Here is a 57,671-nt window from a genome sequence, read left to right as displayed (position 1 = left end):
GTCAACCAGGTCTGTCTCAACGACTTGCATCAGGCCGATAATCCCAGGGGGTGAGGCATTGGAGTGGTAGAAGAAGGCTCGATCACCGCTGGCCATGGAACGCAAAAAGTTACGCGCTTGATAGTTCCGCACCCCATCCCAAATCGTGGTGCGATCGCGCTCTAAATCGGCAATGCCGTAGACCTCCGGCTCAGATTTCATCAGCCAGTAGTTCATGACCATTTTAAATGACGCTTACTATGGAACAGATTATCAGGACGCTGCCATTGCCGTGAGTCCTGGTGTCTGCCAATCGGTGCGAGAGTCTGTCTGGAACAAAATCCACTGAGTACAATGGGAACACCCTTCCGTTGTGCACGAATCGAGGCAGTTATCGAGACCATTTACGGCAATCTTCAGGGTCTAAAGGCCAGTCAACTCCGACAACTCCAACGGCTCTACCATCAACGACTTCCCGGCGATCGCCTCACGACATCAGAGGTTGCCCAGCGGGTCGCCGCCATTAGCACTGACATTGATCAGCCCATCTGTGTCTACGTCAACCGTCGAGGCCAGGTGATTCGAGTGGGAGTGGGGACGGTGCGCCAAACGCAAATTCCCCCCCTGGAACTCCCCCGTTACGGAGCTGAACGACTGAGTGGCATTCGCTGTCTGGCGACCCAGTTTACCGAGGAGCCACCGGGGGAGGCGGTGTTAACCGCCATGGCGCTGCAACGGCTGGATGCCCTGGTGACTCTGGTACTCTCTGGTCAAGGCTTCGAGCGCCGAGGTGGGGGGGCTAGCGGCTATGTCACCGCCACCTATCTGGCGCACTTGCAACCCGAGAGCGGCGAGCCAGGGGCAGAGCGATCGCCCGGCACCTGGCTCGTATCCCCCCTTCGTTCCTTAGAAGACGTTTGCCAAGAGGACTTTCTAGACTGGGTGGAGGGGCTGGAAACAGCGTTTCGTCGAGAATTTGTCGCCCGTCAAGTGGACACCGACCAGGATCGGGTCTTACTGGTGGGGTTGAAAACTGATCAAATGGAGATGCAGCGCTTCCAGGATGGTCTAGCGGAGCTAGAAAGATTGGTGGATACCGCTGGGGGAGAGGTGCTGCAAACCCTGCGGCAACGGCGACCCCGCCCCCATCCGCAAACCGTTGTGGGGACGGGAAAAGTCGAGGAAATTGCCCTAGCGGCCCAAACCGTGGGAGCCAATCTGGTGGTGTTTGACCGGGGGTTGTCTCCGGCGCAAGTGCGGAACTTAGAAATGCAGTTAGGGGTGCGGGTGATTGACCGGACGGAGCTGATTCTGGATATCTTTGCCCAGCGTGCTCAGTCAGGGGCGGGGAAACTCCAGGTGGAACTAGCTCAATTGGAATACCGCCTCCCCCGGTTGACGGGACGGGGACAGGCCATGTCTCGTTTGGGAGGGGGCATTGGCACCCGTGGCCCAGGGGAAACCAAACTGGAGTCAGATCGACGCGCCATTCAGCGGCGAATTGCTCACTTGCAACAGGAAGTGAATCACCTCCAAGCCCATCGTGCCCGGATGCGCCAGCAGCGCCAGCATCAGCAAGTGCCTTCCGTGGCCTTGGTGGGCTATACCAATGCCGGAAAGTCCACCCTCTTGAATGTCCTTACCCAAGCAGAGGTCTATACCGCCGATCAGTTGTTTGCCACCCTTGACCCCACCACTCGGCGGTTTATAGTCACCGATCCGATGACCCGGAAGCCTTTGACCGTGCTGTTAACAGATACGGTGGGCTTTATCCATGAGCTGCCTGCTGCCTTGGTGGATGCCTTTCGCGCCACCCTGGAAGAAGTCTCGGAAGCGGATGCCCTGCTGCATGTCGTGGATTTATCCCACCCAGCTTGGTTAAGTCAAATTCGCTCGGTGATGCAGATCCTCTCAGAGATGCCCATTACCCCTGGCCCGGCTCTGATTGTGTTCAACAAAATCGATCAGGTGGATGGCGATAACCTGTCCTTGGCGCAGGAGGAATATCCCCAGGGGGTGTTTATTTCTGCCAGCGATCGCCTGGGATTAGAAACGCTGCGGCAGCGGCTCATCCAGCTAGTGCAATACGTGACCCAAGACAATTAGTCGGTCAGCACAACCGCTAGACCTTAGCTAGTTGCGGATGACGTTGATGCCAAGTTGTAGCTTTCTCGTAGGCGTAGGCGACCTGGAAAAGTTGATCTTCCCGCAGCACATTGCCAATCAATTGCAGACCAATGGGCAGACCTTGACCATCGAAGCCACAGGGAATGCTCATGCCCGGTAGCCCTGCCAGGTTGACCGGAATCGTCATCAAGTCAACCAGGTACATACTCAGGGGGTCTGCGGTTTTGTCCCCAGCCCTAAAGGCCGTCGTCGGTGCGGTAGGAGAAACCAGGACATCCACCTGGGAAAAGGCGTGCTCAAAGTCCTGCTTCATCAGGGTGCGAACCTTCTGCGCCTTCAAGTAGTAAGCATCGTAATAGCCTGCGGACAGTACATAGGTGCCAATCATAATTCGCCGTTTCACCTCAGCCCCAAAGCCTTCGGCACGGGTACGGGTGTACATGTCTATGAGATTTTCGGGTTTTTCGCTGCGAGATCCGAACTTAACGCCGTCATAGCGGGCTAAATTGGCCGATGCTTCCGAAGGCGCAATGATGTAGTAGGCGGCAATCCCATACCGGAAACGAGGACAGGAGATCTCGATAATTTCAGCACCGAGATCCTGAAGTTGTTGGATGGCTTGCCGTACCGCAGCTGCCACCGTGGGGTCTAAGCCCTGACCAAAGGTTTCTTGAATGACACCAATCTTTTTGCCCTTGAGGTCTGGAATCAGGAATTGGGTGTAGTCCGGCACCTCCACCTTGATGCTGGTGGAATCCTTGGGATCATAGCCAGCGATCGCCCCCAACAGGATAGCGGCATCTTCCACGGTGCGGGCAAAGGGTCCAATTTGATCCAATGAAGAGGCAAAGGCCACTAGCCCATAGCGCGAGACGAGGCCATACGTAGGCTTCAGGCCGACAATGCCACAAAAAGCCGCTGGTTGACGGATCGAGCCTCCAGTATCAGACCCCAGGGACACGGTACATTCCCCGGCGGCGACCGCTGCCGCTGAGCCACCGGATGACCCTCCGGGGACCCGTGAGGTATCCCAGGGATTTGCAGTCATCTGAAATGCCGACGTTTCTGTGGAGCCGCCCATGGCAAACTCATCCATGTTGGTTTTACCCACCATCACGGCTCCTGCCTCCATTAACTTCTGGGTAACGGTGGACTCGTAGGGAGGGATGAACTGCTCCAGAATCCGAGAGGCGCAGGTAGTGCGGATACCTTGGGTGCAGAGATTATCTTTGATACCAATGGGAATGCCAGCCAACAATCCAATATCTTCCCCCGCTGCCAACTGGGCATCGACTTGCTGGGCTTGAGCCAGGGCATGATCCGCTGTCACCGCCAGAAAGCTGTGCAGCGTCGGCTCTAGTGCCTGGATCTGTGCCAAAGCTGCCTGGGCAATTTCCACCGCTGATCGTTCTTTGCGAATTAGCTGCTGGTGTAATTCACGAATTGATGCCATGCACTCATCCTTCTGGGGCAATCACTAGACCGCTGAGAACCGCCAATAGAACTGAAGTCAGAAGACTGGACGGCCATTATCCACGATATAGCAATCCTGCCCGATTGCGACGGGATGGGTGGAGGGGAATCGCCAGTTCCAGTCTGAAGTGCATCAGGCTCTAGATGATGATTCCTGAGATTGTTCGCGTGAAATGCGTCGAGCTTGGTTGACCCCGGCCCGTCGCATTGCCCAACGCTCCATTCCCTGGTAGAAGGGGCGAGGGAGAAGCCAGAGCAGGTAGGCTGCTAACCCAGTCAGGATGGTTCGCCTAGGTTCTTCAAAGGTAATTTGCCAGTGGGTCGCGATCGCTCGGTTAAACAGCCGGATTGCCATTGCCCCATCTTGGGAACGCACAGCTCTGCGTGCTAAATACCGCAGCTGATAGGCTCTGGCTTTGTTTTCCCACTTAGCAATTAAGTCGGGTGCATAGGAACGAGTTTTTTTGATGACGTTTTCCCATGAATCTAGTTGCTTAAAATAATTAGCAGATAATCCACCGGAGTTAACTCTATAGAGTGTTAGAACATCGGGAATTCCCTCGATTTTCCAGTTTGTTAAGATCGAAATTCTAATCCAGCATTCGATATCTTCTGATTGACGAAATTGCTCATCAAAATAATAATCTTCCATGGAACCACGGTGATCATTAAAAAATTTAATCTCCTCAAGTACGGATTTCCGAATCACGGGAGCCGAGCCATTACCCACGGGATTACGACACAATAAATAAGCGGTTTCTATATCTTTGAGTTGTGGCATTTGATAGGTTCCGAGAAATTGTCCACTTTCGTCAATAAATGCAGAACGACAAAAACTCAGACCAACCTCAGGAGAAGATTCTAGATGACGTAAGTGTTTTTCTAGTTTTTCCGGCAACCAGACATCATCACTATCCAGGAAAGCGATATATTCTCCAACTGAGTGACGAATTCCAGTATTTCTAGCCCCAGATAACCCCCGATTTTCCTGATGGATAATTTTGATGCGAGGATCGGAGAAACTCTGACAAATTTCAATACTTGAATCCGGCGATTCATCATCAATAATCAGCACCTCAAAATCTGTAAATGTTTGCTGTAAAACAGATTTTACGGTTTCAGAAATATATTTTTCAACTCGATAGACTGGAATAACAACTGAAACTTTAGCCATGACTTTACCCTAGATAATTTATTGTGTTTTTTGGGGTAGAAATAGAATTTTATTGCTGAAAAATCTGATGTTCCTCGACTCTAATTCTAAAAATTAGAGTTGCAGTTCAGCCACAGTTTAAAGATCAGTCATTTCATCCAAACCTGAGAGGATGTTTTAAAAGTCTTCTGAACTGTGTTTGGCTACCTCAGTTACCTAGAGACTACTAGGACGGAATAGGTGTTTGAGCCTTTCCACTTACTGAACTAAGTAGCATTTGGAACTCAACTCGACCTTTTTCAGACATCCTCTGAGCTAACGTCAACGCCTTCACTGTTTCGACATCTGGTTCAGCATTATAGACCAAGATAATTACAGCAGGCAGCAGCATCAGTCACCTCCAGCCAGGTGTTTGTCCCCTTCTGGGTAGAAAAATTCAGGTTGGGTGAGTTCCACAATTTTGTCAAATCGTACCTGCTTCACCAGAGTTTTTAGAGCCGCTGACAGGACGGTCTGCTCAGCTGGAATCTGGTCGATTAGCGCTTGCACCCGCTTGCCCTTCAGTTGGGTTGCAGCCTGATGCAGCTCCCTGATCCATGAACTTGGCATCCGGATCAGAGCCGCCGGGGTCAGTTCCTGGACCGTATTGTCTGGGGCAGTTGCCCCCAGGGGGAGAGATGGGGTTTCGTAGCGGTAGAGAACTCCCAAGTGTCGAGCCATGGCCTCAAAAAGGCTTGATTCTCGAAACGGCTTGGCAATCACTTCGTCACAGCCTGCTGCCAACAGTTCAGCCTGTTCTTGGGCAAAGACGCTTGCTGTTAGGGCAATAATTTTGGTACTTCGTCCCTGGAGATGGGTCTTGATGTAATGGGTCGCAGTCTTGCCATCCATGCCCCCCATTCGGATATCCATCCAGATCAAATGGGGTTCCCACACCTGCCAAAGGGCGATCGCACTCTGACCATCACTAGCTTCGCGGCAGGCAAATCCAACGGATGTCAGCAGTTGCATCAGCAACTCCCGATTATCGGGCTGGTCATCCACGACCAACAGACGATACTGAGGTTGACCGGAAGCCAGACCGATCACCCGTCCCAGGGGAGCCGGATCGGCCATTTCCGCTGTCTCAGCAACTTGAATATCAATTGTGAAGCCAAAAGTTGTCCCCTGCCCCTTCTGGCTGCTAACGTGGATCTCGCCTCCCATGAGTTGGACAAACTTCTGACTGATCACCAATCCTAAACCTGTGCCCTCACTCACCTTTTTACTGCTATCGGTTTGCACAAAGGCATGAAACAGTAACGACAGCTCCTCTGGGGTCATGCCAATGCCCGTGTCTACTACCTCAAACTGCAACTGCGGGGGAGTGACCACCGCCAAAAAACGCACTCGCAAAGCAACTCCACCCTCTAGGGTAAATTTGATGGCATTGCTCAGTAGATTGATAATCACTTGGCGAAGTTTCCCCTCATCGGTTTCCACAATTTGGGGCAGGTGGGGATCGAGTTCAAATAACAACTGCAAATGCTTGGCCTGAGCGCGGATATTGAGCATCTCGTGCAGCGACTTCAGCATCTGGGGTAAATTGCAGCTAGAGGGTTGCAATACTAACTGACCTGCTTCGATTTTTGCCATGTCTAGGACATCATTGATCAGTCGTAACAGGTGTTCCCCACTGCGATTAATGGTTCCCAGTGTCTCCTGCTGCTTCAGCGTCAGACTAGGATCGCGACTGAGTAGTTGACTAAAACCCAGAATCGCATTTAATGGCGTGCGCAATTCATGACTCATATTCGCTAGAAACGTACTTTTGGCCTGATTGGCAGCTTCCGCTGCTTCCTTGGCCTGCCACAGCTTTTGGTTGGTGGTCTCTAATTCTTGGGTACGGGCTTGCACCTGTTGCTCTAAATCTTGATTAAAGTCTTGCAGCCTTGTAAAGGAGCGACGGAGCTGTTCGGACATGGTGTTGAAGGCCTGAGCCAGGGTTTCGAGTTCGGCAATGCCCCGAACTTCCACGGTTTGTGCTAGTTCCCCCTCGGCGATCGCTTGACTAGCGGCACTTAAGTGTCGAATCGGTCGAGCAATCCAACGACTGGCGAAAATCCCCGCACCGCTGGCCACCGCCAGCGCCAATAAAGAGAGCAAGACCGTTGTGCGGGTATTGCTATGGATCTGAGCCAGAAAATCCTCCTCCGGAATCACCACCACCACCCACCAGTCCAAATCGGGCTGACTGGAAAAGCGCGATATCTCAACAAAGTAGGGCTGTCCAGACAGCAGAATTTTGTGCGGCACTGAATTCGGCCGTGAGCCGAGGCGGTTGAGTTCTTGCTGAAAATACTTGGCGGCAACTCGAATCAGGGGATGGCGACTCTCTAGGGCCGCAAGGCGCTCAAAAGATTTATCCTTTGCCTTGACCCGGTAGAGATCTTCGACCACTGAGTCTGCAACCAGTAACCCAGAGGACTCGACCACAAAAGCTTCCCCCGATAGACCGATCTTGAGGCTGTTTAGAAATTGACTCAATTCTTCCAGAGTCACATCAACAGCGCACACCCCCAGAAATTGCCCTGATGGGTCATAGGATGGCTGGGCTGCCGTGATCGTTAACTTCTGAGAAAAAAAATCCTGGTAAATGTCTGTCCAAATCCCCCGTTTTTGCCGCATCGCTGCTTGATACCAGGGGCGACGCCGGGGATCATAACCAACGGGATCTACCTTCATCCTCTGTAGGCGATTGCCCTGGGAGTCGGTGCCGTAGTAACTCAGAGCATAGTTTTTGGCTGGGTTATTGGCCAGAATCTCCACGGCACCCGTGTCACCCGGTCGCCGCATTGCCCCCAAAAGACTGCCATTGGCTTGGATTCCGAAGTAAATCGACGTTACTGGTGCTGTCTGTATCTGATGCCAGAGATAGCGTTCACTCCTTGCATCGCCGCTGTTTAAATATCCCTGGGCAAGGGCTTTGACATTAAAATCATTCACCAGGGTGGGGATCTGGAGATAATCCTTCAAGCGTTGGCGAATCCGATGGGAAATCTCAGACTGCAACTGTAAGGCAAGGTCATCGACATCTCGTTGCCCGTTGCGGATCGTCAGGAGTCCTACGGTGGCGATCGCCGCCGCCATAATCAGCACAAAGGGAACAACGATGACCAGATTAAGGGGGAGCCGTTGCAAGCGCCAAATACGCGGCAATCCGGGCGCAACACTTTGGGGTGGGGATGATGGAGTCAAATCGGCGGACATATCCTAGAAGGAACGAGGACTGCGAAATCGCTGCTAAGGCAGCGCTCCATCGGGTTGCAAAGTCATGTGAATAATGAGCTGCTTATTAAGGCAAAGGAAGGCATGGTGGCTGACAGACCCCCCAGAGGCAATTACCATTGCATTGTTCACCAAAATAAAATTGGGAGCTTCATTCAATAATGACAATAGTTGTGTATCCAGACTGGTGGACTCGACTAAAATTTCACCCACAATCTGGGTATGCTCAACGGTTTGGATCTGTACCTGACAATGTTCCTCCTTGGTGACACTGAAACGATTCAACATCTCATGGAGGGAATAACCAGATCGGGACGGATTGACAGCAGGTGAGGCAGTCTCAGCTCCAGCAGTCTCGATCGCGGGTTGGATCGCCTCTGTTTGGTGGTGAATCTCGTCGCCTTCCCCAGTATGATTACCGTAGGGCGCGATCGCGGGTGTGTCAGCCGCTGTCGGTGCTAAATCTGTTGGTGGCAGCTGTAATTCAACCCCATCAGCAGCCGTGCTGCTATCCTCAGAGCGGGGTGGATTGAGCAAGGGCACCGCTGGAGATTCTCTAGATGCCGCGACTGCCATGGGTGGTATTTCCGGTTCGTCTAACTCGTTAGGATCGTAAAGAGAACCATCGGGCATGACAGCGCCCTCTAAAGTCACATGATTCAGGGTTGCCCCCAAAAGATTGGCACCACTTAAGTCAGCATCCTGGAGATTAGCGCTACTCAAGTCAGCATCTCGCAAATCCGCACCAACGAGACGGGCATTGTTCAACATCGCACCCTGCAAATTCGCACCTCGCAGACAGGTACCCACAAGGGTTGCTCCACTCAAGGTGGCATAACTCAGGTCAGCGGCACCGAGGTTCGCCGTGCTCAGGTCAGCTCCAATCAGCAATGACCGACTTAGGTTGGCACTACTGAGATTGGTGCCAATCAGGTCAATCCCATTGAGGTTGGCACGACAGAGATTGGCTCCTCGGAGAATGGCATGGTTGAAGTTGACGAGGGACAGCTCCGCATCACTGAGATTGATGCCCGCAAGTTTTGCACCCATTAAATTCACATTGCTCAGCTGTGCACCCCGAAAATTTTTCTCCCCAGCGCCATAGCGTTTCAGTAAATCATTGGTATTCATAGGAACCTATTTAGAACTTTTTCTACGGATGCTGAAGCTTGATCGTATCGAGACTCACAGAAGTTGACATTGATTCTGTGTAGCGACTCCTCGACTTTTGATATAGAATTCTATCGTAAAGCCTAGGTTTCAACCGTTTCAGGCTTTTCAGCGTTTCCTCGTTCCAGTTTCAGGGATCTTTGAGATCCCTGTAAGCTGAATGGCGCTGCCAGACCTTCAAGAGAGGATTGCATATCATGGCATTTACACAACCGCCCTTACCTTATGACTTTGGTGCCCTAGAACCTTACAACATGTCTGGACGCACCTTTGAGTTCCATTACGGCAAGCACCATGCTGCTTACGTGAACAATCTTAATAATTTGGTTAAAGATACAGAATTGGCTGACAAAACCTTAGAGGCAGTGATTCAAATTTCCTTCAAAGACGCAGCCAAGGTCGGCATTTTCAATAATGCCGCTCAGGTTTGGAACCATTCCTTTTTCTGGAATTGTATGAAGCCCGGTGGGGGCGGGACACCAACTGGTGCGTTGGCAGAACAAATCACGGACTCCTTTGGCAGCTTTGAGAAGTTTACGACTGAGTTCAAAGCTGCTGCGACCACCCAGTTCGGCAGTGGCTGGGCTTGGTTAGTGAAAGAGGGCGATACCCTAAAGGTGACGAAAACCCCGAATGCGGAGAATCCTCTGGCTCACGGTCAAACAGCGCTGTTGACCCTGGATGTTTGGGAACATGCTTACTATCTTGACTATCAGAATCGTCGTCCTGATTTCATTCAAAACTTCCTGGACAGCCTGGTGAATTGGGAGTTTGTTGCTCAACAACTGGCTGCTGCTTAAGAATTACAGTGAATAATGGCTTAGAGCCGAGTTGAAAGCAGCGGAGTACTCCTCGAAGGATGACTCCGCTGTTGTTTTTTGTAGCAATGGCTTGGATATCCGTGGTTAAGACGTGGAGACTGATGCCCCTGATCACCGCTGCTGGTGCCACCCAAATGGCGATTGATCAGTGGCTCTTGGAACAGCACCTCTTAGGCTTACAACCCCCCAGCTTACGGTTTTACACGTGGTCGCCCCCAGCTATTTCCTTGGGTTACCACCAACGTCGTTGGCCTCTCGTTTGGGAACAAATGCTCTGGCAAGGGATAACGATTGATCTGATCCGTCGCCCCACTGGGGGGCGAGCCGTGTTGCATCAGGGAGATCTAACCTATGCGATCGCGGTGTCTGGGATCACGGGCAATCGACGGCAGGTTTATCAAACCCTGTGTGAGTTTTTGATCCAGGGCTGGCAGGCGTTAGGACTGCCCTTGCACTATGGACAAAGTGGTCAGGGCTATCACCACCAGGCCAATTGCTTTAGTACCGCTACCGCTGCCGATCTAGTGACATCCACCGGTTTTAAGTTCATTGGGAGTGCCCAACTCTACCGAGGGGGCGCCATCCTCCAGCATGGATCGATACAGTTGGCTCCCGATTTAGCGCTGCGATCGCAGGTCTTTGGAGACAGTGGGCACCCGGAACAGTCACCCCCTGATTTGCAAGGCTTAGAGATCTCCACCATCCTAGAGGCACTGACCACCGCCGCAGGGGATTGCTTCGGGGTGAATTGGCAAGTGCAACCCCTCACAGACCTTGAATGGGCTGCGATTAGGCAAGCGCCAGCACTGAAACTCGGGCAGCAATCTGACCTGCGATCGCGAGGAGCGCCTTAGCAGAGGCAGATTCCGGTTCGGCCAGCACAATCGGCAAGCCGCGATCGACCCCCCTCACGGAGGGAAATCTCTAAGGGAACACAGCCTAACAAGGGGACATCCAGCTCCTGTGCCGTTTTAGCCCCCCCTCCTGAACCAAAAATATCGTACTGGCGATCGGGTAAATCAGGGGGGATGAAATAGCTCATGTTTTCCACAATGCCCAGCACTGGGACGCCCAGTTGCTGAAACATTTTCAAGCCCTTACGGGAATCTAAGAGTGCTACGGTTTGGGGTGTGGTAACAATCACCGCTCCGGCCATGGGAACGGCCTGGGTCAGCGTTAGTTGGGCATCCCCCGTTCCGGGGGGCATATCCACAATCAAATAATCCAGGTCACCCCACTGCACTTGGTACAGGAACTGGCGAATAATGCCATTCAGCATCGGGCCACGCCAAATCACGGGCTGATCCTTATCAATCAAGAAGCCCATCGACACCAGTTTCACCCCATAGTTGAAGGCGGGTTCTAAGATCTCTCCCTGGCTGCTGGTCTGCACCGTTACCTTCGCGTCTGACAACCCCAACATGGTCGGGACGTTGGGGCCGTAGATATCCGCATCGATCATCCCTACTTTTGCCCCCAGATGCGCTAAAGCGACGGCCACATTTACCGCTACGGTGGTTTTACCCACGCCGCCTTTGCCGCTGGAGATGGCGATAATATTTTTTACCCCACTGATGCCAGTGCGATCGGGTAATGATTTTTGTTGGGGGGTTTCAGCCGTGACATCGACGGTGACATCGACAACCCCCGGCAAAGTCTGCACCGCTTTCTGGCATTCTTCCACAATAAACTGGCGCAGCGGGCAGGCAGGGGTCGTGAGCACCAGGGTAAAACTCACCCGGCCTTCGGCGATTCTGACATGACGTATCATATTCAAGTCCACGAGACTCTTGCGGAGTTCAGGATCTTGCACGGGTCGCAATACGTCGAGGACAGAATCTAGATTGAGCATATTGACCATAAATTCATCTCCGACCAAACTGCGGTCGCCAGTTATCTTAAACCTGTGGTTTCCAAAGAAAATCTTATCTAAAACCGGGTGGAGGGGATAGCTATTTTTCTGATCCAAATGTCTTAGTCCATCAAACCAGGCTGTCTGGAGAGGGAAAAGGGTAAAATACGACGTCTTCTATCCATTCAGCGATCGCCCCTCTGTCAGGGTGAAACTGCGTTAGCTCTAAATCACAATCCAACAACGGCTTCAGCCTGCGATGCGGGCAGCTGACTTAGCAATGGGGGAGATGATTCAGTGATCAGAAAGAATACTGTAATAAAATATACTGGATTAAAATAGATAGGCAGTGAAAATTTTAGGGTTCTAGAAAAGCGAAAATTTTCATGGCATTGCGCCCCTAGACGGCGTTAAAGCTACATCAGCTCTGGAAAAACTTTTATCCCAAGCGATTGTCTTCTGCATCACATGCCCTCTCCCCTCAATTCTCTAACCGCAGCAGAACTCTTAAGACGTTATGCCATGGGTGAACGCCAGTTTCGGGGTGTGAATCTAGCCCATGCAGATCTGGAAGCAGCCAATCTTAGTTACGCTGACCTCACCAATGCTGATCTGACGCTGACGAATCTGAATTACGCTAACCTTCAGGGAATTAATTTAACCCAGGCAAATCTGAATGGTGCTGACTTGATTGGTGCCAATCTGGCACAGGCACGACTGGTGAAGGCGCAACTGTTGGGGGCAAACCTCAGTCGGTCGATCCTCAATGGTGCTGATCTGAGTGAAGCCCTGATGGGAAGTGCCTTGTTAATTAGTGCGTCTTGCTGCCACACGTCGTTTAGGTCAGCGGTGCTTGGAGGGGCGGTTTTGATCCGAGCCAATTTAACTCAGGCTGACCTCAGCGGTGCGAACCTCAGCGAAACTGATTTAAGTGCTGCCAATCTGATGGGGGCAATTTTGAATCAAACGAATCTCAGTGGCGCAGTACTGATGGATACTCAGTTGGATCTGGATTCGCTCAGTGAATAGTGATTATACCTCGCGCTCAATAGGCGATATCGCTACGTAAGCTAATCGGCACCCTTTTTCAAACTGATCACCTTGCTGCAAGGAGCTCGCCTGTTTCTATGATGTTTGGATGCACAACAGCTTAGAGTAAAGGTAGTAATATGCGACAACGGAGATTAAATTTATCACAGACTCAAAGGAATTTCTGGGATAATATACATCAAGCTTTTATCCTCATTTTTATTCGTCGGCGGCTGAAGATTTATCCAATCATTGAAGCTAATTTGTAATTTACTAATTGTTTTAGTTTGGATTTGATAAGCATTAAACCTTTGACTAGTTTCAATCATTGATTCCATTTTCAAAAAAGTTACTGGAAGGCTCTGGATAGTTTCTTCTCTCCCTTCTTGTTTGATTCCAAAAATATCTCTTTTGACGTTTTTCTGCTCAATTACGCAAGCAGGTAGCGAATCTATCCACTCATTGACTTGTGAAGTCCACGACATATCACGCTGTGGAACCATATTTGTTCTCAACAACTCGAAAACAGAATTTTCTGTTAGAAGAGAATTATTATTTTCACTTTGAACAGAATTTTTCCATTGATAAATTCTTGTTAAGCGAGATAAGTCAGTTCTTCCTTTTAGCTTTGGATGCAAATACATTAGAGGCTTAGAAGTTAATAATGAATCTACATATCTTTCGATTCTTATATTTATTTCATGCTTCCCCTCCTTGAAACGTTTGATTGCTGTATCAAACTCATTAAGCTCTAGATAACACCTTGCCTCTGCAACGTAGGCAAGACATAAGGCTAAAATATATTCACCAGCAATTCGACTTTTAATTGCCAATTCTTTATCTGCTAGATCAGCATATGTATACTCTGCTTCCAAAAATCTATTGATTGCACATAGGGCACTGCTTCTTCGATTGTGAAGATTTTTCATTGTAAAAGAATTGATTGCTAAGTCCAGAGCAGCTCGGAAATTCGCATAAAAGCTTAAATCAATTTTATTTTCGATTTTCTCTAAAGATTCTTGAACTTTTTCTAGCTGTTTTTCTAGATCTTTCAATCTTTTCAATATAACCGTGAAACCTACAGCTGAAATTCCAAGATTGAGCATACTAGTTGCTGCTGTAAAAGGTAATATGCCAGAGCTAATGCCATTCATAACACCCATTTCACTGAATTCCCTTAACCACATAACTACTTTCCCAGAAGTATCTTGAACAACACCTCCTGTTCTTACAAGGCTTCCGTTTGCTAACCCTGTAACAATTTGTCCGGGCATATCAAATGTCACTGTGAGAGGAACCATAAATCTTATTTCTCCGCTCTAGTTAAAACGAGATATAAAACACGTTAGTCTGCGGTATAGCATCTGCTTAAGTGGAAGTGAAATAGCTTTTTCGCATGATGCCAGACTTCAAATGATTGGCATCTAAAATGAAACACATGATCTATAGAAATGACTCAACTTCTTAGCTTAAAGCTAACGTTCAACACTTCTAGTACGGACTACCATCTTTGTGCGTTAACATCCACACACCATCTGTTGCCTGGGTTGCTTTGAGATCATCATTGGGATACTCGACTTCATCTCCTGCGGTGCGATCGCCCATCTCCAGGAAGGTTACGGTTGCCTGAGATCGATTCACTAGTTGATGCGCCATCCCTGTGCCGGCTTTGAATCCGTAGCAATCCCCTGAACTGAGCAAAAACTCCTGTTCTCCCAGCACCAAGGTTGGGGTGCCCTCCAGAATCAAGACGAATTCATCTTGCTTGGAGTGACTGTGGGCAAGGGCGGATACTGCACCCGGTGCAAGATGGGTCAGATTGACCCCAAACTGAGTCAGACCAAAGTATTCGCCAAGCTTTCGTTTCAACCGTCCTTTGACCTGTGAGGCATAGGGTTCGGGATAAATTGTTTTGCCCATCGTTGCAGGAACGGATTGGGCTGAAATCGGTGATTGGTTCATCCTAGCCTCCTAGTTGCTGAATCGTGATTGCTGCTATTCCCGGACGTCTAAGGCGATTAACCACACGATGAACAGAATGCCTCCTGACAATGTGCCCCGACCATCGACCCGGATCGGCTTTGTTGCAGTCTACTTCGGGGATCTCCTCTAAGATGGGTGGATCTTCAGAATTGAGGCGTTTTGCCTGGACAGTCCGCGATCGCAGGATATGATAGTAGTCATTGATATTTGTTAAAAATTGTCAATGATTGTTTCCGAAGCTGGCTTATCCCGAATGAAAGCATCGATTACTGAGAAGCTCTTCTTCGGTCATGAGCCGTCGGCCGAACTGATTGCCATTCTTCTGGTTTACTTTGTCCAGGGAATTTTAGGCTTAGCGCGATTGGCGGTGAGTTTCTTTCTCAAAGATGAACTATCCCTGGGGCCAGCAGAGGTATCGGCACTGCTAGGGATTGTTGCCATTCCCTGGATGATCAAACCCGCCTTTGGGTTTCTCTCCGATGGATTACCGATCTGGGGATATCGCCGCCGTCCCTATCTGGTTTTATCCGGTATCTTTGGAGCCCTTTCCTGGATTTGTTTGGCGACCGTCGTGCATTCTGCCTGGGCTGCCACCCTGGCGATCGCCCTGAGTTCCCTCTCCATTGCCGTCAGTGATGTGATTGTGGACTCTCTGGTGGTCGAGCGGGCACGCCAGGAATCCTTAAGTGCTGCTGGCTCCCTCCAATCCCTCTGTTGGGGAGCCTCTGCCCTCGGAGGCTTGATCACCGCCTACTTTAGTGGTTCGTTGTTGCAACACTTCAGCACCCACACGGTGTTTGCCATGACCGCCAGTTTTCCGCTGTTGGTTTCCCTGGGAGCCTGGCTGATTACAGAAACACGGGTGACGGAGCCGCCCAACTGGGTGGTGGTGGGTCAACAACTCCGGCAGTTACGTCAAGCCTTGTCTCAGAAAGAGATCTGGATGCCCACGGCCTTTCTCTTCCTCTGGCAAGCTACCCCGACCGCTGAATCTGCATTTTTCTTTTTCAACACCAATGAACTGGGGTTTGAGCCGGAATTTTTAGGACGGGTGCGGCTGGTCACCAGTGTGGCTGCCCTCCTGGGAATTTGGGTGTTTCAACGCTTTCTCAAGACCGTCCCCTTTCGGGTGATCTTTGGCTGGAGTACCGTCCTGTCGGCATGCTTAGGGATGACGATGTTGATTCTCGTCACCCATGTCAATCGAACCCTTGGCATTGATGATCACTGGTTTAGCTTGGGAGATAGCCTGGTACTCACTGTCATGGGGCAGATTGCCTATATGCCCGTGCTCGTGTTAGCAGCCCGCCTCTGTCCCCCTGGGGTAGAAGCAACTTTGTTTGCCCTTTTGATGTCGATTACCAACCTGGCTGCCCTTCTCTCCTACGAGATGGGAGCGGTTTTGACCCACTGGCTGGGCATCAATGAAACAAATTTTCAAGCCCTCTGGTTGCTGGTGGTGATTACCAACCTCAGCACCCTCCTGCCCTTGCCTCTGCTGGGTTGGCTCCCAACCAGTGATTCCCAAAGCCTCCATGAAGATCGAGTTCTGCATCCCCTCCCCTGTCCAGAAGCCGATGTTTCTGCTTCTAAACACTTAGGTCAGCCTTTTCTCCCCGATCTAGTGACGGAGTTAATCTGCCAACCTGGTTTACCAGAGCCGATTAAGGAACCCGTGGATTAGCGGTTACCCGTCAGTTTTCTTTTTCGGCGATGATTTTAGAGACAACCTGCTTCCTATGCAAACGTTATCGGCAAATTCAGCCCCAGCTTACACCCTGAAGGATTGGCAGGGTGGCTATCGCTCTCAACCCCAGGAGTTTGACTATTGGATTGAAGACATCGAAGGAGCAATTCCCCCTGAACTATCCGGGACCCTGTTCCGCAATGGGCCAGGGCTGCTTGATGTCAAGGGTGAGGCAATTCGCCACCCCTTTGATGGCGATGGCATGATCTGTGCGATCGCCTTTGCTGGGGGACGGGCGTATTTTCGTAATCGCTTTGTTCGCACCGCTGGTTACGTAGCTGAGCAAGCAGCTGGCAAAATTCTCTATCGGGGTGTCTTTGGGACGCAGAAACCGGGGGGCTGGCTCGCCAACGTTTTGGATCTGAAACTCAAAAATATTGCCAATACCCATGTGATCTATTGGGGCGGTAAACTGCTGGCATTGTGGGAAGCCGCCCATCCCCATCGACTGCATCCCCAAACCTTAGAAACCCTAGGGCTGGATAACCTGGACGGCCTACTGGCCTCAGGGGCTTCCTTCGCGGCCCATCCCCGGATTGATCCCGGTGGCAGCCATGGCGACACCCGTCTGGTTAACTTTGCAGTCAAAGCAGGCCCGACTTCAGAAATCACGGTTTATGAGTTTGATCTGGCTGGGCAGGTGGTGACGCAGCAGACCCAATCTATTCCTGGGTTTGCCTTTCTCCACGACTTTGCCCTCACCCCCAACTACTATCTATTTTTCCAGAATCCGGTGGCGTTTAACCCCTTGCCTTACCTGCTAGGGCTACGGGGAGCAGCGGAGTGTATCAAGTTCCAAGCCCAGCAACCGACGCGCATTCTCGTGATTCCCCGCCGGGGCGGGGGAGCGGTGCAAAGATTGGCAACCGATCCCTGCTTTGTGTTTCACCATGCCAATGCCTTTGAACAGGGCGAAAATCTGGTGGTGGATTCTGTGTGTTATCAATCTTTCCCCCAGGTGCAACCCAATCAGACTTACCTGGATGTGAAGTTTGCGGAACTTCCCCCCAGCCAGCTGTGGCGGTTTGATTTAAACTTGGCGACCCAGTCCGTGCAGCGGCAATGCCTGGATCAGCGCAGTTGTGAGTTTCCTACCTTGCCGCCGACCCAAGTGGGGCAACCCTACCGCTATTTATATATCGCAGCGGCTCATGATCCTCAGGGGAATGCCCCTCTCCAAGCGATTTTGAAACTAGATTTGGCATCGGGAGACCGCCAGATTTGGAGTGCTGCTCCCCGTGGTTTTGTCGGTGAACCGGTATTTGTGCCTCGCCCTCCTGGAATATCCAATGGCAAGGAAGATGATGGCTGGCTCCTAACCCTGATCTATGATGCGGCCCACCATCGCTCCGATCTGGTGATTTTGGATGCTCAGGATTTAACCCAGGGGGCGATCGCGCGTCTGCATCTCAAACACCATGTGCCCTACGGTCTCCATGGCAGCTTCACCCCTGAATGGTTAGGGCCAGAACCCTAGCGCCATCGGAGTTCAGTTCCGAAAATTCCAGGAAAGGCTTATTCTCGATCCTCTAGTTCAGCCATAGGCGGAGGGTCGACTGTGGGCTGCCTGAGTGCGTGATTCCCCCAAGGTAGGGGGAGACTCGTCTGCTTATCTGCATTGGCCGCGATCGCTAAAAAGGCGCCGCCTAAGATGTAAATCGGGAGGGGCAGGGAAAATTGCTTTAGCCATTGAAGGATTTCAGCGACTGCAAACAAGAGAAAAAAGCAGGTGATCCAGAGGCGCATGGTTAATCTCGCACCGATTTGCCCCTACCCTAACTTGGCTGACGCTGAGCCTACAACTATTCCGTACCTTCCAGAGGATAGCTCCAGGGTTTTCAAGGGGGAACTTTCTGGTAGGATGCCTTCAGGAGGATACTAAACCATGACCACCCACTTCATCACCGCAGAGATTGATCTGCAAAGATCTCCCCTAGAAATTCATCGGGCGGTAGAAGCCACCCTGCAAACCCACGGTGAACCATTGCGCTGGGCGATTACCAAAGTGGATACTGACCAGCAAACGGCTCACGTTGAAGCCGTGGTCATGGTTTCTGCCGCAGTTGAAGATTAAGCACGGTTGCACCAGCGTCCGTTTACGGTGGTTTTGATCATTCCCACTGGGGTAGGGGCTGCCATCGGTGGTTATGCCGGAGATGCACTGCCAGTCGCTCGGGCGATCGCCCAAGTTGCGGATTGTCTGATTACCCATCCCAATGTCCTCAATGGGGCTCAACTCTATTGGCCGCTGCCCAATGCCCTCTATGTTGAAGGCTATGGTCTAGATCAGTTTGCAGCCGGACACTGGAAGTTGCGTCCAGTCCGCAACAATCGGGTTGGTATTGTCCTTGATCAAGGCATGGAAGCGGAGCTGCGGCTCCGACACCTCCAGGCCGCCGAAGCGACTCGGGCAACCCTGGGGTTAAATCTTACGGATTATGTGGTCACCGATGCCCCCTTGGGGGTGGAATTACAAACCGCTGCCTCGGGGGCTACTTGGGGAACCATCCAGAATCCCGGCAGCTTACTGCGAGCCGTCGATCAATTAATCCACCAAGCGCAGGCAGAGGCGATCGCGGTGGTGGCGCGTTTCCCCGATGACAGTGGGAGCGAGGCACTACAAAGCTACCGCCAGGGACATGGGGTGGATCCCCTGGCGGGAGCAGAAGCCGTCATCAGCCATCTGGTTGTCCGTAACTTTCAGATCCCCTGCGCTCACGCCCCTGCCTTACCTCCCCTGCCCTTAGATCCACAGATTTCCCCGCGATCTGCCGCAGAAGAAATCGGCTACACCGTTTTTACCCTGCGTTTTGGTGGGGTTGAGTCGGGCACCTCAATTTATACTCTCTGGTAACTCCCAGTCGGGGGATATTGAGGTTAATCAGGTGGATGCGGTGATCGTACCCGCAACTGCCTGTGGTGGCAGTGGCCTCCTCCAGTTTGCCCAGACCCCAGCACAGATTATTGCGGTGCAAGCAAATCACACGCGACTCCAGGTCAGTTCAGAGTCCTTGGGTATCGAGGCCGTTTCAGTCCCCTCCTATTTAGAAGCCATCGGCTGGTTGGTGGCTCAGCGTGCAGGGCTGAATCCCTCAGCTCTGAGCACAAATCTTGGGACTTTGCGCCCTCTGAATTAATCAATCTTCCAGACGTGTCGATTGAGCACCAAGGCTAAAGTATTGTCCCATCTTGATTACTGGGCTGCCTTCACCATGGTTGCTAATCCCTGATCCCCCGGCATCGATGCCAGGTCAATGGCATGGATCAACAGAATCCAACGGCGATTGCTAGAATTTGGACGGTACCTTGTGGACATGCACCCTCCGATATTGGTGCCTGCCGATAGGGTCACTGTCCTTTCCCTGAGACCCTTCATGACTGCGGACTATCCAGATATTGATCTCGCACCCTTGATTGATCATGCCTTGCTAAGTCCGATGGCAACCCCCGAGCAAATTGAAAAGGGGTGCGATGAAGCGGTTCGCTTTGGGTTCGCGGCGGTTTGTGTTTACCCGGTTTATGTGCGGCAGGTGGCAATGCTGTTACAGGGCAAGGTGCCAAAGGTCTGCACTGTGATTGGGTTTCCCAGTGGGGCTTCCACCGCTGCTGTCAAACTTTACGAAGCCCAGGAAGCGGTGGATCTAGGGGCAACAGAGTTAGATGTAATGATCAATCTTGGCTGGCTGAAGACCGGTCAGGTGAATGAATTGCACCAGGAAATTGCTGAAATTTGTGACTCAACGGGGCAACTGGTGAAGGCAATTTTAGAAATGTCCCGGTTAAATGAGGCGGAAATTCGTCTGGCCGCTGAAGTCTGTATGGATGCCGGAGTCGCTTTTCTCAAGACCAGTACAGGGTGGGCTGGAGGGGCAACGGTCCCAGAGGTACGCCTGCTGAAGGAAATTACCAAAAATCGCCTGGGGATTAAAGCCTCTGGTGGGATTCGCACCGCTGAACAAGCCATTGAGCTGGTTTTAGCGGGTGCATCCCGGTTGGGAACCTCCCATGGTGTTGAGATTGTCCGCCAGCGCGATAACCTAGATAAAGATCTTGGGATCGCAGGCTTGCAACCTTGAGGGTGAGCGTTTCCAGGCTCAGGCTCCCTAGTTGGTGTTATGAGTCCTACCTACAAAGCAATTGGCATTAATCTCAAAAGTATGCCCCTGGGGGAGTCTGACCGATTGGTAACGGTTCTGACTCGGGAATTTGGCTTAGTACGCGCCGTTGCCCCCGGAGCCCGGAAACATCGCTCGAAGCTGGGGGGACGCACCTCTCTGTTTGTGGTCAATGACCTCTTGATCTCGAAGGGACGCACCCTGGACAGGATATCCCAGGCAGAGACTCTGGCATCCTATCCCGGCTTGAGCCAGGATCTAGGGAAGCTAACAGCCGGACAATACTTGGCAGAGTTGGCGCTGTTCCAAGCCCTAAGCGATCAGCCTCAGGAGGAGTTGTTCTATCTATTGAATGAGCATTTGCGCCGGCTAGAGCAGTGTGCTACCGCTGTCGTCCTCGCCCAATTGACCCACGGCGTCTTTCAGTTGCTCCGACTGGCAGGGATTGCCCCTCAGGTGCAGGCTTGCTGCCTGACCCAAGCACCCCTGACACCCAATTTTACGGAGCCTGAGTGGTGTATTGGCTTCAGTGCGGTCATTGGTGGAACGGTTAGCCTGACAGCCTTGGCACGATGGGCGCAGGAAGCAAAGGTGACCATTTCCCAGCAGCGGCCTACCCCGGTGCAGACCCGCCTTAATGCCCTAGAGTTATCCTTATTGCAACAACTGCCCCAGATTGAGTTACCCCCAGGGTTAGGGGAACAGGAGGTTGATCCCTCACAGCTTCAGGCTAGCTGGGGTGCTGTGGAAAACCTCTTACGTCAGTATGCTCAATATCACTTCGACCGCCCGATCCGATCCGCTGCTATCGTTGACAGTTGTCTGACGCTAGCGCTGTCTTCTACCCTCTAGTTGTTCGAAACCATGATGCGATCGCCTGATGTAAAACTGGACGCTCTGTTGACCACCCTCGCTGGGATCGGGGGATACCCCCCGGGACAGGAAGGATCTGCCTCAGGGGCGACGGGCGGGCGACGGGGGGGCGGATCAGTCAGTCTTTGCGTCAGAGCGATGGCCCGCCGATGATAGCGGACTGTTCCCCGTTGACCAGCTGCCCAACCTGCAGGTGGTCGCGACTCCTCCCCCCCAACCCCAGGTGCCAACCGCTGCCCCCGACCCTGCTCCCCTGCCCCCTGATGAACCGGAACCTGGGTTTATTCCAGTGCTGAAAAATCGCAACTTTTTAGCCCTCTGGAGTGGTCAGGTATTTTCCCAACTGGCGGATAAGGTGTACTTGGTGTTGATGATTGCCTTGATTGCCAGTCGGTTTCAGCTGGAGGATCAGCCCATTAGTGGATGGGTTTCAGCGGTGATGATTGCCTTCACCATCCCCGCTGTTTTGTTTGGCTCTGTGGCCGGAGCCCTGGTGGATCGCTGGCCCAAAAAAAGCGGTGTTAGTTGTAACCAATCTGCTCCGGGGATTCCTGGTGCTGTCATCGCCCTTCCTCCTATGGCTGTCTCAGGATTGGGGAACCATCGCTGGGGTTCCCGTGGGTTTTTGCTTCATCCTCTTGATTACCTTTTTAGTCTCTACGCTGACCCAAGTTTTTTGCGCCGGCAGAACAGGCGGTCATCCCCCTTGTGGTCGAGCGGCGGCATTTGTTGTCCGCCAACTCCCTCTACACCACGACCATGATGGGCTCACTGATCGTGGGCTTTGCGGTGGGGGAACCCTTGCTGGCGATCGCCGATACCGTGTTTGCCCAAGTGGGCGCAGCAGCGGATATCGGTAAAGAACTGGTGGTGGGGGGGTGCTATGCGATCGCGGGGTTATTGCTGCTGTTGCTGCAAACGGGAGAAAACCTCAATAGCCTGGAACGGGAAACCCCCCATGTTTGGCAAGATATTCAGGAAGGACTCCGCTATCTGGGTCAACAGCGGCAGGTAAGGGCAGCTCTGATGCAGCTGGTGATTTTATTTTCCATTGTGGCGGCTCTCTCGGTCATGGCGGTACGTCTGGCTCAGGTGATCCCGGAAATTAAAGCCTCCCAATTTGGCTTTCTGTTAGCAGCAGGGGGGGTGGGGATGGTGATTGGGGCAACAATTTTAGGCCATTTTGGGGCACGGTTAGGATCTCGAAACCGCCTGGGCTTTTACGGTTCCCTGGGCATGGCGATCGCCCTCGTGGGCCTGGCCCTCTTCTCCCAACGACTATGGCCGACGGTGCTGCTGTTGACCGCCATTGGCACCTTTGCCGCCATGATTGGTGTCCCCTTGCAAACCACCATTCAGGAAGAAACCCCAGAGGAGATGAGGGGCAAGGTCTTTGGGCTGCAAAACAACGCCGTCAACATTGCCCTGAGTTTGCCTTTGGCATTGGTGGGGGTGGCGGAAACCCTGCTGGGATTGCAAACAGTTTTTTTAGGGTTAGCAGCCCTGGCGATCGCAGGAGGGAGTCTGACCTGGTATATTTCCGTTACGGGTGTGAACCCATCTGAATCCTAGGGGTTGCCCCATCCCTGCTCATTTGAGACTGCACCAGAATGCACATTGCCTGGCTTGGAAAAAAATCTCCGTTTTGTGGCAACGTTACCTATGGTCGAGAGGTAACCAATGCCTTGTTGGATCGGGGATACCAGGTTAGCTTTCTCCACTTTGCCCAGGAAGAAACCTCCCCCGATGGTTGGCCCTCCTGCCCTGAAGTACCCCTGCCCTTTCTCTATAAGTCTCAAATTTATACCATTCCTTCCCCCCGATCGAGCAAGGTCTTGAGTCAGTCACTCCGCGAACTCAAGCCCGATCTAGTTCATGCTTCCCTCACCCTCTCACCCCTGGATTTTCTGCTCCCTGAGATCTGTGAAGAGCTAGGCCTACCCTTGGTGGCCACCTTCCACCCTGCCTTTGACCGCAAGCCCCGCAATTTTACATCGGGAACCCAACACCTGATGTATCAGCTCTACGCCCCGTTTTTGGCTCACTACAACCGGGTGATTATCTTCTCTCAAATTCAACGGGATTTGCTGGTGCGATTGGGGGTGCCTGGGGATCGGGTGGTGATTATTCCCAACGGAGTGGATGTCCAGAAGTATGCTCCAGGGGGATCTTCCCTGAAGCAGGAACTTAATGCCGGACAGCTGTTTGTCTACCAGGGACGCATTGCCCCTGAAAAAAACTGTGGAAACCCTGTTACGCGCCTGGAAACAGGCTAAGTTGGGGCTAGACTGCAAACTGGTGATTGTAGGGGATGGCCCCATGCGCTCCTCCCTGGAACCCTTCTATGGTGAAGATCTGGGGATTCTCTGGTTGGGGTTTGAGCCGGATGAACGGCGGCGGATTGAGATTCTGCGAGGCTGTGATGTGTTTATTTTGCCCTCCCTGGTGGAGGGGTTGTCCCTATCGTTGCTGGAGGCCATGGCCTGTGGGCTGGCCTGTTTAGCCACCGATGTGGGGGCGGATGGCGAGGTTCTCCAGGATGAGGCGGGGATCATTCTTAAAACCCAGGGAGTCTCCAGTCAGATTCGCACCCTCCTACCCCTGTTGCGTGACCATCCTACCTGGATTCGTGCCCTGGGGCAAAAGGCTCGTCAACGGGTGGTGGAATCCTATGCCCTCAGTGCCAATATTTCCCGCCTTGAGGATCTCTATGGGGATGTCCTGAGTCAACCACGGGTGTTCGCAGGCAGTTCAACCTGAAGTCGGTCACCTTTCCCTTAATGATGTTTTGTTGCGGTCAGGACTCCATAACGGATCAACCCTCTGCGGTAGCCTGACTGCATCAGTCCCAGGGCAAAAGCACCCTGAATCGTTGTCCATCCTGCTTGGAGCAATCCCCAAATCGCTGCTGGTTTCCAGGCGGAATCAATCACCTGATCCCAAAAGGGAGCCACGGCAGTTGACCAATCAGCGGTGCGGAGGTTTTGCAGTTCCAGCCTTTGGGCGATCGCGGTGTATTCGGGGAGGGACAAAACACCGGGTAAACAATAGACGCGGTAAATGGCTGCTAGCAGTTGCTGCTCATCGACGGTTAAGGGTTGGATATGGGTGGGACGATGGCACCAGGTGGCCAGAATCAGCGTCCCTCCTGGACGCAGTACCCGATAACATTCCTGCAAGAACTGCGCCTTGTCAGGCATGTGTTCTCCACTTTCTAAAGACCAGACGAGATCGAAGCGGTTGTCAGTAAAGGGCATGGCTAGGGCATTGGCGACTTGGAACTCCGCTTGAGTGGTCAGACCTGCTTGGGCAGCCCGTTCCCTGGCTCGCTGAACTTGGACGGGACTGAGGGTAATCCCTGTCACAGCGGCTTGAAACCGCTGCGCCAGATTCAGAGAGCTGCCGCCAATCCCACAGCCCACATCTAGAATTTCCCCTGCCTCTCCGACCCTTGCCCAATTCAACAGGGCCTCAATCAGATCAATCTGTGCCTGGTAGCGATCCGGGGCTTGCTGACCATCACTGCCGTAGTAGCCATGGTGCATATGCTCTCCCCAGATCTGCTCCCACAGCCCCGAAGCACCGTCATAGAACTGTTGAATTTGCTGGAATAAAATCTCTGTCATGACGGTGAGTTGGCGTTGACCCCTAAATAGAGTTCTCGAACTTTGGCATCTTGTAATAAATCACTCCCTTTGCCTTCGTAGCGATCTCGCCCCGTATCCAGCACATAGCCTCGGTCAGCCATTGCCAGGGCTTTACGGGCATTTTGTTCCACCAAAACAATGGCGGTACCCCCCCCGGTGAATCTGCTGAATTTGCTCAAAGACACTGGTCACCAACAGGGGGGTAAAGGGCGGCGGAGGGTTCATCCAGCATTAACAAGCTGGGCTGTACCATTAAGGCGCGCCCCATCGCGAGCATTTGTCGCTCCCCACCGGATAGGGTGCCGGCTCGCTGCCGCCGCCGATTGGCGAGGACGGGGAACGTGGCAAAAATTCCGTCTTTGATCGGCTGCAAGGGAGAGGAGCAGAGATAGGCTCCCATCTCTAAGTTTTCATCCACGGTGAGGGAAGGGAAAACATTGGCAATCTGCGGCACGTAGCACATGCCCCGCTGCACAATCTCGTTTGATTTCAATCCGGCGATCGCCTGCCCCTGGAACCGGATCTGACCTCGGTGGGGGGTCAGAAGTCCAAACACCGTCTTCACCAGGGTAGACTTACCGGCACCGTTGGGGCCAATAATTGCAATCAATTCCCCTGGATAGACCTTGAGATTTACCCCCTGGAGGATATCCAGTCCCTTGACATACCCGGCATAGACATCCACGACCTCTAAGATAGCGGTGGAAGGCACAGGTTGGTTCATAACTTGTGACTAGGGTGTTTTTTGTAGATCAGGACGCTCCTCAGGCACAATTGCCCCCTCAACCGGGCAGACCTGGAGACAAATACCGCAGTCAATACAGGTGGCAAAATCAATCCAGTACCAGTCTGTACCCTGACGATTTTTACCCGGCCCCTCGTGGATGCAGGCAACGGGGCAGGCTTCAACGCAATCTGCAACCCCTTCACAGGTATCCGTAACAATGGTGTGTGACATTACTCTCTTTCAGAACCAGCTTTGAAGTTGAACCACTTGGCTGATTTTACTCCCTCCACAGCCCCGGCGGCAGGTCTGGGATCGTTGGTTTTAGCAGGCAGCGGTCGCCAGTCCTAAGGAGGTTAATTCCGGGGCAGCTCCGAGGTCACTATCGGGCAGCGGGGCAGCGACGGCACCCTGGCGTAACACCTGCACTTCCCCCGCCGCATCGACATCCACCACCACGGCATCTCCCGACTTCACCCGACCCGAGAGAATTTCCTCCGTCAGACAGTCCTCCAACAGGCGGGTAATGGCTCGACGCAGGGGACGGGCTCCTAGCTCAGGATGATAGCCTGCTTCGACTAAGCGCTCCTTAAAGCGATCGGTGACTTCCAAGGTAATGCCTTGCGCTGCTAAACGGCTAAAGAATTCCCGCAGCAGCAGCTCAGAAATTTGTTTGACTTCAGGCTGGGTCAGTTGCCGGAAGACAATAATTTCATCCAGGCGGTTGAGAAATTCGGGGCGGAAGTACTGCTTAAGTTCCTCATTCACGAGGCCAACAATTCGGTTGTAATTGGCATCGGTGGGATGCTCCGAAAACTCGAAACCCAGTCCACCGCCACCTTTTTGAATGACCTTCGAGCCAACATTTGAGGTCATGACGATGACCGTGTTTTTGAAGTCGATGGTGCGACCTTTGGCATCGGTTAAGCGGCCATCTTCAAGAATCTGGAGCAGCAGATTGCACACATCGGGGTGAGCTTTTTCGATTTCGTCAAATAACACCACGGAATAGGGTTGACGCCGCACGGCGGCGGTGAGTTGCCCACCTTCGCTGTAGCCGATGTAGCCAGGAGGAGAACCCACCAGCTTGGAAACGGTGTGACGCTCCATATATTCAGACATGTCTAAGCGAATCATGGCGGCTTCAGAGCCAAAGAAGCAGGCAGCCAGGGATTTCACCAGTTCGGTCTTTCCCACCCCCGTCGGCCCCGCAAAGATAAAGCTGGCGATCGGTCGCTTGGGATCTTTGAGCCCCATCCGGGCACGGCGAATGGCACGGGCGATCGCGGCAACGGCTTCGACCTGACCAATCAGCCGCTGGTGGAGAATCTCTTCGATGTGCAAGAATTTTTCCGATTCCGATTCGGTGAGTTTGCTGACGGGAATCCCCGTCCAGGCGGCAACAATTTGGGCAATATCAGCGACATCAACAATGGTCGTGAGACTGGGATCATTACCCTGCTCGGTATTCTCTGGAGCCGAGGCTTGAATCTCTCGCTGGATCTCCAGTTCGCGATCGCGCAATTTGCCCGCTTGGGCAAACTCTTGCAATCGCACCGCATCCTGTTTACTGTCTAGAATTCGATTGAGCTCGGTTTGCAGTTCCTTCGCCGCTGACACCTGTTTTGAGTGCTGGATATGGACACGCGAACCTGCTTCATCCACCAAATCAATCGCTTTATCTGGTAGGAATCGGTCTGAAATATAGCGATCCGATAGCTTGGCAGCCGCTTCTAGGGCTAGATCGGAGATCGTGAGTTTGTGGTGCTGTTCGTAGCGACTGCGTAAACCGTGCAAAATCTGAATCGTTTCTTCCACACTGGGTTCACCCACCATCACGGGCTGAAAACGGCGCTCCAGAGCCGCATCCCGCTCAATGTACTGACGGTATTCATCTAGGGTAGTAGCCCCAATACATTGCAGTTCCCCCCGCGCTAGGGCAGGCTTGAGGATATTCGCGGCATCGATCGCCCCTTCGGCGGCTCCTGCGCCCACCAACGTATGCACCTCATCAATGACTAAAATCACATCGCCATTGCTGCGAATTTCAGTCATAATCCGCTTCAGGCGTTCCTCGAACTCCCCCCGATACTTGGTGCCGGCAATTAAGGAGCTGATATTTAAGGTCAGCACCCGTTTCCCGACCAAGGTTTCAGGGACATCATGGTTGACGATGCGCTGAGCCAATCCCTCGGCTAGTGCTGTTTTACCCACACCGGGTTCCCCCAGTAAAATTGGGTTGTTTTTGGTGCGACGACCCAGAATTTGGATCACCCGTTCAACTTCTCTTTGCCGCCCCACCACGGGGTCAAGCTTTCCCAGGGTGGCCAGTTGGGTGAGATCAATGCCACACTCATCGAGAACCGGGGTCTTTTTGCGCTGGGGGTTTTGACTCGCAAGGATGGGTTTGGGGGCGATCGCTTGCATCACTTGCGTCCGGATCTGGTTGCGATCGACCCCTAAATGTTCCAGGACTCTGGCTGCCAAACCTTCTCCGTCCTGAATTAAGCCGAGTAATATGTGTTCGGTGTCAACGTTGTTCTGCCCCAGCTGTCGCGCTTCATTTAGCGAGAGTTCCAGCACCCGCCGACTCCGGGGAGTGAAGGGAATCTCTGCACTGACATAACTAGAGCTACGACCAATCACCGCTTCAATCTCCCGCCGCACATCCGCCAAGGTAATGCCTAAAGATTTTAAGACCTTGGATGCCATGCCGGGTTCAGCAGCAATCAGCCCTAACAGCAGTTGCTCGGTTCCTACAAAGTTATGACCGAGACGCCGAGCTTCTTCTTGAGCCAACATAATGACTTTAATGGCGCTGGTTGTAAACAGTTCAAACATCATCAATATCCATTTCTAAAAAGAGTAGGGTCACTGGTCGGAGTTCGTTGGATATATTGGCTAAAGCGAGGCTTGACTTAACAAGGGTCTGAATCTTTAGTTGGCGATGGTTTGGGTTTCTTAGATCTAAAACCAGGGTTTAAAGCGTTGGTAATAATGGCCCCGCCAAGGTAGGTATGACTCAGATCGAGATCCTGGAGCTTGACATTGGTAAGGTTGGCCTTTGTCAAGTTTGTTTCGGTGAGGTTGGCTCCTAGCAAAATTGCATTTGAGAGATTAGTCTGGCTTAAATTGGTTCTCGTCAGATTGGCCTTTGTTAAGTTCACACCACTCAGATTTGCACCCTTCAGATTCATATTTCTGAGGTTGGCTGCCATGAGATTCAGGTTGCTAAAATCTCTTTGACCTGCCATGTAGCGGCTCAGAAGTTCTTTGATTTTCATTGGGATGTTAAGGGGGTAAAGAACGTCGTCAGGGAGGTGACTTAACTTTAGATCAAGGTCATGAACCGATTGATCAGCTCCAAAGCTCAATGGCGAGATCGTCTCTTCCGTTGTTTATGCTTGGCAAGTTCTTTACGTTTCCGTTTTTCGATGGGGGTTTCAAAGTGGCGATGCTTCCGCATATCAGGGAAAATTTCTGCCTTAGAAACCTTGCGCTTAAATCGACGCAGTACAGACTCAATTCCTTCATTCTCGCCCGGAGTGATTTGGGCCATCTGACCTCTTCAGTAATGAAAAACGCTCGATAAAAAAGGGCAGACTCTTTGTCTGCCCTCAAGACGTTAGAGCTAAAACCTTCAGCTCCAAAGCTCAATAGCGTCGAGAAGAGCCACCTTTATTCCCCCAGCTACCCCCTCCAGAAGACCCTCGGTCTTCCCGGGGCTTCGCCTTATTCACCTTGAGGTCACGGCCCATCCACTCGGCACCGTCCAGTTTTTCGATCGCCGCTGCTTCTTCTGCCTCTGTAGCCATCTCAACAAAGGCAAACCCGCGCAAGCGACCAGTTTCGCGATCCGTTGGTAACTGAACCCGCTTGACTGTACCGTATTCTGAAAAGGTCTGGGTGAGATCATCCTGGGTGACCTCGTAGGATAAATTGCCAACATAGATCGACATGGAAGTATCTCCGGAATCAGTAAATGTAGAGAGATAGATTCGGAGAAACGCTGATACAACGAATTACACAGCCGAAAATAATCCTTACCCCTAACCCTAGCACATGATTGACTAACATAGAGTGGGCCAATACGCAAGCAGGAGAGACGCGGGCTGGGATCGAGCCATTGATCATGCCGTCAGGACATAAATCGCCGCTCTTGGGTCAGTCGCATCAGCACTCTGGCGAGGGCGATGCAGCTAATCACAGCCACGATTAGGAGGGGCAGACTGGGCAGATTCACCACTGCCTCGGCAATCCCAGATGGCGTGTTCACAATCCAGATCCAGGCAAAGAGCAGGGTGTGGAGCCCTAGGAGGGGATAGGTGATCAGTCCGGGGAGTTCTGAAATCAAGAGGGCGAGTCCGGTGAAAGCTAGCATGATACTGGCATAGGAACTGTGGGTAATCACCGTCGAACCGCCAGAAAACATTACCAATGCCCACATCAGCAAACTGATCACGCTTACCCCTATTGCTGCCAGGGCAATACGGCGATCCTTTGTGACGATCTTGCCCCCCCCCGAGCCACAGCCCTAGCAACCCCAACCAGCCGAGATTCAGCAATCCCAAGGCAGGGATAATGTGTTCCCGTTCCCGCAAGCGCCAGTTGGTAATCAGGGTTGGGTGTTCAAACAGTTGGGCTGACTCAAGCAGGGGTACTGCACCCACAATCGTCTTTAGATTTTCCCACTTATTTTGCCCCAGCTGGAGGGGATTGAGTCCGTGATAGGCATCATAAATGGCGCTCCATGAAGAGCGAGGATCAATTTCTTGAACTCCAGCAATGTGCATTTTCACAAGGCGATCTCCGGGGGGATCAAAGAATTTCTGGTAGGCAGCCCAGGGAGCCAGCAACATCCCGCACAAAACCACACCGATGATGGTGCTACGCCAATCCGGTACTCGGCGCAGCAGGATCAGTACCAGGATCATTGCCGGCAGGGTAAAGACAGCACTGCCGTGGGAGAGTAATCCCAGGCCCGCCGCGATCGCTGCTAGGGCGGTGCGTCCCGTTGAAGGTATTTGGGGATCCTCCTGTTCCTGTAAGAGCAAGGTAAAGGCAAAGAGGGTAAAGGCACCGGCCAAGAGCTTGGGCCAGACGTACACACTGTTGTAGAGATAGAAGCCAGAGAAGATGGCCGTTGCCAGTACCAGGGTGAGGCGATAGCCAGCCTTCGTCCCCGTAAACGCTGTGCGGCAGTAAGCCCAGAGGGCAGCAATCCAGGAACATTGGGCGATCGTGCCCAGCAGTTGATAGCCGACTCCGAGACTCAAGATGCCTAGAACCGGTCGCTCTAGCAGCACGATGCCCGATTGCAAGGGAGGGCGATCGCTGCTTTGCCAATCCCCCAGAAATTGTCGGGGATCTTTCCCGGCATAGAGCTTTTCTGCCAGTAATAAGGGCAGGGTGTTGTCAGAGGGGCGAGCCGCAAAAAAACGAGTTTGGGCCAGACTGTTAGCCGACAGGGCTGGATCAAACACATAGAGGAGGGAGAGATAAAACAATCCTACTAAAAACATCAACAGGGTGGGGAACAGCACATCAGGGGATTGGATAAATCGCTGGAGGCTGCGTTGTCGCCAAACTGCCACCCCACTGTAGAGTCCCAACAACAACATCAAGACGCTGCCAATAATCCCCACAATATGATTGAGAAAATACAGCCAGAATAAGCCATAGCCCCAGACCGCGCTGACCAGGATCGCCAGCATGAGGGTCAAGGCTGGATGCAGATTTTCAAACTGAATCATCAGCAGCACTACAAATAGACTGGGGGCCAGGAACAAGACAAAGTAGAGCAGATAGAGGGGCAAGATGACCAGCGAACCCAACTGTGTCCCCAGCAAACTTAACCACCCCGTCTCTTGGGGGGAACTCACCCCTAACCAGCCTCCTGGAGTGGTGGTCTGATCCCTGGCAACGAGGCGGATGGGATGTCCTTGCCAGCTCAGGGGCACCCAGAGGAGAACTTGCCGCCAACTTTCTCCCGGATTGGTAGCTGATAGTTTGTATTGCGCCTGGGTTTCGACATTTTCTAGCAGTAGCTGATTGCCCTCGGCGTTGGGATAGCCTGCCACCCAAACTGTCAGCACCATCGGTGCGGTAAAGGGTACAGAGGTCAAGCTCCCAGTGTTTTGATCGGCTCCCGCCCAAGAGCTCCACAACAGTAGACCGGGATGGTGACGTTGCAAGGAGGCCACAACATTCCCTTCAATTGGCGTTTCACCCGTCTCGGAGAAGGTGCCTGTGACCTCATAGTCAGAGACTTGCGAAACTAAGTTGTTACCTACCAAGGATTCTGGTTGTTCTCGCTGCCACCCTACCAGCAACAATACAATCACTGCCATGAGGGCAAGGATGACTAGGAATAGTCGTTGCGATCGCCGTTTCGGTCTTCGTTCTAGGATCAAGGGCTTCATAGCAGGGGAAAGAGAAGACAAAATGCTCTTTCGGATCATACCTGCTACCATCCTTGGAACCCAGGAACCTGCTCCAGTCGGTGTTGTTTCTGACGTTGAAGGGATGGTTATTCTTCAACCTGACGGGACATGGCCAGACGATGGAGCGGCAAGCTCAAAATACAAGCAACGGTTAAAAAGTAAGTAATAATTGCGGTGATTTTCAAACTGAGGCGCAGGATATCCCAATCTGATAAACAGAGGGGTTGTAAAAGCGTGGCACTACAATACACACTCCAATAGGCAAAACTCATCAGCAACAGGATCCACTCCGTTGCTTCTAAGGGTTCCGGAGTATGGGTCAGTTTTGGCAGAAATAAGAGCAAGATCCCGGCGATCGCAGCGGCAAAGGAACCGAAGATTAAATAATGATGCCAAATGCTTATTGTTAACATTTTATAAGTCTCAGTTGATCCCAGCATTCTATGTGGAGAATAGTCTATCGGATGCCACCTCAGAGACCGAATAATTATTACAAACTGCAATCTTTAGATTACATTCCGTAACCCAAATTGAGGTGAATGAGGAAGAGTCTGAATGAAGCTGGTTTTGGCTGAAGAAACCACTCACTGGAGAGAGAAAAATGGTTGTCAAGGCGGAACATGAAATTTTAGATATCCAGCAGACGAATTGTTGCATTGTCGGGGGTGGACCTGCGGGAGTGATGCTAGCGCTGTTGTTGGCACGGCAGGAAATTCCCGTGACACTGTTGGAGCAGCATCGGGACTTTGACCGGGATTTTCGGGGGGATACCATCCACCCCTCCACCCTGGAGATCCTGGATCAACTGGGACTGGCGGATCAGCTGTTGCAGCATCCCCATGGCAAAATTCAGCACCTGACTGTCCGCACCGCAACCCAGGTTACCCAGCTCGCTGATTTTGGGTTGTTGAAGACGAAGTTTCCCTACATTGCCGTCCTCCCCCAGGTGAAATTACTTGAGTTCATGATTGCTGAGGCCCAACGGTATCCCAATTTTCAATTAATTTTGGGGGCCCATGTGCAGGAACTAGTTGAAGAAAATGGCACGGTCATCGGCATTCGCTATCGTGGTCAAGGAGGTTGGCACGAAATTCAAGCGCCCCTCACCATTGGGGCGGATGGTCGTTTCTCCCAACTACGGCAGTTAGCTGGGTTTGAGCCGGTAAAAAGTTCCCCCCCCATGGATGTCCTGTGGTTTCGCCTCCCCCGTTTGGCCGATGATCCCGCCGATCTGGATTCTGGGTTCCGCACCGGGCAGGGAAACCTATTGGTGATTATTGATCGGCAGGATCACTGGCAGTTGGGCTATGTAATCGAGAAAGGCAGCTATCAACAACTGCGATCGCAAGGGTTGCCCGTTTTACGCCAAGAGGTCGCGGCACTGGTGCCTGAATTGGGCGATCGCCTCGCGAACCTGACTGAATGGTCAGAGATTGCCTTTTTAGCGGTGGAATCCAGTTATTTGCGTCAGTGGTATCGTCCAGGGTTGTTACTCATTGGCGATGCCGCCCATGTGATGTCACCCGTTGCCGGGGTGGGCATTAACTATGCGATTCAGGATGCAGTGGTAGCCGCTAACTCCTTGAGTGCCGCACTCAAAGCAGGGCAGGTTTCCATTGCTGCCCTAGCGGGGGTTCAGGACCAGCGAGCCTTACCAGTGCGAGTTATCCAAGCTGTTCAAGCGACGATTCAAAAACAACTGGTTTCCAATGCCTTGACAGCCAAGAGCGAATTTCATCCCCCTTGGATTCTGCGCTTTCCCCCCTTCCAATACTTGCTGGTGCGTCTGGTCGGCTTCGGAATTTGGCGGGTACGTTTATCTGCCGCCGTTGCTGCCCCAAACTCTAAGGAAGCTTGATACCGCTGTATTTTGCAGTTTTTTGGGGTTGTCAGCTTGTTTCTTTGGGATCCCTTTAGCTACCCCCCTCCTGACCCCTTCAAAAGGGGGGACGTGGATCAGAAGTTCGATGCCCTCCCCTTACCAAGGTCGTCTATTTTGCTTGCAGATGCTTAATCTGTAAGGCTTACAGTATTTAACTTATCCCGAACTCACGGTGAAGCCTCTCGCAGCCTCCCCGTACCCACTTCTTCTGCTCTAGACGTAGACGCCGACTTACTTGAGATCCAGCAACCCCGTTTCCTTCAACTTGGGATTAAACCGAATTTGCATCCGTAAGCCCCGTTGCTCCAAAACAGCCAGAATCTCAGCTTCTACCCGCCGCGCCACATTTTTTAGGAGTTTCATCTGGGTCAGCTCATCCAAGGCATTGGCATAATTTGACTGCTCTTCAGGGGTCATTAACCCCTTGACATCAATGGGCTGGCTCCAACTAGCCTGTTCAGTGCCATTTCCAGGGGGGTACGGAACCATTTTCCGCCATCCAGGCTTCTCGGATCGTCTCTAGCATGGTGCGATTCGGACGGTCACTGGTTTGGACTTTTAGCCAATAACAGGCGTGGGGTCGCCGCACCAACAATTGCTGCAGGGTAAGAAAAATATCGCGGGAATAGCCAATAAATTGTAAGGTCTGTGATTGATCAAAGATGCCAAAAACACCAACCTGCCCCTGAAGTGAGTCTGGAAGTACTCCCTCCGCATCGATGTAAGGCAGAAACGGCAAGCTGGCAAGGGAGGGGAATTCAGAGACGGTCATAGCAGGGTTACACACAAGTTGGGCAAAATTCAAAGCCGGATTCCTAGGGCGATCGCTGTAGCCACTGCCAGAGACGAACCAGCAGCTTTTCCAACCACAGCAATGCCCGGTCTAGCCATTCCAGCAATTGCTCGAGGGGGTGTTTGACGTAGCCGACCACCGTTGCCTTGGTATCAATCCAATGGGGCTGGGATTCCAGGTCATAGGCGGTGGACAGGGGCGGGGTGATTTCATGGGCAGGATTCGCGATCGCCCTCAGGGAGGGCACTAATTCTGGATTTGCAGCCGATGGCGGTGACGTAGCGCCAATACCGGGGGCAGGCTGGATCGGGTGTGCTGGATGCTGCCGACGCTGGAGTTCTCCAATCCTGGGCGTCGCAGCTGTCTGGGAGCGTGGCAACCAAGCTTTGAGTTTCAGGGATCGCCACGCTGCAGCGGTGGGGGGAATCGCCGCCGCTAATAAGGAGGGGATCGTTGCCAACTGGCCCCTCTGGGCAGGCTGCACCACAGGTGGGCCGGCGAGGACAGGGGCGGGGGTTAGCTCACTTGGAATCAGGGGGGTCTCGGGGACTGCTCCAAGGGGCAACGACTGGGTTGGCACGGGAACTGCTGCGACGGCTGGAAAACTGGCTGGCTCCCCAAATAAATCTTGCAGCGTTAGCCAAGGATCGGTTGAGGATGCTGCCAGGACAGGGGGTTGGGGGTGTAATTCCAGGTGATCTGCCTGAATGGATGAGGCTTCAGGGGGTGAGGGGTGATTCGCTGGCGGCGGCAGGAGTCGCCTCAAAAGCAAGGCTTGGGGCGATGGGTCGGTGGAGGGTAGGGGGGCAACGGCAGTTGGCCTCAACCTTCGCAGTTCGGAGGGGACGGAAAGGTGCGGCTGGATTGCTTCTTGATCGGATCTTACCGGGGGTGCTGCTTGAAGCCAATGGACTTCTTGAAATAAATTCGCTGAGATGGCCACGGGGCCTCGTTGTACCCATGCCATTAACTGCCGCAGCCAGCGCACGGGGGGCAAGAGGGTGGGTCGATTTGCTGGAGGTGGCAGGGGAGCGAGCAAATCTCGATGGGCCAAGCGAATCGTGCGGCAGTCGTACCAATAGGCCGCAATTTCCCAGACAATTCGTTGCCATAATTGCTGTTGTTGTGCCGGGGTCAGCACGTCCAAGATTTGATTCTGGGGGGCAACTAAAACCAGCTCTCGGGTGGCTACCAAGGAGGCAATTCCTTGGATTTGAAACCCAGGGGTGGGGAGCAAAGACTGAGGGGGATGATCACCACGGCTGAGTTTTTGAGTCTGGATCTGTCGCGCTAGCACTGGTAGGGCTTGGATGGACACCCGCAGGTGGCTCCAAAGATGGGTCAACGATCCTTTAAGGGACTGCCCCACTCCCTCCAGGGTCATGGAGTCGGGCAAGGGATGCGGCGGGGCTGGCGACAAGGACTTCGGTAAGGCCGACGATCGGGCTGATTTCTGCACCGTCTTTACAGACTGGCGATAGTGGTGCCACCACTGCCGTACTCCCTCGAACCAATGGCGATCGCGGGGGATCTGCCAGGGATTTTCAAGGGTCGGTAGCTCTGGGGGTGAAGAAGGGACTGCCAAATGGACAGCCAGGGGGTGGTTGCAAGCAACACCCGTTGAATCGGTGCATCACAGTCAGGGGATTGGGCCTGTGTCTTTCCCAGGGGCAAGGCTCCCAATCCCCGATCCACGGTTGCTTGCAGGGGCCGACCGACCAGACGGGTCGCCTGAAACAAGGCATAGAGGGGATACAAAAACACCTGCACCCCCCACAGGGTTGCCATCCTGGCATGACGCAGGGCGCGATCGCTGCGATCGAACCAGCGGCGGCTGTTTTCAGATAGCAGGCGCAGAACCCTACTTTGGAAGCGACCAGAAGGGGTGGAAGACATGGAGATAGGGAGGAGGTGAAGCGGTACATTAGGGGCAGTCCCAGTCGGCGATCGCTCAACAGCGCGCAGTGCCTCCGGGGCTGTACATCCAGTGCCCTGATTTTATCCCAATCATGATCGCCCCCGTTACATCGTCCCCGGTTTTGATTCCAGATCCCATGACGCGGCTGCGGCGGTTCACCCAGCTCGACTTACAACCCCAGTGGCGAGTTTGCATCGCTGATTTGCCGATCGCAATCGCCACCCAATCCACCGCTTGGTCGCACTGGGAAACCGCCCAACTCAATGACAAGGCTCAGATTACCTGGGCACGGGGGCAGCAGGTGATCTGGTTGGGGCAAGCAATGCACATACCGGAACAGCTCCAGGGTTACCCATTGGCGGGTTTGCGGGGGCGACTGGCGATCAGTTGGTGGGCGGAACGGGCCGAAATTTTCGTCAACGGCCAGTTAGTGCAGACCGGGGATCTGTTTGACTGCGCCACCCGCCTGCTGGTGAGTAAGGAATCTGATCCCGCTGAGGTGATTGAAATTGCCCTGCGCTTGGTGAGCCCCGGGTCATGATCAGGGTGCCTGTGTGCGGACCCAGTTGTGCTTTGAGTCCACCAACCCAGCATTTCCGGAACCTGGCTTTATTGCCGATGAGCTGACGGTGTTACAGGGCTATCTCACCCGCTTTGAGCCGGAGAAACTCCCCGATCTGGAGGCTGCGATCGCCCCTATTCATTGGGAACTTCGAGGCGATCGCCCCGCCTTTGATCAAGAATTAGCCCAACTGCGCACCCGCCTCCAGCCCCTGACGGTGGGTCTGCAACAGCGACGGCTGCAACTGCTGGGCCATGCCCATTTGGATCTGGCCTGGTTGTGGCCTGTGAGTGAAACCTGGGAGGCCGCAGAACGCACCTTTGAATCAGCCTTAGGGTTACAACAGGACTTCCCTGACCTGATTTTTGGTCACTCCACCCCCGCCCTCTATGACTGGATCGAAACCCATCGCCCCCAACTGTTCCGCACCATTCAAGCCCAAGTAGCGGCAGGTCGCTGGGAAATTCTCGGCGGACTGTGGGTGGAGCCAGAACTGAATCTGATTGATGGTGAATCCCTGGTGCGGCAGGTGCTCTATGGGCAACACTACTGTTTGGAGAAATTTGGGGCGTTGAATGCGATCGCCTGGGTACCCGATAGTTTTGGCTTTTGCTGGCAACTGCCCCAGATCTTAAAACAGGGGGGCATTGAGTTTTTTGTCACCCAAAAACTCCGGTGGAACGACACCACTCAATTTCCCCATGCTGCCTTCTGGTGGCGATCGCCGGATGGCACCGAGATTTTTAGCCTCATGTCCGCTCTCATTGGTCAAGACATCGATCCGATCAAAATGGCGAACTATGCCTGGGAATGGGAAACCCAAACGGGGTTGTCCAACCCCCTCTGGCTTCCAGGCGTCGGAGATCATGGCGGTGGCCCCACCCGTGACATGCTAGAGACAGCCCAGCGCTGGCAGCTGTCCTCCTGCTTCCCCACCCTCAGCTTTACGACAGCCAGCGATTACTTGCAGTCCCTGCGCCAATCCGCGACGGATTTTCCGGTCTGGGACGATGAACTTTATCTGGAATTCCATCGGGGGTGTTACACCACCCACGCCGATCAAAAACGCTGGAACCGTCACTGTGAGGGATTACTCTACCAAGCAGAACTCTTCGCCTCCCTGGCAAGTTGGCTGACAGGAGCCGACTACCCCAAAACAGCCCTAGAGAAAGCGTGGAAACAGATGCTGTTCAATCAATTCCACGACATTTTGCCCGGTTCCTCGATCCCCCAGGTGTTTGAGGAGACGAACCAGACCTGGCAGCAGATCCATCAGGTAGGATCAGCCATTCTCGAAGCTTCCTTTGGGGCGATCGCGGCGGAGATTGATGTTTCCAACCTACCCCATGCCGACGCCCAACCCGTGGTGGTGTTCAATTCCCTCAACTGGGAGCGAACTGCTGTCGTGGCAATGCCCCTACCCAATGCTGCTTCATCCTGGCAAATTTACGATCCCGCTGGTCAGCTTGTGCCCTGCCAACGCACCGCTGACCACCTCCTGTTTCTCGCCCAAGGAGTCCCTGGGGCTGGCTATCAAAGTTACTGGCTCTGTCCCACCGCCACGAATGCGCCTACCCCCGCCCCACCCTCCGGATTTACCTTGGAAAACGACTGGCTGCGGGTGATCATTGATCCCCAGACCGGAGAAATTTCTAGCCTCTGGGATCACCGCGTTCAGAGGGAAATTCTCCGAGATCATGGCAATCAACTGCAAGCGTTTCAAGATCAAGGCCAGTACTGGGATGCCTGGAATATTGACCCGAACTACGCGCAGCACCCCTTACCCCCTCCCCAACTACAAGCCATTCGCTGGCTAGAATCTGGTTCCCTACAGCAGCGATTGCAGGTTGTCCGCCAACTAGGTCAATCTACCTTTTGGCAAGATTACATCCTGGAAACTGGGTCAGGAGTACTGCAAATTCAAACCACCGTTGATTGGCAAGAGCAACATGTGTTGGTGAAAGCAGCTTTTCCCCTGGCAATGGCGGCAGACTCCATTACTTACGAAACCCCCTGTGGGGCAATTCAGCGCCCCACCCGCCCCAGCGCCCCCAGAGAAGCAGCTCAGTGGGAAGTTCCAGCCCTGCGTTGGGCTGATTTAGGCACCTCAGACTACGGGATCAGTTTGCTGAACAACGCTAAATATGGCTATGATAGCCAATCCGATCAATTACGGCTGACCCTGCTCCGCAGTCCCACCTGGCCCGATCCCGAGGCGGATCAGGGGCTGCACCAATTTACCTATGCCCTCTACCCCCATACTGGCAGTTGGCAACGTGCCCAGACCGTCCAACGAGGCTATGAATTAAATCAACCCCTACAAGTCAGAGCCTACCCCGTCAGGGAAGCCTCAGCGACGGGACAGTTACCCTGCCGTAGCCAGCTGCTCCATTTACAGGCCGAGAATTTAGTCTTGATCGCTTGTAAACAAGCCGAGGCTAACCCCCAGCAATGGATTGTGCGCTGCTACGAGACCCAGGGAGCCATGGCTCAATTCCAGATGGAAAGTGATTTACCCCTGGAGATCATCCAGGCCGTTGACCTACTAGAGCGTCCTCCTCAGGAAGCTTGGCAACCAAGGCAAAGCGATGTCATTCAGCCCTGGCAGATTCGCAGTTTTCAGATTCAGTGTCGATCTAACGCCCCTCAGGCAATCTCGACAAATTTATAAATCACCACTCCGGTATCGGGATGATTGGCAACGCTGACATACCCGGCTTTTACCATTTCTTGCAGCGTGGACTCCACATCTGTAAAGCTGGCCCCGGTGTCCATCACCCCTTGAGTAACCGAGAGATAGCCATTATTGCCCTTGGCCACCTTGAGTAATTGCATCATCAACGTGTCGCGGGGCGCAGGGGAGAGCTGTTCAGCTGGGGGTTTGCCTCCGAGAGACAGATGGGCGATCGCAGCTAATAGAGCTGACTGCACCTCCCGCACCGTGCGCCCCTCCTTAGCACTGAGCACCTCACAGCTCCCCGCTGCGGTGTTAATCACCAACCAGTAGGTGGACTTTTGGTTGGCAAGCCAGACCACTCCGAAAATCAACAGCGGTAAGCCAATCAACAGAATACTGAAAATCGCCCCTAGGACAATACAGACAATGGGGCCAACTCGCTGGGGAGCTTCGGTGCGAATTTCGGCACTGCGAATACTGGTAATGGGGTAGGTTCCTCCATTCACCAGAAAGCTGTCGTCAGTGATTTGAATGCCCCTTTTGTTGTAAAACATTTGTCCTGCCATGATCACCCATGCTTTGCTCCTGTTAGTCACTAGCATAGAGCAAGTCCCCGTTGACCTTGGTGTAGGGGTCTGTCAGCCTATTTCCCAACCCGAATCCATCCCCGCAACCTTCACAGAGTCCTGGATTAGGAGGATCGACGCTTGGTGAAGGTGTAAATAATGCCGTGACTTCTGGGATCGGTGTAGCGGGTGGCAAAGCCATTCTCCACACATTGGTCTAAAAGTACGTGGGCATCCGAGTTGCTCAGCCCCGTGACGGCAGCAGCGTCGGGAACGGTCAGCACCCCCTCTCGCTCCTTCACTGCTTGAATCAGCCGTGCCATGATTTGTAGCTGACGAATGGCAGCCAATACCGCCGACTTCATCGACTCAATGGCCTGTCCATTTCGGGAACGCTTTACCCGCTTGCGCCCAGTCTCGGTTTGAACCACCAACCAATAGACGGGCTCCTGGGACATCCACCAGCGAATGCCAATGACCAAAATAATGATGCCCACAACCACAATTAATAGGAGTACACCCGCAAAAATACAGAGCAGCGGTTGCATCCGATTGGGATTTTCAACCTCTACCTCCACCCCCCGAATCTTGGAGAGCGGGTAGACTGTATCATCAACAATCAGTTGACTAGCGGTAACCCGCACCCCCTTGCCATCAAAGTAGACCTGCTCTGCCATATCCCTACTGTGAACATCTGAACAACAACGGTCATGACTGGGGCAAGTATCTCAGCCTGAACCATGAATCGACGACCCCAATTGACTGTGCCGTGATCCATGCCAGGTTTGCCTTGAGTTTAGCGGAGTCGGTCTGGTCAAACTCTAAGAACCGACTAACAACTCATTAAGGTCTGATGTTCACACCCCCTAGTCCTCCCCTAAAAGTTGACAGGCTAAGGCGATCTACTTGGGCAGACTGAATGCTGCAACCAACCAGGGTTCTGCAGATCTAAAGTTCTGTCAACTTCAGAAGGGGGATAGACGTGCGTTTGTTAAACTGGAGTGCATCAAAACGTCATCTTTCTGCACTGAAGTTCAACGTTGCCCAGGGTCAGTCCCGCAGCGATCGCACTGAGATAGAGAGCCAAAAACACCTATGGTAGACTCCCTGAAAAAACCTGCCTTTGAAGAAATTCGCCCCGGCGTCAAGGTTCCGGCCAAAGATACCATCCTCACGCCCCGGTTTTACACCACCGATTTTGATGAGATGGCGCGCATGGACATCTCGTGCAATGAGGATGAGTTGCAGGCAATCTTAGAAGAATTTCGGACGGACTACAATCGGCATCACTTCGTCCGGGATGCTGAGTTTGAGCAATCGTGGGCACACATTGATGGTGAAACTCGGCAGTTGTTCATTGAATTCTTAGAGCGCTCCTGCACCGCTGAGTTTTCTGGTTTCCTCCTCTATAAGGAGCTGGGTCGCCGCCTCAAGGATAAAAGCCCTGTTTTGGCAGAGTGTTTTAACCTGATGTCTCGGGATGAAGCCCGCCATGCTGGGTTCCTGAATAAGGCGATGTCAGATTTTGATCTGTCCCTCGATCTCGGGTTCCTGACCAAGAGCAAAAGCTATACCTTCTTCAAGCCGAAGTTTATTTTCTACGCCACCTATCTCTCGGAGAAAATTGGCTACTGGCGATACATCACCATCTTCCGCCATCTGGAAGCGCATCCAGAGCATCGAATTTATCCGATCTTCCGCTTCTTTGAGAACTGGTGTCAGGATGAAAACCGTCATGGTGACTTTTTTGATGCCATCATGCGCGCCCAACCCCAGTTCTTGAATGACTGGCAGGCGAAGCTCTGGAGTCGGTTCTTCCTGCTGTCGGTGTTTGCCACCATGTATCTCAACGATATTCAGCGGGCTGATTTCTACCGTGCGATTGGTCTCGATGCCCGGGAATACGACATCGAAGTCATCGAAAAAACCAACGCCACCGCCGCCCGAGTGTTCCCAGTGGTGCTGAATGTTGAGCATCCAGAGTTCTATCAACGGCTCGATGTTTGTATTGAAAACAATCGCAAACTGGCAGAAATTGCCAAGGCTCAAACTCCCAAGCTGTTGAAGTTCTTCCAAAAACTACCGTTCTATACCTCCAGTGCTTGGCAACTGCTGAAGTTGTATTTGATCAAGCCGATTGAGGTTGCCCCTACCCACGGTACTCCTCGGTAAGCGAAATTCAGAAGCCAGAATTCAGAAGGCAATGATCTCCTATCCCCTGCCTTCTGGATTCCTCCAGTACATCGTTTTTCCGGCTTTAATCTATGACTCCCTGTCTCCTATGGGCAGGTTTTTTTGTGCCCGCTACCTCGATGGCAACAGCGTCGTAACTGTTATTGGGCATTGGTGAGGACGATCCGCCCTCCCTACAGTCGCTAAAGTAGAGGTTGCGTCTAACAGTTTTATCGCCATGCCCTTTGCGTCTCTGATTCGAGCAATGGGGCGATCGCCCCTGAGTGCTGAACTGCTCACTAAACTGAAACAGCAGCAACACTTGAAACTGAGTGGCCTCTCGCGGTTATCCAAGGGTTTAGTCGCCTCGACCCTGGCTCAAGTCGCACCACGTCCCCTGTTGGTGATCGCTGCCACCCTAGAGGAAGCAGGGCGTTGGGCCGCTCAGCTCGAAGCCATGGGGTGGCAGACGGTGCATTTCTACCCAACTACCGAAGCCTCTCCCTACGAACCGTTTAATCCAGAATCGGAAATTACCTGGGGACAGTTGCAGGTTCTCGCCGATTTATTGGGGCAGAATTGGGAGTCCAATGCTGCTGCTCCCCGGATGGCAATTGTGGCAACCGAGCGGGCGCTGCAACCCCACCTGCCGCCGGTTTCCGTTTTTCAGGATTACTGCTTAACCCTACGTCAGGGCAGTGAACTGAGTCTAACGACCCTGAGTGAGCAATTGACCTGCCTCGGCTATGAGCGGGTGGCACTGGTGGAAACGGAAGCACAGTGGAGTCGGCGGGGGGACATTGTCGATGTCTTTCCCGTGGCGACTGAACTCCCTGTGCGCTTGGAGTGGTTTGGGGATGCGTTGGAACAACTGCGGGAATTTGACCCAGCCACCCAGCGATCGCTGGATCAGATCTCCCAACTAATGCTCACCCCCACGGACTATGCAGCGATGATTTTGCCCCATGTGGATGGGGGGATTTGGGAGCAGGTACAACCCCATCTGGGACTCCCAGAACTGGCGGATGCCTCCTCCGCCCGAGAAGGCATGCGGCGATTGTTGGGCTTGGCCTTCAAGCAACCCGCCTCTTTACTCGATTACCTACCGCCGCAGACGCTGATTGCCCTGGATGAACCGGCCCAGTGTCAAGCCCACGGCGATCGCTGGGTAGAAATGGCAACCGAGAGCTACCAACTCTTGCTGGGAAACCAGGCTGCCACGGTGTTACCCGCGATTCATCGCCCCTTTACTGAGGGATTGGCGGCTCTGTCTGTGTTTGATTGTTTGTACCTCCAAGAACTGGCAACGGTTGACAGTGGCTTAAATCTTGCCAGTCGCCCAGTTCCTGCCATCCCCCATCAGTTTGCCCGCTTGGCGGAAACCCTCCGGGAAGAGCGCGATCGCGGCTTTGCCATCTGGTTGATCTCGGCCCAACCCACCCGCTCGGTGTCGCTGTTACAGGAACATGACTGTCCAGCACAGTTCATTCCCAATCCGCGAGACTATCTAGCCATTGAGAAGCTCCAAACTCAGAAAATCCCCGTTGCCCTGAAATATTCTGGGCTAGCAGAACTGGAAGGCTTGATTTTACCGACCTTTCGGGTGGTGGTGGTCACTGATCGGGAATTCTTTGGTCAGCATAGTCTGGCCACCCCCAGCTATCTTCGCAAACGTCGCCGAGCTGCCTCGAAGCAGGTGGATGTTAATAAACTCCAACCCGGCGATTACGTGGTGCACAAACACCATGGCATCGGCAAGTTCCTGAAGTTAGAGCACTTGACCCTCAACCGTGAAACCCGCGAGTACTTAGTGATTCAGTACGCCGATGGCTTGCTACGAATCGCCGCAGACCAACTGGTTTCCCTGTCTCGTTTTCGGGGCATGGGGGAGGCGGCACCAGAACTCAACAAAATGTCCGGCAAAGCCTGGGAGCGCACCAAGAATAAGGTTCGCAAAGCCCTGAAGAAGGTAGCCTTTGATCTGCTGCAACTCTATGCCCAGCGATCGCAGCAACAGGGCTTTGCCTTCACCCCAGATACCCCTTGGCAGCAAGAGCTAGAAGACTCCTTTCCTTACCAACCGACTCCTGACCAACTCAAAGCGGTGCAGGATGTCAAGCGGGATATGGAAAACTCCCGACCCATGGATCGCCTTGTGTGTGGCGATGTGGGGTTTGGCAAAACCGAAGTTGCCCTTCGCGCCATCTTCAAGGCCGTGAATGGGGGGGAAACAGGTGGCGCTGCTGGCACCGACGACGATTCTGACCCAGCAACACTACCACACCCTTAAGGAGCGCTTTGCCCCCTATCCCATTCAGATTGGCCTGCTCAACCGCTTCCGCTCCCCAGAAGAACGCCGCCAGATTCAAGGTCGGCTGGCAACGGGAGAAATGGATGTGGTGGTGGGCACCCATCAGCTCTTGGGGAAAGATGTCCGTTTCCGAGATCTGGGTCTGTTAGTGGTGGACGAAGAGCAACGGTTTGGGGTAAACCAAAAGGAAAAAATCAAAACCCTGAAAACCCAGGTGGATGTGCTGACGCTGTCTGCTACCCCAATTCCCCGGACTCTGTATATGGCCCTCTCCGGCGTACGGGAAATGAGTTTGATTACCACCCCTCCGCCCTCCCGTCGAGCCATTAAAACCCATCTCGCCCCCTACGAGTCAGAGATCGTGCGTTCTGCCATTCGGCAGGAGCTAGACCGGGGGGGGTCAAATATTTTATGTCATGCCCCGGGTCGAAGGGATTGAGGATCGATCAGCGCAGCTACGGGAAATGCTTCCAGGGATTCGCTTGGCGATCGCCCACGGTCAGTTACCCGAAGCCGAACTGGAAACCACCATGCTCACCTTTAGCACGGGGGAAGCCGATGTCTTGCTGTGTACCACCATCATTGAATCGGGGCTGGATATTCCCAGGGTGAACACAATTTTGATTGAAGATGCCCAGCGGTTTGGTCTGTCGCAGCTCTACCAACTGCGGGGACGGGTGGGTCGTGCCGGTATTCAAGCCCATGCCTGGTTGTTCTACCCCGCCACTACCGCCCTGTCTGATCCGGCGCGGCAGCGGTTACGAGCCATTCAAGAATTTACCCAACTGGGTTCAGGCTACCAACTGGCGATGCGAGATATGGAGATTCGGGGGGTGGGCAACCTCTTGGGGGCTGAGCAGTCTGGGCAGATGGATGCCATTGGGTTCGATCTGTACATGGAAATGTTGCAGGAAGCGATTCAAGAAATTCAGGGTCAGGATATTCCCCAAGTGGACGATACCCAAGTGGATCTCAACCTCACTGCTTTTATCCCTGCTGATTACATCCCGGATCTTGATCAAAAGATGAGCGCTTACCGCGCCGTTGCCTCAGCCCGGGTCGCTGCTGAACTGACTCAAATTGCGGCGGACTGGAGCGATCGCTACGGGGTGATTCCGAAAGCAGCGCTGCAACTCCTGCGGGTGGTGGAACTGAAGCAGGTTGCCCGCAAGTTAGGCTTTGCCCGCATTAAACCCGAGGGGAACCAACACATTGTCCTGGAAACCCCAATGGAAGAACCCGCCTGGAAATTGATCGGCGGCCATCTCCCAGGGCACCTGCAATCTCGATTTGTCTATACTCCTGGCAAGGTGACCGTGCGCGGTCTGGGAATGCTGAGTGCCGATCAGCAATTAGAAAACCTGATTGATTGGTTGGGAAACCTTCAGAGTGCTATTCAACCCACCTGAAGTCATGCTTCAGAAAGTCTAAAGCCTATAAAAGTACCACTGATGATAAAAACTGTAAGGCCTTTCTGCATCAGAATTTCAGATATTTTAGCCTTAATAGGCTGAAACCTCTGTCAATCAAGGTTTTCAGTCGGTTTTCCTACTTTTAGAGGCCAGTGCCTAGGATTGAAGGTATAAAAGACTCGATCAAGTCTCGCGTCCATTGGGTGAGCAGGCGGCTGATGTTTAGAAAACACCCGCCTCGCCTTTGTCAAAGGCCTGCTTCCAGGTGTGGAAGCCTTCCAGTTCGGCTTCTATTACGGGTTCTGAGCCAATCTGCCTTTGACCTGCTGCCGCACCAGGCGGGCGATTAGGGACATGACCGAATCGAATATGCCACTCCCCGGACAAGGCAGCAGTACGTGCCTGTTCAAGCGAGTCGAACTCCGATTCACCGTAGGAGGCGCTAACGATTAACAAGTAATCATCGACCGGCGCAATAAAGCTTTTGCCCTGAATATTGATGGCCTCGCCCTTCTTGATGAAGACTCTATCAATCTTTAGGATCTTGGTGATCGCAAACTTGCCATCGCTACGGCATCTTGCAAGCAGATCCCCCTCTTTGAACGGGAACTGCTTGTACTCGGGAGGGAAGTAATTACCAGCGATCTCGGCCATGGTTTTAAAGACGAGAACAAATAGGGTGAGGAGCTTAGCGATGCGGTTCACTCTGATACCTAACGTATTCTATTCTCATACAGCAGACACTGATGGACTTGAGATTTGAACTGGAGATTAGCTCCGACTTAAAATAAGGCTCTGAAACAACCCATCCACGTTGAATATGGGCCGAATTCTCAATAATTCGTGTTTTCGGATAATCCTTTATCCGTAGGGGTTTCAGGAGTTTTCCGCACCACTAAGATCTCAAAGATGAATTTGGCTCAGGATCATCTGGAGCCGATCGTAGTCGTCCTTTAACAACAGACTCAGGGCGCGACCTGCCCGCACCAACCAGGTGCGATCGGCCCGGCGGAGTTGATAAACTTCCCGCATGGCCGCAGCGGTCAACGCATCCACGGGGGCACCGGGCAGGTGTAGCAGGGTTCGGAGAAAGTCCAGTTGGTCGCTGAAGTGAATAATTTCTCGGGGCTGACAGTGATACACCGCCTGATGAATTTGGGGGGGCGGGGGGGCAGATGCTGATAGATCGAGGCAGGTGGGGTCTGGGGGGGCGGCTGGCCACTGGTGCCCCGTTGAAACCCGAGGATGGCGGTGCGAAATTCGGTTTTCAGCATCGCAAAGATCTGGGGCTGCTGCTCCCGCAACTCCTGGAGGGACAGTCCCAAGGCTCTTGCCCGGTGGATAGAGTCAATGGGAGCGGTGGTGACGTGATAGACCACGCCATAGATCCAATTGTCTGACTCTTCATCCAGCGATCGCACCCAACTGCCGAAGGGGGGCATGGCCGGGAAACGCAAATCCTCCGGCTCCAAACATTGGGCCAGAAATTCCGTGGTCGCGGTTTCGATGACTTCCGCGAAATGATCGGGATGGCGATCGCGGGCGGTTAACTGGGGGAGCGGCAGCCGCATAACGAGACAGCTAGGAAGGAACGAGAGTGGCGAACCACCCCTCATTCATAACTGATTTCCCAGAAAACGGATACGGTGCGGCGGTGATTACTTGCCTTTCTTGCGGCCAGCAGCCAGATCCACAACGGTCAATTCGCTAAGACGAAAGGTGACTAACTTATCCCAGTTACCCCCCTCAAACAGCACCGCAGCTTTGCCATCACTGACGCGCTGCACCAGCCCTTGAAACTGGAAGTAGGTATCGGCGGGGTTAATCACGCGCACGGCTGAACCAGGGAGAATCATAGGGTTGTAGAGGGATTGAAGAATGGGGGTGTTATTACTTATATAGCTTAGTGGACTTTACCAGAGCGATCGCCGGATTTGATCCATCGAGATTTTAATTCCAGGGATTGAGGCACTGCTTACAACTTCATGCGTTGGCGATGGTTGGCCACGGACTCAACCAATCCGATCGCCAGAAAATTCATCAGCAGTGCCGAGCGACCATAACTCAGCCACGGCAGTGGAATGCCCGTGACGGGCGACAAGCCAATGGTCATGCCAATATTGACCAACACTTGGAAGATCACCATCGACAACACCCCAATGGCAATTAGGGAGCCGAAGGCATCCTTGGCATTTTGCGCCACGATCACGAGTCGTAGGCAGATCAACCAAAATGCCAGCAGCACCAACACACAGCCAATAAAACCCAGTTCCTCACCAATGGCAGTAAAGATAAAGTCCGTGTGTTGTTCAGGGATGAAGTTCAGTTGGGTTTGGGTACCCTTGTAGAGGCCGCGCCCCCACATTTCTCCAGCACCCACAGCAATCCGTGACTGAATCAAGTGGTAGCCGCCTCCCAGCGGGTCTGAATCTGGGTTGAGAAATAGAATCAAGCGACTTTTTTGGTAGGGCTTGAGGATACCCCAGAGGACATGACCCAGTTCCCCCGCCACTAGATTGACCGTCACCGCTGCCAGTGCCCCCGAACGTGGCCAGGGGAGCGTAAACCAGGCGATCGTTCCCAGAAACAATACCCAGCCCAACCACAGGGGCACCGAGATATTAAACAAAATTGCTGAGAGCGGTGGGGAAAGCAACAGCAACAACCAACCGGGGTTGGCCTGCCCCCAATAGAGCATTCCCAACGTAATGGCTCCAAACACCAGGGACGTACCGAGATTGGGTTCGAGGAACACCAATGCCCAGGGCACGGCGGTGATGGCCAGGGTTTTGAGCACGGCGGGGATGGTGGAGGCTGGTCGCTCGTGTAGCAGTGCCGCAATAGTGATAATAATCCCCAGCTTTGCAAATTCCGAGGGTTGCAGATTGAACCCGGCAATACTAATCCAGCGCTGGGCACCCAGCTCTGCACGGCCAATAAACATCACGGCTAAGAGCGAGAGATTGGTAATGCCGTAGATCCACCACCGCCAACGCAACAAGTGGTCGTACCGCCAGCGGGCGATCGCCAGTGCCAGTGCAATGCCCACAGCACCTGTGAGCCAGTGTTGCCACCAGTCCGTCCAGCCATGATTGAGTTCTACACTGCGAATCATGATCCCACCTAGGAATGTCAAGCCCAAGGGGAGAATAAACAGCCATCGATCCATTTCCTGCCAAGGTTGGAACAGGATTTTCCAGCGGATGCGCGGCAATGGTTGATGGAGCATCGTTTAGGGTTGGGTGTCCTTGGAAACTGTACTGGTCGTTATTTCGGAGAGCTTTGCCAGAGCGGGTAACTGTAAACCGGGGGGGTAGGTGCCTTCTTTCTTGATGCGAGTAATCTCAGCATCCGGGATCTGGATGTTCATGCGTTTGGCGACCGCACGGACAATATCCCCCCGGTCAATGACCCCCGATACTGCCCCAGCGGGGGAAAGGATGGTAATCCAGGGCAGGGTCTTGGCTTCTAAAGTTTCAATGACTTCCAATAACGGCGTGGTTTCTAGCACCGTCGGAATGTCGCTCAGGGCATGGACAATAGCGTGCAGGGATTGGGTTTCCCACTGGCTGCGTTCGACACGCCGCAGATCTTCCGCTGCCACTTGGCCGCGATAGCGCCCCTCCGAGGCCGCGAAGTAGACGGTTGGGCGATTTTCTTCTAAAAGATAGGTATCAGCAAACTGACGCAGGGTGATCTCAGCATCCACGACCCGGAAGTCCCGACTACTGGCATCTGCTGCGGTCAGTTGCTGCAATCCTTCCTGAAGATCGGTGAGGCGATCATAAGCGGTTGCATTTCGCAGCACAAACCAACCCAACAATGCCACCCAGAAACCAATGAACTGTCCCCTTAAAATTCCTAACCCTAACCCCCCTGCGATCGCAACACTGCCGAGGGTTTGTCCAGTTCTGGCGGCCCAATGCACGCCCTGAAAGCGATTGCCTGTAATTTTCCAGATCAATGCCTTGAGGACTTGTCCGCCATCCAGGGGGAGGGCGGGAATTAAATTAAACAAAGCCAGGAGCAAGTTTACCTGGGCCAAATTTGCAGCCAGCACCTGGGCCAATCCGGTGGTGACGGTTGCCAGCAGCAACGTCAGACCAAAAAGTCCTAAACTGACTGCTGGCCCCGCGATCGCCAACTGAAACGCCTTACCGGGGGTTTTCGATTCCTGTTCAATCGCAGCCACCCCACCAAACAAAAAGAGGGTAATCGAGTTCACCTTAATGCCCTGGGACAGCGCCACGAGGCTATGCCCTAGCTCGTGCAGTAACACCGAGCCAAACAGGAGTAGAGCCATCACCAGACCCGCACTCCAGATACGCACGCTGCCCCACTCCGGGTGAACGCTCTGCCAGTCGAGGCTGTAACCCACTGTCACCAGTGCCACAATAAACAACCAGGATGGGTCAATGTACAGGGGAATGCCAAACAGCGATCCAATGCGCCAACGTGCTTGCATGAAAGTTCTGGGCCTCTGTGAGGAGTGATTCGTTTGGTGGGCAAAACCCATCGTTCTCTCCCCATTTTGACATCCTCTTTGGTTTGCCCGTTGAGATTGGGGGGATGGGATAGGGCAGAATATCTATGATTTCTGACTCTCCTCCTCGGGCATTTTCAAGGACTGAGTTGCCATAGATCACCGATTACCGGGGTCAGCCGCCGCTGATATTGAGTTGCCAGTTGGGTGCGAAACGGTGCTGGCAAATTGAGTAAAAAGATTTCCTGTACCCCCCTGGGGAGGGCTGGGATCATGGGTTTGCTACTCACTTCTGGTAACAGCAACAGTAAGACATGGGGGTGGAGCTGATAACTAAGGGAGATGAGGTTGCCGGGGTTAATGCCATAGGCATCACTGATCAGCAGGGGATGGTTGGCTTGGTTCAGAATCTGGGCGATCGCAGGATTGTCTGCACTCACAGATTTGTTCCACCAAGTCTCTGCTTGGGTTGCTAGACCACAGGAGATCACCCCGGCCACGATCAGGGCGAAGAACACCGCCTCTCCCCATCTTTTGCCCCTCAGCGGGTTGGTGGTGCACAGATGGCTGATCAGGAATGCTACGGAGAGCTGCAAACCCAGAAAGATGGGAAACAAATAGCGAGTAATGATCGATCGCTGCCCACCTCCGAGGAGATCGGGCACGACGAGGGCGATCGCACTCACCCCAATCAGGGTGAAGACAAAGAGGGACGTTTGAGGAGGGGCGTGACGACCTAGCACCAAGAGGGCATAACCCTCCATACCGATGACTGCCAAGACCAGGAACCATTCCCAGGGATTGTTAAGGCCAACATTGCCATCGATAAAAATCCGACTGGCATTTAACACCCAATAATGCAGCAGGTCACCAAGGGAGAGGCGATCGCTGAGCCAATGGGTTGTGCGTTGAATATTCTCCAGGCCCGTGACCACATAGAATAACCAGGGGACAAATGCCACCGATGCCCCAACAGCAGCCAGTAGATAGGCAGACCATCGCTGCGTCCAGCAGCAACCTTCCAGCAGCCAGACATAAAGTCCATGGCTGAGCATTACCAGTGCAGTGAACAAAAAGGTATACAACCCTAGAACCAACGTCAGGGCATAGAGTCCCCAACTGGTCACCGTCTGTAACCGCAGAGCCTGCAACAGCGCCGCACTGGAGAGCAGGATCATCACCACCCAGAGGATATACTCTCGAGCCTCCTGGGCAAATAGCAGATCCAGGGGGGAAACAGCTACCAGGGCGATAGCAATCCAGGCCGTCAACGCCTCGGCAAATAATTCCTGGCAGAGCCAATACAGGGCCGGAAACATCAACAAACTCATCAAAACCGATAAACACCGGATGACCCAGATAGAATGTCCCCACCCCTGTGCCCACAGGCGCAGCACTATGAAGTAGAGGGGGGGATGTTGAGCATCCTCCTGACCCAGGAACTGCAGGGACTGGAGCAGGGTGCGGTGGGGGGCAAATTGTTGATAGTGCTGAAGATCCTGGGGCGACAAAACCCGCCCAGTAAACGCTTGGGATACCAATTCGCCTCGGGTATGGGCGGTGATCCGCAGCGATGTATAGACTTCATCATGCCAGTAGACTTTGTGAGCCAGATTGCCGAAGCGGCAGCCGACACTGAAGATCAGTAAGCCCAGCACCACCAGTTTGAACCACGTGGCAGGGAGTTTTTGGCTGTTCAGCATTTCAACCATCCCTAAACCGTTGACCCCATCCCAGTCCCTCTGAACGGCAGTGAAACAGACCTTCTCTAGGGGGTGATCCCGAAACCGGGCTAGACTTTGGCAACTGCAATGGGGCTGATCTCAACTTTGCGGTCAAACAAAACCCGAGGTTTTAACAAAATCTTCAGCAACAGCCAGAGGGATTGCACTTCTCCGGGAGAGGTACGGGTTTTCCACTGCCCTGGACGGCAGAACAGCATCTCCACCAGGGCGCGATGTTCCGCCAGCCCCACGGTGTCAAACTGCACCCGCACCACCGGAAATTCGTCCCGGAAGCCAGTGCTAGTGACGGTTCCTTGCAAGATCAGTGCCTCTTCTAAGATCTCAAGCTTGATCAGGGGCGCAGCCGCTGGCATCCACTGGGGAAAGCCACTCTGAGTCAGGGCAATTTCGGCTCCCCCCTCGGAGATCATGGTTGTGATGCCCCAGAAGCTGCGATCGCCCAACTCTAGGCGCACCATGCGCCGCAGATCAAACCACTCAAACAGATCCAGCTTCGGCACATCCAACAATACCAATACTGCAATGCCAATCAACACCAGGTTATAGCCACTCCACAGCCAGCCAATACTCAGCCCTTTTAACGATTCAGCGACCGCAGCAGCGCCCCAACCACCCTTAAGCATACACATCCCCAAGTTGCGCCAGAGGCTAATTGCCGTCGCCACAAACAACAGCATCAACGGCCAGGCTAAATTCCAGTTAAAAAAGTAGCGATCGCTGAGGGTGCCCTTGGGTGTGACGTTAAATCCCTTGGCAAAGGGGTTCAACATCACCTGCAGAACCGTAATCGACAATGGAATCGCCAAAATGAGGGAATAAATATCCGATAAAAAGGCAGAACGACTGCGATAGTTCAGCCAGGAAAACACCGATAAATTCACTAGGTAATAGGGCAAGAAGAAATACATCAACTCAGAGGTGGTGGCACGCACCGGCAGCACCCCTAAGAAGGAATAGGCAAGGGGCATTAGGAGAAACCCCACCCGAGAAATGCTAGTAAACCAATGCAGGATTCCTTCCGAATGGGCCAGCCGTTGCAGCAGACTCAAGCCCTTAATCGTCAGGGGGTTGGCGTCAATGAAAAACGCCTGGAGGGTTCCCCGAGCCCAGCGCAGACGTTGGGTAGCATGGGCAGAGATATTTTCTGCGGCCAGTCCAGCGCTCAATTTCTCATCCAGGTAAACCAAGCGATATCCCTGAGCTGCGAGGCGAATGCCCGTGAAATAGTCCTCACTCAGGGAATCAGTGACAAACCCTCCCGCAGCGTCCAAGGCAGTGCGCCGCACCACAAAGGAGGTTCCAGAACAAATCACACTCCCGGCTCCATCGCGGATCGGTTGAATTTGACGGTAGAACACCTCTTCTTCGGGGGTGAGGATGTTTTCCAGTCCCAGGTTACGGGCAATGGGATCGGAATTGTAAAAACATTGAGGCGTTTGCACCAAACCCAGGGTGGCATCCTGGAAAAATCCAACGGTGCGGGTTAAGAAATTGCGGGTGGGAACAAAATCGGCATCAAAGACAACGATCAGTTCTCCGTCGGTACGGGCGATCGCATGGTTGAGATTCCCTGCCTTGGCATAGCGATGATCGGTACGGGTAAGATACTCACACCCCAGCTGGACGGCAAGTTCCGCTACCTCTGGACGTTGGGTGTCATCCAACAGATAAATGCGTTTGAAGCCATAGTCCAAGGCCTGACACCCGAGAACCGTGCGGCGCAAAATAAACGTCGGCTCGTTGTAGGTGGGGATCAAAATATCAACAGTGGGGGTAAAGATCCCCTCTAGAACTGCCCTGGATTTCTGGGTAGCTTCCTGATGGCGTTCTTTGACATTCAGCATCAGAAATAGCTGGATCGTCGTACTGCTCAGCACAATCATTTCCAGCAAAAATAACCCTAAACTGAACACCCCATTTAGGGGATCACTTAAATTCAAGGTCGAGAGCGATCGCCAGAGAAAGTAGCGAAGGGTTAGCACTAACAACAGCGTCACCACAATCCGTCGCGACCAGGGGCGGGGACGGGGCGAGACTTGCATCACTCCTAAGACAATCAGCAGCAAGATCACCGTGGGAACTAGCAAAAATTCCCCAGCGACCATCGGCACTTGTAACCACAGGGGGGGATATTCTTGGAGCTCCGCCAGCCTTCTGAATAGATCACGAATCAGTCCCTCCCCAGCAAACCAGCCGATGACAACAGCTGCTGAGATCACTAGCACCCCTAACATGATCAGGGTGGCAAGGGGGGGGTTGGGCAAGGTGAGGGAACGAGTAGGCTCAGAGCTTTGGTTGCCAGTCCTTGAAAGGGTCATTCAGGCATCCTCAAATAGGTAGGAGTCTCAGAATTCCAGGTTCTCAGTTACGGCACAGTTATTTCTCAGCCAACATTCATGCGAGCATCGGAAGTAACGCTTAAAGTAACAGGGGATAGCCCTGAAAGCAGATTTCCCGAACTTGCAAGTGAATCATCCCACTGACATAGCATCTATTCTAATGATCCGTCGTGGTACTGGTTGGTTCCCATCAACCGTGCCAGCGGCTGCGAACGCTCCCATGCCTGCCATGCACCTCCCTGCTGACCCCGTTCACATCCCCCTGTAGGATCAGAAGTTAAAGTCCCTGAACCACTGCCGAGGTTTCCTATGGAGACAAAAGATCTCTTCGCCCTTGTCCACCCAGCGATCGCCGTCACCGTTGTCTTTCCCCTGATTGGGATTGTGATCCATTTTGCCTGGCAAACCCGCCAACGCCGACTCCAGCCGTCAGGGGAGAGCAAAAGTAAAATTCCCCCCACGGTTGGTCGTGACCATGTACAACTCGGCAAGCGGTTAACGGGAGCAGTAGTGGGGGTGTGTTTGTTGGGGTTAGCCTTCCCGACCGTTAGTCAAGCCCTGCAAAACCAGACCTTTACGAAACAGCCTTGGGAAGCCTTGTTCTTGGTGCTGATGTTTGCCGCTACGATAGCCTCGCTGGTGTTCTTATATCAGGCGCATTCCCGACTTTGGCGAGTGGTATTCACGGTGCTCACCAGCCTTGGGGTCTTGGTCATTGGTTTTCAAGATAGCCTGCTAGGACGGCAGCAGCCCTGGATTTATCGTCGGGATTTCGAGTGGCAAGTTTCCCACTTTTACTACGGCATCGTCGTCACAGTTTTGATGATTATTTCCCTGGCAATTGTGCAGGAAATTTATCAAGATCGTTCAAACCGCTGGCGCTTGGCTCATATCTGCTTGAACAGCATTGCCCTGTTGCTGTTTATCGGTCAGGGGATGACAGGGACTCGCGATCTTTTAGAAATTCCCTTGAGTTGGCAGGAACCCTATGTCTATTCCTGCGATTTTGTGAAAAAAACCTGCCCGACTCCCACCCCCCCACCGGGTCAACCGTAGGAGGCTCAGTTGGAGTCACCCTGTCTGGCACCCTATCACCTGGGTTACTGACTCAACTGCAAGGGTGATCCCTAGAGAAATTCCAGGCGTTGGGGGAGGCTTTGTTAGATTTTGCCACTCCATCCGATCTAGATAACTGGTTGAAATCTGTTTAAGGGGTGGGGACAACGGTTCTGGGCGCAGGTGCTCCGCGATCGCGAGAGTGACCTCCCGTGTTGCTCAAGACTACTTTTCCTAGGGCTGCATCAGAGATATTTGAGTTCTTTGGGGGAGCGATCGGGCTATTTTCTCCAGAGGTGGAGCTATTTTGTAAAACGTTTTACATTTTTTCTCGGTGATCCGAGTTCCAGGGTGCAATCATCGAGTTATTTTGTAAAACGTTTTACATTTTTTCGCGATCGCTCGACCTCCAAGCCTCAGTCCTGAGGTTCTTCGTTAGAGAGGTCAATCAGGAACGGGAGTCTCTCTTTAATTGTGGCGATGGCTGTGTGGATGGCTTCGCGATCGCTGGGCAACAGGCTGGCACCAACTCGATTTTCCACAAGTTTTTTCCTGTAATCTATCTGCGTCGGTCGTAGTCTAGTATTACTTGAAAATATCCTAGAGCAGAAAAATAGTCAGTTTTAACCTCTTAGGTTGTACAGTTCACTCTGGCATCGGTGGTCATAATCAACCCTAAGGGCGAGTACCGAATCTTTAAGCATCGCCCCCACACCTAGACAAACTGGAAATAACTATCTCCCAGATTGAGTCCCGAGACATCCTTAACAATGCCTACCAACTCATCCACCGCCTCATCCTTGAAGATCGCTGTGCCAGAGATGCCACCAAAGGGAGACGCTGCTAAGACATAATCACTGGCAACACCTGTCAGTTGAATCACATCCAGGAGCGTGCTGAAATCCGTAATCAAACCATAATCACCCAGCCCAGACGTTCCCGTATTGCCATCGTTGTAAAACTCAGCCAAGACAAATAAATCACTGCCAGCTCCTCCCGTAAGCGTGTCAATAGCACCCACTCCTAAATCTCCACTGCCAGCCCCCGTGAGGGTATCAGCATCATCACCGCCACTGAGATTATCTCTGCCTGCACCCCCCACCAAACTGTCCGCTCCCACTCCCCCACTGAGATTGTTATTGACCGTGCTGCCAATCAGGGTGTCATTGAAGGCTGAACCACTGACATTCTCAATACTGATGAGCACATCGCCAGCGGCATCACCACCACTCCCCACACCCGTACTCAAGTTGATTGAAACACCCACACTCGAGGCACTGTAACTCGTATTGTCAGTGCCACCCCCACCGTCGATACTGTCTGCTCCGACTCCTCCTGTGAGACCGTTATTG

44 protein-coding genes and 9 pseudogenes (1 of these 53 running past the window's edge) are annotated in these 57,671 nt (G+C 53.0%); 20 read left to right on the top strand and 33 right to left on the bottom strand.

Annotated features, from left to right (window positions below; genetic code table 11):
• Positions 1-216 carry the 5' end (the start) of an EVE domain-containing protein gene (locus DO97_RS10460; protein WP_036533144.1) on the bottom strand. Its footprint begins 237 nt before the window's first position, so 216 of the gene's 453 nt are visible here — the first part of the coding sequence; it begins with the start codon at positions 214-216; its stop codon lies off the left edge, out of view.
• 117 nt (positions 217-333) lie between these two features.
• Here DO97_RS10460 and hflX point away from each other — a divergent pair, with 117 nt between their 5' ends.
• Complete coding sequence (gene hflX / locus DO97_RS10455; RefSeq protein WP_052128613.1) at positions 334-2,085, top strand: GTPase HflX; 1,752 nt, start codon at positions 334-336, stop codon at positions 2,083-2,085.
• A gap of 16 nt (positions 2,086-2,101) precedes the next feature.
• Here the strand turns inward: hflX and gatA are convergent, their stop codons facing one another.
• The 4 genes from gatA to DO97_RS20965 form a co-directional block, all read right to left on the bottom strand.
• Entirely contained in the window at positions 2,102-3,559 is a 1,458-nt protein-coding gene (gatA, locus tag DO97_RS10450; RefSeq protein WP_036533142.1) for an Asp-tRNA(Asn)/Glu-tRNA(Gln) amidotransferase subunit GatA, read from the bottom strand.
• Between the two features lie 153 nt (positions 3,560-3,712).
• Positions 3,713-4,753 (bottom strand): glycosyltransferase family 2 protein, encoded by a 1,041-nt coding sequence (locus tag DO97_RS10445; protein WP_036533140.1) that lies wholly within the window; start codon positions 4,751-4,753, stop codon positions 3,713-3,715.
• A gap of 369 nt (positions 4,754-5,122) precedes the next feature.
• Complete coding sequence (locus tag DO97_RS10440; RefSeq protein ID WP_162182979.1) at positions 5,123-7,969, bottom strand: hybrid sensor histidine kinase/response regulator; 2,847 nt, start codon at positions 7,967-7,969, stop codon at positions 5,123-5,125.
• A gap of 45 nt (positions 7,970-8,014) precedes the next feature.
• Positions 8,015-9,130, bottom strand: coding sequence for a pentapeptide repeat-containing protein (locus DO97_RS20965; RefSeq protein WP_052128611.1), 1,116 nt, complete (start codon positions 9,128-9,130; stop codon positions 8,015-8,017).
• 236 nt (positions 9,131-9,366) lie between these two features.
• Between DO97_RS20965 and sodB the strand changes: the two genes are divergently transcribed.
• Both sodB and DO97_RS10425 read left to right on the top strand, forming a co-directional pair.
• Positions 9,367-9,969 carry a superoxide dismutase [Fe] gene (sodB, locus tag DO97_RS10430; RefSeq protein WP_036533138.1) on the top strand — a complete coding sequence of 201 codons (603 nt, stop codon included), beginning with the start codon at positions 9,367-9,369 and terminating at the stop codon, positions 9,967-9,969.
• 122 nt (positions 9,970-10,091) lie between these two features.
• Positions 10,092-10,844, top strand: coding sequence for a lipoate--protein ligase family protein (locus DO97_RS10425; RefSeq protein ID WP_239651637.1), 753 nt, complete (start codon positions 10,092-10,094; stop codon positions 10,842-10,844).
• Here the strand turns inward: DO97_RS10425 and DO97_RS10420 are convergent.
• Positions 10,780-11,842 (bottom strand): annotated as a pseudogene (locus tag DO97_RS10420) (Mrp/NBP35 family ATP-binding protein). The gene DO97_RS10425 and the pseudogene DO97_RS10420 sit on opposite strands and share 65 nt — an antisense overlap.
• Before the next feature lie 468 nt (positions 11,843-12,310).
• Here DO97_RS10420 and DO97_RS10415 point away from each other — a divergent pair.
• Complete coding sequence (locus DO97_RS10415; protein ID WP_036533136.1) at positions 12,311-12,871, top strand: pentapeptide repeat-containing protein; 561 nt, start codon at positions 12,311-12,313, stop codon at positions 12,869-12,871.
• 164 nt (positions 12,872-13,035) lie between these two features.
• On the opposite strand, the gene DO97_RS10410 is transcribed toward DO97_RS10415, so the two are convergent.
• Positions 13,036-14,172, bottom strand: coding sequence for a tetratricopeptide repeat protein (locus tag DO97_RS10410; RefSeq protein WP_036533135.1), 1,137 nt, complete (start codon positions 14,170-14,172; stop codon positions 13,036-13,038).
• Positions 14,173-14,362: 190 nt separating this feature from the next.
• Positions 14,363-14,833, bottom strand: coding sequence for a cupin domain-containing protein (locus tag DO97_RS10405; RefSeq protein WP_036533132.1), 471 nt, complete (start codon positions 14,831-14,833; stop codon positions 14,363-14,365).
• A gap of 244 nt (positions 14,834-15,077) precedes the next feature.
• On the opposite strand from DO97_RS10405, the gene DO97_RS10400 reads away from it, so the two are divergent.
• Together DO97_RS10400 and DO97_RS10395 are read left to right on the top strand one after the other, a co-directional pair.
• Positions 15,078-16,538, top strand: a complete 1,461-nt coding sequence (locus tag DO97_RS10400; protein ID WP_036533130.1) for a folate/biopterin family MFS transporter — start codon at positions 15,078-15,080, stop codon at positions 16,536-16,538.
• Between the two features lie 55 nt (positions 16,539-16,593).
• On the top strand, positions 16,594-18,078 hold the full coding sequence (locus tag DO97_RS10395) for a carotenoid oxygenase family protein (RefSeq protein ID WP_036533129.1): 1,485 nt from the start codon (positions 16,594-16,596) through the stop codon (positions 18,076-18,078).
• A 38-nt stretch (positions 18,079-18,116) separates the two neighbouring features.
• Here the strand turns inward: DO97_RS10395 and DO97_RS31075 are convergent, their stop codons facing one another.
• Positions 18,117-18,347 carry a hypothetical protein gene (locus tag DO97_RS31075; protein ID WP_036533128.1) on the bottom strand — a complete coding sequence of 77 codons (231 nt, stop codon included), beginning with the start codon at positions 18,345-18,347 and terminating at the stop codon, positions 18,117-18,119.
• A gap of 139 nt (positions 18,348-18,486) precedes the next feature.
• Here DO97_RS31075 and DO97_RS10385 point away from each other — a divergent pair, with 139 nt between their 5' ends.
• Positions 18,487-18,675, top strand: coding sequence for a hypothetical protein (locus tag DO97_RS10385; RefSeq protein ID WP_036533126.1), 189 nt, complete (start codon positions 18,487-18,489; stop codon positions 18,673-18,675).
• A gap of 6 nt (positions 18,676-18,681) precedes the next feature.
• Positions 18,682-19,738 (top strand): annotated as a pseudogene (locus DO97_RS10380) (DUF3326 domain-containing protein).
• Between the two features lie 56 nt (positions 19,739-19,794).
• On the opposite strand, the gene DO97_RS27610 reads toward DO97_RS10380, so the two are convergent.
• A complete protein-coding gene (locus DO97_RS27610; RefSeq protein ID WP_275574994.1) occupies positions 19,795-19,917 on the bottom strand; it encodes a hypothetical protein in 123 nt (40 codons plus the stop codon).
• A gap of 58 nt (positions 19,918-19,975) precedes the next feature.
• Here DO97_RS27610 and deoC point away from each other — a divergent pair, with 58 nt between their 5' ends.
• The 4 genes and pseudogenes from deoC (at position 19,976) to DO97_RS31065 (ending at position 24,349) form a co-directional block, all read left to right on the top strand.
• A complete protein-coding gene (gene deoC / locus DO97_RS10375; RefSeq protein ID WP_036533125.1) occupies positions 19,976-20,677 on the top strand; it encodes a deoxyribose-phosphate aldolase in 702 nt (233 codons plus the stop codon).
• 39 nt (positions 20,678-20,716) lie between these two features.
• The gene (gene recO, locus DO97_RS10370) at positions 20,717-21,568 is read left to right on the top strand and encodes a DNA repair protein RecO (RefSeq protein WP_036533123.1); all 852 of its coding nucleotides are present in this window, start codon (positions 20,717-20,719) and stop codon (positions 21,566-21,568) included.
• Positions 21,569-21,812: 244 nt separating this feature from the next.
• A pseudogene (locus DO97_RS31070) lies at positions 21,813-23,161 on the top strand (MFS transporter).
• Between the two features lie 38 nt (positions 23,162-23,199).
• Positions 23,200-24,349 (top strand): annotated as a pseudogene (locus DO97_RS31065) (glycosyltransferase family 4 protein).
• A 17-nt stretch (positions 24,350-24,366) separates the two neighbouring features.
• Here DO97_RS31065 and DO97_RS10355 read toward each other — a convergent pair.
• The 9 genes and pseudogenes from DO97_RS10355 to DO97_RS10315 form a co-directional block, all read right to left on the bottom strand.
• The gene (locus tag DO97_RS10355) at positions 24,367-25,215 is read right to left on the bottom strand and encodes a methyltransferase domain-containing protein (protein ID WP_036533122.1); all 849 of its coding nucleotides are present in this window, start codon (positions 25,213-25,215) and stop codon (positions 24,367-24,369) included.
• Positions 25,212-25,960, bottom strand: a pseudogene (locus tag DO97_RS10350) (ABC transporter ATP-binding protein). The gene DO97_RS10355 and the pseudogene DO97_RS10350 overlap by 4 nt, the downstream one beginning before the upstream one ends.
• Positions 25,961-25,969: 9 nt before the next feature.
• Positions 25,970-26,194 (bottom strand): indolepyruvate ferredoxin oxidoreductase subunit alpha, encoded by a 225-nt coding sequence (locus DO97_RS10345; protein ID WP_036533120.1) that lies wholly within the window; start codon positions 26,192-26,194, stop codon positions 25,970-25,972.
• A gap of 90 nt (positions 26,195-26,284) precedes the next feature.
• On the bottom strand, positions 26,285-28,801 hold the full coding sequence (locus tag DO97_RS10340; RefSeq protein ID WP_052128610.1) for an ATP-dependent Clp protease ATP-binding subunit: 2,517 nt from the start codon (positions 28,799-28,801) through the stop codon (positions 26,285-26,287).
• Positions 28,802-28,878: 77 nt separating this feature from the next.
• Complete coding sequence (locus DO97_RS10335) at positions 28,879-29,178, bottom strand: pentapeptide repeat-containing protein (RefSeq protein WP_239651633.1); 300 nt, start codon at positions 29,176-29,178, stop codon at positions 28,879-28,881.
• A 152-nt stretch (positions 29,179-29,330) separates the two neighbouring features.
• Positions 29,331-29,519, bottom strand: coding sequence for a 30S ribosomal protein S21 (gene rpsU / locus DO97_RS10330; protein ID WP_036533118.1), 189 nt, complete (start codon positions 29,517-29,519; stop codon positions 29,331-29,333).
• 94 nt (positions 29,520-29,613) lie between these two features.
• Positions 29,614-29,919, bottom strand: coding sequence for an RNA recognition motif domain-containing protein (locus DO97_RS10325; RefSeq protein ID WP_036533116.1), 306 nt, complete (start codon positions 29,917-29,919; stop codon positions 29,614-29,616).
• A 240-nt stretch (positions 29,920-30,159) separates the two neighbouring features.
• Positions 30,160-32,382, bottom strand: coding sequence for a hypothetical protein (locus DO97_RS10320; protein ID WP_036533114.1), 2,223 nt, complete (start codon positions 32,380-32,382; stop codon positions 30,160-30,162).
• Between the two features lie 107 nt (positions 32,383-32,489).
• Positions 32,490-32,816, bottom strand: a complete 327-nt coding sequence (locus DO97_RS10315; protein WP_036533113.1) for a hypothetical protein — start codon at positions 32,814-32,816, stop codon at positions 32,490-32,492.
• A gap of 188 nt (positions 32,817-33,004) precedes the next feature.
• On the opposite strand from DO97_RS10315, the gene DO97_RS10310 reads away from it, so the two are divergent.
• On the top strand, positions 33,005-34,261 hold the full coding sequence (locus DO97_RS10310) for an FAD-dependent oxidoreductase (protein ID WP_052128609.1): 1,257 nt from the start codon (positions 33,005-33,007) through the stop codon (positions 34,259-34,261).
• Positions 34,262-34,516: 255 nt separating this feature from the next.
• Here DO97_RS10310 and DO97_RS31060 read toward each other — a convergent pair.
• From DO97_RS31060 to DO97_RS31055, 3 genes and pseudogenes are all read right to left on the bottom strand, one after another.
• A pseudogene (locus DO97_RS31060) lies at positions 34,517-35,057 on the bottom strand (GIY-YIG nuclease family protein).
• 43 nt (positions 35,058-35,100) lie between these two features.
• Positions 35,101-36,462: a hypothetical protein gene (locus DO97_RS10300; protein WP_476703521.1), complete on the bottom strand. Its 1,362-nt coding sequence runs from the start codon at positions 36,460-36,462 to the stop codon at positions 35,101-35,103.
• A gap of 80 nt (positions 36,463-36,542) precedes the next feature.
• Positions 36,543-36,974 (bottom strand): hypothetical protein, encoded by a 432-nt coding sequence (locus tag DO97_RS31055; RefSeq protein ID WP_476703520.1) that lies wholly within the window; start codon positions 36,972-36,974, stop codon positions 36,543-36,545.
• Between the two features lie 113 nt (positions 36,975-37,087).
• Between DO97_RS31055 and DO97_RS10290 the strand changes: the two are divergent.
• Positions 37,088-40,229: pseudogene (locus DO97_RS10290) on the top strand (alpha-mannosidase).
• Here the strand turns inward: DO97_RS10290 and DO97_RS20960 are convergent.
• Positions 40,205-40,801 (bottom strand): DUF6232 family protein, encoded by a 597-nt coding sequence (locus DO97_RS20960; RefSeq protein ID WP_052128608.1) that lies wholly within the window; start codon positions 40,799-40,801, stop codon positions 40,205-40,207. The pseudogene DO97_RS10290 and the gene DO97_RS20960 sit on opposite strands and share 25 nt — an antisense overlap.
• A gap of 125 nt (positions 40,802-40,926) precedes the next feature.
• Complete coding sequence (locus DO97_RS10280; protein ID WP_036533108.1) at positions 40,927-41,478, bottom strand: DUF6232 family protein; 552 nt, start codon at positions 41,476-41,478, stop codon at positions 40,927-40,929.
• Positions 41,479-41,896: 418 nt separating this feature from the next.
• On the opposite strand from DO97_RS10280, the gene acsF reads away from it, so the two are divergent.
• The 4 genes from acsF (at position 41,897) to DO97_RS31040 (ending at position 46,693) form a co-directional block, all read left to right on the top strand.
• Positions 41,897-42,973: a magnesium-protoporphyrin IX monomethyl ester (oxidative) cyclase gene (gene acsF / locus DO97_RS10275; protein WP_036533106.1), complete on the top strand. Its 1,077-nt coding sequence runs from the start codon at positions 41,897-41,899 to the stop codon at positions 42,971-42,973.
• Positions 42,974-43,211: 238 nt separating this feature from the next.
• Positions 43,212-45,263 (top strand): CarD family transcriptional regulator, encoded by a 2,052-nt coding sequence (locus DO97_RS31050; RefSeq protein ID WP_338038543.1) that lies wholly within the window; start codon positions 43,212-43,214, stop codon positions 45,261-45,263.
• Positions 45,193-45,723 (top strand): DEAD/DEAH box helicase, encoded by a 531-nt coding sequence (locus DO97_RS31045; RefSeq protein ID WP_338038542.1) that lies wholly within the window; start codon positions 45,193-45,195, stop codon positions 45,721-45,723. Before DO97_RS31050 ends, DO97_RS31045 begins: the two co-directional genes overlap by 71 nt.
• Positions 45,701-46,693 (top strand): TRCF domain-containing protein, encoded by a 993-nt coding sequence (locus DO97_RS31040; protein ID WP_338038540.1) that lies wholly within the window; start codon positions 45,701-45,703, stop codon positions 46,691-46,693. Before DO97_RS31045 ends, DO97_RS31040 begins: the two co-directional genes overlap by 23 nt.
• A 225-nt stretch (positions 46,694-46,918) precedes the next feature.
• Here the strand turns inward: DO97_RS31040 and DO97_RS10265 are convergent, their stop codons facing one another.
• The 7 genes and pseudogenes from DO97_RS10265 to DO97_RS10235 all read right to left on the bottom strand — a co-directional run bounded on the left by DO97_RS10265 (position 46,919) and on the right by DO97_RS10235 (position 55,242).
• Entirely contained in the window at positions 46,919-47,401 is a 483-nt protein-coding gene (locus DO97_RS10265) for a hypothetical protein (RefSeq protein WP_204368563.1), read from the bottom strand.
• A 198-nt stretch (positions 47,402-47,599) separates the two neighbouring features.
• Positions 47,600-48,267 (bottom strand): annotated as a pseudogene (locus DO97_RS10260) (HAS-barrel domain-containing protein).
• Positions 48,268-48,354: 87 nt separating this feature from the next.
• The gene (locus DO97_RS10255) at positions 48,355-48,552 is read right to left on the bottom strand and encodes an NAD(P)H dehydrogenase subunit NdhS (protein WP_036533105.1); all 198 of its coding nucleotides are present in this window, start codon (positions 48,550-48,552) and stop codon (positions 48,355-48,357) included.
• Positions 48,553-48,671: 119 nt separating this feature from the next.
• Positions 48,672-49,925, bottom strand: a complete 1,254-nt coding sequence (rodA, locus tag DO97_RS10250; RefSeq protein ID WP_036533104.1) for a rod shape-determining protein RodA — start codon at positions 49,923-49,925, stop codon at positions 48,672-48,674.
• A gap of 3 nt (positions 49,926-49,928) precedes the next feature.
• The gene (locus DO97_RS10245) at positions 49,929-51,161 is read right to left on the bottom strand and encodes a site-2 protease family protein (protein WP_036533103.1); all 1,233 of its coding nucleotides are present in this window, start codon (positions 51,159-51,161) and stop codon (positions 49,929-49,931) included.
• 155 nt (positions 51,162-51,316) lie between these two features.
• Positions 51,317-52,891 (bottom strand): glycosyltransferase family 39 protein, encoded by a 1,575-nt coding sequence (locus tag DO97_RS10240; RefSeq protein ID WP_052128607.1) that lies wholly within the window; start codon positions 52,889-52,891, stop codon positions 51,317-51,319.
• 80 nt (positions 52,892-52,971) lie between these two features.
• A complete protein-coding gene (locus tag DO97_RS10235; RefSeq protein ID WP_036533101.1) occupies positions 52,972-55,242 on the bottom strand; it encodes a glycosyltransferase in 2,271 nt (756 codons plus the stop codon).
• A gap of 330 nt (positions 55,243-55,572) precedes the next feature.
• Here DO97_RS10235 and DO97_RS10230 point away from each other — a divergent pair, with 330 nt between their 5' ends.
• Together DO97_RS10230 and DO97_RS30235 are read left to right on the top strand one after the other, a co-directional pair.
• Positions 55,573-56,319 carry a DUF4079 domain-containing protein gene (locus DO97_RS10230; protein WP_036533099.1) on the top strand — a complete coding sequence of 249 codons (747 nt, stop codon included), beginning with the start codon at positions 55,573-55,575 and terminating at the stop codon, positions 56,317-56,319.
• Positions 56,320-56,396: 77 nt separating this feature from the next.
• Positions 56,397-56,474, top strand: a pseudogene (locus DO97_RS30235) (DUF4351 domain-containing protein); the annotation flags it as partial.
• A 261-nt stretch (positions 56,475-56,735) separates the two neighbouring features.
• Here DO97_RS30235 and DO97_RS27605 read toward each other — a convergent pair.
• Entirely contained in the window at positions 56,736-56,861 is a 126-nt protein-coding gene (locus DO97_RS27605; protein ID WP_275574993.1) for a hypothetical protein, read from the bottom strand.
• Positions 56,862-57,034: 173 nt separating this feature from the next.
• The coding region (locus DO97_RS24390; protein ID WP_036533097.1) for a calcium-binding protein at positions 57,035-57,671 on the bottom strand (637 nt) is incomplete at its 5' end.

It is taken from the genome of Neosynechococcus sphagnicola sy1, from assembly GCF_000775285.1.
Taxonomy (GTDB): Bacteria; Cyanobacteriota; Cyanobacteriia; order Neosynechococcales; family Neosynechococcaceae; genus Neosynechococcus; species Neosynechococcus sphagnicola.
This window is presented reverse-complemented; position numbering and strand designations above follow the sequence as displayed.

Excerpts from the sequence above, each read along its gene's own strand:
- DO97_RS10310 (WP_052128609.1), top strand. The coding sequence starts at position 33,005 with ATGGTTGTCAAGGCGGAACATGAAATTTTAGATATCCAGCAGACGAAT.
- DO97_RS10415 (WP_036533136.1), top strand. The coding sequence starts at position 12,311 with ATGCCCTCTCCCCTCAATTCTCTAACCGCAGCAGAACTCTTAAGACGT.
- DO97_RS10405 (WP_036533132.1), bottom strand. The coding sequence starts at position 14,833 with ATGAACCAATCACCGATTTCAGCCCAATCCGTTCCTGCAACGATGGGC.
- DO97_RS10445 (WP_036533140.1), bottom strand. The coding sequence starts at position 4,753 with ATGGCTAAAGTTTCAGTTGTTATTCCAGTCTATCGAGTTGAAAAATAT.
- rodA (WP_036533104.1), bottom strand. The coding sequence starts at position 49,925 with ATGCTCCATCAACCATTGCCGCGCATCCGCTGGAAAATCCTGTTCCAA.
- DO97_RS10425 (WP_239651637.1), top strand. The coding sequence starts at position 10,092 with ATGCCCCTGATCACCGCTGCTGGTGCCACCCAAATGGCGATTGATCAG.
- DO97_RS10245 (WP_036533103.1), bottom strand. The coding sequence starts at position 51,161 with ATGCAAGCACGTTGGCGCATTGGATCGCTGTTTGGCATTCCCCTGTAC.
- DO97_RS10355 (WP_036533122.1), bottom strand. The coding sequence starts at position 25,215 with ATGACAGAGATTTTATTCCAGCAAATTCAACAGTTCTATGACGGTGCT.
- rpsU (WP_036533118.1), bottom strand. The coding sequence starts at position 29,519 with ATGGCCCAAATCACTCCGGGCGAGAATGAAGGAATTGAGTCTGTACTG.
- DO97_RS10340 (WP_052128610.1), bottom strand. The coding sequence starts at position 28,801 with ATGTTTGAACTGTTTACAACCAGCGCCATTAAAGTCATTATGTTGGCT.
- DO97_RS10320 (WP_036533114.1), bottom strand. The coding sequence starts at position 32,382 with ATGAAGCCCTTGATCCTAGAACGAAGACCGAAACGGCGATCGCAACGA.
- gatA (WP_036533142.1), bottom strand. The coding sequence starts at position 3,559 with ATGGCATCAATTCGTGAATTACACCAGCAGCTAATTCGCAAAGAACGA.
- DO97_RS10280 (WP_036533108.1), bottom strand. The coding sequence starts at position 41,478 with ATGGCAGAGCAGGTCTACTTTGATGGCAAGGGGGTGCGGGTTACCGCT.
- DO97_RS10325 (WP_036533116.1), bottom strand. The coding sequence starts at position 29,919 with ATGTCGATCTATGTTGGCAATTTATCCTACGAGGTCACCCAGGATGAT.
- DO97_RS20960 (WP_052128608.1), bottom strand. The coding sequence starts at position 40,801 with ATGGCAGGACAAATGTTTTACAACAAAAGGGGCATTCAAATCACTGAC.
- DO97_RS10315 (WP_036533113.1), bottom strand. The coding sequence starts at position 32,816 with ATGTTAACAATAAGCATTTGGCATCATTATTTAATCTTCGGTTCCTTT.
- acsF (WP_036533106.1), top strand. The coding sequence starts at position 41,897 with ATGGTAGACTCCCTGAAAAAACCTGCCTTTGAAGAAATTCGCCCCGGC.
- DO97_RS10240 (WP_052128607.1), bottom strand. The coding sequence starts at position 52,891 with ATGGTTGAAATGCTGAACAGCCAAAAACTCCCTGCCACGTGGTTCAAA.
- DO97_RS10235 (WP_036533101.1), bottom strand. The coding sequence starts at position 55,242 with ATGACCCTTTCAAGGACTGGCAACCAAAGCTCTGAGCCTACTCGTTCC.
- DO97_RS20965 (WP_052128611.1), bottom strand. The coding sequence starts at position 9,130 with ATGAATACCAATGATTTACTGAAACGCTATGGCGCTGGGGAGAAAAAT.
- DO97_RS10410 (WP_036533135.1), bottom strand. The coding sequence starts at position 14,172 with ATGGTTCCTCTCACAGTGACATTTGATATGCCCGGACAAATTGTTACA.
- DO97_RS31055 (WP_476703520.1), bottom strand. The coding sequence starts at position 36,974 with ATGTCTTCCACCCCTTCTGGTCGCTTCCAAAGTAGGGTTCTGCGCCTG.
- DO97_RS31050 (WP_338038543.1), top strand. The coding sequence starts at position 43,212 with ATGCCCTTTGCGTCTCTGATTCGAGCAATGGGGCGATCGCCCCTGAGT.
- deoC (WP_036533125.1), top strand. The coding sequence starts at position 19,976 with ATGACTGCGGACTATCCAGATATTGATCTCGCACCCTTGATTGATCAT.
- DO97_RS10345 (WP_036533120.1), bottom strand. The coding sequence starts at position 26,194 with ATGTCACACACCATTGTTACGGATACCTGTGAAGGGGTTGCAGATTGC.
- DO97_RS31075 (WP_036533128.1), bottom strand. The coding sequence starts at position 18,347 with ATGCGCCTCTGGATCACCTGCTTTTTTCTCTTGTTTGCAGTCGCTGAA.
- DO97_RS10385 (WP_036533126.1), top strand. The coding sequence starts at position 18,487 with ATGACCACCCACTTCATCACCGCAGAGATTGATCTGCAAAGATCTCCC.
- DO97_RS10300 (WP_476703521.1), bottom strand. The coding sequence starts at position 36,462 with ATGACCCTGGAGGGAGTGGGGCAGTCCCTTAAAGGATCGTTGACCCAT.
- DO97_RS10335 (WP_239651633.1), bottom strand. The coding sequence starts at position 29,178 with ATGGCAGCCAACCTCAGAAATATGAATCTGAAGGGTGCAAATCTGAGT.
- DO97_RS31045 (WP_338038542.1), top strand. The coding sequence starts at position 45,193 with ATGGGGGGGAAACAGGTGGCGCTGCTGGCACCGACGACGATTCTGACC.
- DO97_RS10255 (WP_036533105.1), bottom strand. The coding sequence starts at position 48,552 with ATGATTCTCCCTGGTTCAGCCGTGCGCGTGATTAACCCCGCCGATACC.
- DO97_RS10230 (WP_036533099.1), top strand. The coding sequence starts at position 55,573 with ATGGAGACAAAAGATCTCTTCGCCCTTGTCCACCCAGCGATCGCCGTC.
- DO97_RS31040 (WP_338038540.1), top strand. The coding sequence starts at position 45,701 with ATGCCCCGGGTCGAAGGGATTGAGGATCGATCAGCGCAGCTACGGGAA.
- sodB (WP_036533138.1), top strand. The coding sequence starts at position 9,367 with ATGGCATTTACACAACCGCCCTTACCTTATGACTTTGGTGCCCTAGAA.
- hflX (WP_052128613.1), top strand. The coding sequence starts at position 334 with ATGGGAACACCCTTCCGTTGTGCACGAATCGAGGCAGTTATCGAGACC.
- DO97_RS10395 (WP_036533129.1), top strand. The coding sequence starts at position 16,594 with ATGCAAACGTTATCGGCAAATTCAGCCCCAGCTTACACCCTGAAGGAT.
- recO (WP_036533123.1), top strand. The coding sequence starts at position 20,717 with ATGAGTCCTACCTACAAAGCAATTGGCATTAATCTCAAAAGTATGCCC.
- DO97_RS10400 (WP_036533130.1), top strand. The coding sequence starts at position 15,078 with ATGATTGTTTCCGAAGCTGGCTTATCCCGAATGAAAGCATCGATTACT.
- DO97_RS27610 (WP_275574994.1), bottom strand. The coding sequence starts at position 19,917 with ATGTCCACAAGGTACCGTCCAAATTCTAGCAATCGCCGTTGGATTCTG.